Raw genomic sequence first — 57,671 nt, 5'->3', positions numbered from 1 at the left:
TGATGCTGTGGGCGATATCCTGCAATAAAACGGTTTTACCGGCGCGCGGCGGTGAAACGATCAGGCCGCGCTGTCCTTTGCCGATCGGGACGAATAAATCCAGAACCCGGGTTGAGAAATTCTCGGGATCAAATTCCAGATTCAGTTTTTCCTGGGGATAAAGGGGGGTCAGGTTGTCAAAGAGGATTTTGTCACGGGCCGACTCGGGGCTTTCAAAGTTGACTTCATCAACTTTTAAGAGGGCGAAATATTTTTCACCTTCTTTCGGAGGGCGGACTTCGCCTGCGATGGTATCGCCGGTTCTTAAATTAAAGCGGCGGATCTGTGACGGCGAAATGTAGATATCATCGGGGCTGGGCAGATAGTTATAATCGACCGCACGCAGGAAGCCGAAACCGTCCGGCAGGATTTCCAGAACGCCGGACCCGGAGATCACACCGTTTTGCTCCGCCTGGGTTTGCAAAATGGCGAAGATCAGATCCTGGCGGCGCATGCCGCTGGCCCCTGGTACTTCAATTTCTTTGGCCAAATTGTTGAGTTCGCTGATGGGCAGCCTCTTAATGTCTTCGATGTTCATAAATATTTCCTTAATTTGAATTAGTAACAGGCTCGATATTGAAGTGAAATGAGATAGTATTTACTGCATTAATTTTCAAGAAATACACGAGGATATTCACGATTTTTTAAGCAGCTACGGATTTAATATCGGCTAGTTTATTTGAATCCTTGAATCGCTCCAAAGGGCAGGGCAATATTTGCCTCTGACGAATTGACTAGCAGGCTATATGAATCATCTCGAACTGTCAAGGTATTTTCTTGTGTTTTCTTGCGCAGTTTTTCCTGCCTGCATTAAAGAACATGTGCCGTAACATAATAAAGATCAGCCGCAATATTTTCCTTGATTCCTGAGCCGCACTAAACTAAATGATATCTATTAATATTTTAGAGATGAGAGGTTTATGTTTCTATGAGCGATGAAAATCCCAATGAAGGGATGGATACTCCTGCGGCCGACGGCCTTCGCGATATCTGTCTGGAAGAACTGACTGACGATCTGAAGGCGGCGTGTGAGCGCGCGGGCTGGACGGCTCTGGCGCCCGTGCAGGCCAAATCCATTCCTTATCTATTGTCCGGCCGCGATGTGATGATTCAGTCGCGAACCGGCAGCGGCAAAACCGGCGGTTATCTGCTGCCGATCATGAAGAAAATCGATTTACGAAAAAATGTTGCGCAGGCGCTGGTTTTAGTTCCCACCCGTGAACTGGCCCTGCAGGTGTCCCAGGAAGCCGAGATGCTCTTTCAGGGGACCGAGCTCAGGACGGCCGTTGTTTACGGCGGCGTCGGCTACAACGCACAACTGGAAGCTTTCCGGGGCGGCGCTCAACTGGTAGTCGGTACGCCGGGACGCATTCTGGATCATCTGCTGAAAAACACGCTTTCGCTGGATCATCTGAAAATGCTTGTTTTTGACGAGGCGGACCGGATGCTGTCGATGGGATTTTACCCCGATATGGTCAAAATCCGTAAGTATATCCCGGTAGGCAGGATTACGAGCAGCATGTTTTCCGCCACCTTCCCGCCGCAGGTCATTCGTCTGGCCGGTCAATTCTTACACGATCCCCAGTTGCTGAGTTTAAGCGGCAATGAGGTGCATATCGCTGAAAGCGAACATATTTACTACATTGTGCCGGGCATGCGCAAGGAGCGTTCACTGGTCCGCATTATCGAGATTGAAAATCCCGCTTCGGCCATTATTTTCTGCAACACCAAGGACACGGTGCACTACCTTTCCGTCGTCCTGAAACGATTCGGGTATGACGCCGATGAACTGAGTTCCGATCTGGCCCAGAGCGCAAGAGAAAAGGTGATGGCGCGGGTACGCCGCGGCGCACTGCGCTTTCTGGTCGCCACCGACGTGGCGGCGCGCGGCATTGATATCCCCGACCTTTCGCATGTATTTCAGTATGAGCCGCCGGAAGATCCGGAAGCCTATATTCACCGCGCCGGACGCACCGGAAGGATGGGATCCAGCGGCGTCGTCATTTCCGTGGTGGCGGAAATGGAAAAGTTCAAGATGCAGAGTATTGCGCGTTTTTACAATATCCACATGGAGGAACGTCAGCTTCCCGGCGATGAAGAACTCGAAAGAGTGGTAGCGGAACGCATTACGGCGCTTCTGGAAGGACGTCTGCGCGGCCGTGATAATATTCAGATTGAACGCATGCAGCGTTTTGCGCCGCTGGCCCGCAATCTGGCGCAGGCCGAAGATGAACTGCCGATTATTACCATGCTGCTCGACGATTATTATCAACAGACTCTCCACGCGCCGCCGGTCCAGCTCCCGGCCGACATTGTGGAAGAGGGAAGCCAGTTCAAACCAAAACCAACACCGGGTCCGGGCCCCAGGCCCAAACCCCAAAATGGAAGACCGCGGCCAAGGAACAGAAAACCAAGGACAGCATAGCCATGTCGATTATTTTTCCCCGTTTATATCAGGCACTGTACCCGGTCTTTTTCGGCTGTCTGTTTCTGTTTGTTTCCTGCGCGGCAGCCCCACCTGTCCAGCCGCCGGCCAAACCCGCTAAAATTGCCGTCGTGCTGGGCGCGGGCGCGTCCAAGGGGTTTGCGCACATCGGCGTCTTGAAGGTGCTGGAAGCCCAGAGAGTTCCCATCCACATGATAGTGGGAACGAGCGCCGGCAGCCTGGTGGGGAGTCTCTATGCATCGGGAAAAAGTGCTTTTGAATTGCAGGGTATTGCCATGAAAATGGAGCGGGACAATGTTCTCGACTACGACTGGAAGGTCTGGAAAGGTGGACTCATCAAGGGCGAGAAGCTTGAAAACTTCATTAATGCTAATGTGCGCAATACCCCCATTGAAAAATTGAAGATCCCTTACTTTGCCGTGGCAACCAACGCCAACACCGGCGAGGAAATGGTTTTTGGCAGGGGGAACACCGGCGTTGCCGTGCATGCCAGTTGCAGCGTACCGGGAGTGTTCCAGCCGGTCAGGATCGGGAACAATACCTATGTCGATGGCGGATTGGTCAGCGCGGTGGCCGTCGATGTGGCGCGCCGCTATGGGGCGGATGTAGTTATTGCCGTGGATATCTCCGGCGGTCTGGACAAAAATACCCCGATCGGGATGATGGACACCATGGGAAAATCAGTCAACATCATGTACATGCGAAACATCAATGCCCAGCTTAAAAACGCCGATGTTGTCATCAGGCCGAATGTAAAGGATATTGGTTCGACGGAAATGGAAAAGTTCAACCAGGCGATTTTCGAAGGTGAAAAGGAGGCCACACTGGCCATGCCGGCCATTTTGCAAATCCTCGCCAGGCTAAGGCAGGAAGGCCGGCTTCCCCAGTAACCATCAGGATTGCAAACGACGATGACCCATCGTCAGCAGTTATTTGCGCAGACTGTATTTAATCATCTTGAGCTGTAAACCCTTGCGGCTCAAGCCCAGCAGCTTGGCGGCCTTGGTGACATTGCCCCCGGATTCTTCAAGACATTTGATGATCATCTGCTTTTCCACATCTTCCATGTGCGTGCGGACGAAGTCTTTAAAGGGCTTTTTATCGCCATCCACGCCGGCTGCGACATCCTGCTCCAGACTGGTCTTGAATTCCGGTGGAACTTCGTCAGTGGTGATCATCGGACTTTTGGCCAGCAGCATCATTCTTTCAATCAGGTTTTCCAGTTCCCGGATATTGCCGGGCCAGCGATAGCGCAAAAGCATTTCTTTTACGGCATTGTCCATCCCGCTGATGGCGAGATCGAGTTTTTTATTGAATTTATCTACAAAAAAATCCACGAGCGCAATGATGTCTTCCGTTCTTTCCCTCAAAGGAGGGACGTTGATGGGAAAAACATTGAGGCGGTAGTACAAGTCTTCGCGGAAACTTCCGTCTTTTACGATTTGCAGCAGGTTTCGATTGGTGGCGGCGATAAAACGGACATCCACTTTGATGGTCTTGAGGCCGCCGACTCTTTCAAATTCCTGCTCCTGCAGAACGCGCAGCAGCTTGACCTGCATATCCCGGGGGATTTCACCCACCTCATCGAGAAATAAGGTGCCCTTATGCGCCAGTTCAAACTTGCCGGGCTTGGTAACGGCTGCTCCCGTAAAAGCTCCTTTTTCATAACCGAAAAGTTCACTTTCCATCAGGGTCTCGGCAATGGCCGCACAATTGATTTTGATCAGCGGATTGTTCTTCCTGGGAGAATTCCGGTGAATGGCCTCGGCAACCAGTTCCTTGCCTGTGCCGGTTTCTCCGTTGATCAGAATGGTGGTGGTCGTAGGCGCCACCCTCCTGATGGCATCAAACAGGTCGAGGGTCGTCTGGCTTGCCCCGATGATGCCGGCGCGTTCGATTTCATCCGGCGGCAGATAGAGTTCATTTTCTTTCAGATTATGTGTTTTGACGGCCTTGGAGACGATATTTTTCAGTTCTTCGAGTTCGAACGGCTTGGTGATGTAGTCCAGGGCGCCTTTTTTCAGGGCTTCGACGGCCGTTGCCACAGTACCGTGAGCGGTGATCATAATGACGGGGACTTCCGGGTATTCCAAGCTGACGCGGTCCAGGAGTTCCATGCCGCCGACGCGCGGCATCTTCAAATCCGTGACCACGGCGGCAATCGGTCCGGATTTTAAAATTTGCAGCGCCTCTGCGCCGTCGGCCGCGGAAGCGACTTCGTAGCCTTCTTTTTTCAGCATGGCGGCCAGAACCAGGCGCATATTTAATTCATCATCGACGATTAATATTTTATTCATAACCTACAACTATTATGACTTGGCGATTAAATCAAGATGGATTGTATTTTACACGTTTTACATTTTGCCGTTCGCGTTCAGGCGGATAAAAAAGACGCTGCCCTGGCCGGGAATGGATTTAACCCGAATGGAACCGCCGTGTTCCCGGATGATTCTCTGGCAGATCGCCAACCCCAGCCCCACACCTCTTTCTTTGGTTGTGTAAAAAGGTTTGAAAATGTTTTTTAGATCGTCCGGACTGATGCCGCTGCCCGTGTCCCGGATGGTAATGCCTACGGCGACGCCGGCACTGGTTTCAATTTTTGATGTCCGGAAGGTCAGGCTGCCGCCCTGGGGCATGGCTTCAATGGCATTGAGCGATATATTGATCATGACCTGAATCATTTGCTGTTCATCGACGCTGACCGGCGGCAAGCCTTCCTGCAGTTCCCGGACAATCGTGATTTTATCGGTTAGCCGGTTGGCGGCGATGATCGAAATCACCCGGAGGATAATGGCGTTGATATCCTGCGCCTGGATCTTACCGTTCCCGGGACGGGCATAATCCAGAAACTGGCTGACGACAGCATTGAGCCGGTTGACTTCTTCGATAATCACATTCAGAAGCTGGCTGTGTTCTTCCGTCGTTGCCTCGGACTGCAGATATTGCGCCGCTCCCTTGATGGAACCCAGCGGATTGCGGATTTCGTGAGCGAAGACCGGCGCCATTTCCGAGAGCAGCAGGGCCTTCTCCCTTTCCAATTTTTCATCAAATTCATAAAGGGATGTGAAAACATCTTTGCTGTCGGGATAGAGAAAACTGAAAATTTTCTTCAGGATCATTTTAACCGGCGTGACGGAGATGACGATTAAAAATGACGCCATCACAACACTGGTAAATGAAGGCAGACTGGAACTGAAAAAGAAAGCCACAAAATAAAAGATGAAAGCGCCGATGATGGTGCTGATGAAAATAACCAGGGCGCGGGCGAAAAAATCATGCAGCTCCGAAAGCTGGGGATAAGCGATAATCAGCAGGGTTAAATAAAGCAGGGCGGATAAAACCAGGCCGGCAACCGGCGGAAAATTGTAACCCAGATAACCGAAAATATCGGCCGAACAGATGAAGGCGGCGGTCGGGCAGGTGATCAGCAGATAACGCAGCCGTCTTTTTTCCGTGCTGGGCGCCAGTTTGCTCACATGGCGAAACAAAGCAATGTAGCAGATAACCAGCACGATGCAGGCGTAAGTAATCAGTGCATAGCGAAAATAGGGCCAGGCGGTAAGGGGGGTGAATTGCATGCCGGCGCCTGCCAGGCTGATCAGGGACGTCAGCGCCACGGAGCCCTGCGACAGATAAGAATTATTGCGGGTCAGGTGGCGGAAAAACCAGACCGACAGGGGGGCAAGGGCCAGAATCCCGATATATTCAACGTATATCCAGAATCGCGGCGTGAACAGTCCCTGAAAAAAAAGCGCCGCCTGTGAAATGGAAATGGCCAGGCAGAAGACCGCAAAAGATATCTGCAGCTTGTCTTTTTTTCCCATGATGAACAGCGACAGGGCGATGGTAAAACTGGTTGCGGCCAGCGTAAAAGTATCCATGATGATCCCATGTTCGTTTTTGTATATTTAATGTGTTTACTTATAGCGCAGAAAGAGGAAAAAGCTAAGGGGAAAATTTCCCGCAGGCCTGTGTGTATTTTCTAAATGGCCTGACGCGTTTTATGCCACAAAAGATTGACTTTTTACACTCCATGATTTAATAGCCAAAATGAATAAAGATAAAATTGGGGGATTGGTGCATTCATGAAGAAAAAAGATTTATTGAAAAAAACAGTCGAGCATATCGACATTAAGGCCATCAACGCTGTGGAAATCATTGAAGCCATGAAGAAAATGTCCTTTTCCGCACGCGATCTGGCGGCTGCTGCCGAAATTTACGACCGGATGCTCAAAGAAAAAAAATGCGCGGTCATTCTGACCCTGGCCGGGTCCACCAGCGCCGCCGGGTGCATGCAGGTGTATGTCGATCTGGTGAAAAACAATATGGTGGATGCGATTGTCGCGACCGGTGCATCGATTGTTGATATGGACTTTTTTGAAGCGCTGGGTTTCAAGCATTATCAGGGCACGCCGTTTGTTGACGACAAATTATTGCGCAGTCTTTACATTGACCGTATTTACGACACGTACATCAGCGAAGACGATTTGCAGCATTGTGACAAAACCATCAAAAAGATTGCGGACACGCTGGAGGCGCGTCCTTATTCGTCACGGGAATTCATTGCCGAAATGGGCAAGTATCTGGTCACAAATTCCAAAAAGAAAAATTCTCTGGTGCAGGCGGCCTACGAAAACAATGTGCCGATTTTCTGCCCCGCCTTTTCAGACAGCTCCGCAGGCTTCGGTCTGGTCCTGCATCAGGTGGAGCGTCCCGAGAGCCACATGTCCATTGATTCCGTCAAGGATTTTCTGGAATTGACCAACGTGAAGATCAAAGCGGGCACCACCGGACTTTTGATGATCGGCGGCGGCGTGCCGAAAAATTTTGCACAGGATACCGTTGTTTGCGCCGAGATTATGGGCCACGACGTGCCGATGCATAAATACGCGATACAGATCACCGTGGCGGACGTGCGTGACGGCGCCTGCTCCAGTTCGACGCTCAAAGAGGCGAATTCCTGGGGCAAGGTGGATTCCAGCTGCGAACAGATGGTGTACGCCGAAGCCACAACAGTCCTGCCGCTTCTGGCAAGCTACGCCTACCATAAGGGAAGCTGGAAGGGACGCAAAAAGTGGGAATTATCCAAAATGTTTGACGGGGATCAAAAAACCGTCCAGAAGAAAACCAAAAAATAGTAGCGAAGAAAAAAACGGGCCCGAAAGGCCCGTTTTTTTATTTAGTCTGATTGAAATCGTATCTGATGTGTTGAGAAAATTATCAGGCCGGATCGCATGCCCTCATTTTTGATATCTTGCCCGGTTCATCCGGTTCTTGCGTACTTCCTGAAAGCGAGTAAAATGTAAGATTAAATGGAAACAAATGACTTCGATCGGAAATATTTAACATCTAATTGCCATTTTACAACGGTTGAAGTATTAAGAAGTATCCCTTTGTTAAGCAGGAGGATAGTTATATGCAGGCCATGTCGATAAGAATCTTCCTTATCCTATTCATACTAACCCTATTAAGTCCAAATTGCTTGCTGGCAGTGGCTGAACAGCGTACCGCTCTGGTCATCGGCAACAGCACTTACAGTTCCGGCCCCCTAAAAAACCCAGTTAACGATGCTACGGATATGGCTGCAGCACTCCAGAAACTCGGTTTCAAGGTCATCCTGAAGAAGAACGCCAATCTTGAGTTAATGGAGGACGCCATCGAGGACTTCGGGAACCGGTTGAAGAGAGGTGGCGTGGGCCTTTTCTACTATGCCGGACATGGAGTTCAAGTGAATGGCGTCAACTACCTAATTCCCATAGGGGCTAAAATCAACAAGGAATCGGATGTCCGGTTCAAAGCCTTTGATGCCGGACGTGTCCTCGCCGAGATGGAGAACGCCAACAATGGCCTGAACATCGTGCTGCTGGATGCCTGCCGTGACAATCCCTTCGGAAAGAGTTTTCGCAGCGCTACCCGTGGTCTTGCTATTGTGAGCTCTGCGCCGGCTGGTACATTCATTTCCTATTCCACCGGCCCCGGTCAGGTCGCGAGTGACGGAGAAGGGAGAAACAGCCCATACACAAAAGCTCTGCTTCAATATGTGCAGGAACCGGGTTTGGCCATTGAGGATGTTTTTAAGGGTGTACGGCGAAAACTGCGCAAGGAGACCGGGCAGGTCCCATGGGAGTTGTCATCACTCGAAGGGAAGTTTTTCTTCGTTCCGGGGCAGAGCAGCCAGTCCACTGGTATTGCTGGAGTAAAAGCCAGCCCCGTCGATGAGTTGCGAGTCAAACAGACAAAGCTTGAATCGGAGAAGGAGAAACTACGGCAAGAAAAGGAACTGCTTGAACAAAAGAAAGCTCTGAACGATGAAAAGCGGAAGATCGAAGCGGAGAGAAAACAGATTACTGCAATCCAGTCACTGACTGCGACAGGACCTAAAGAGATCAGCAGGGACAGCAGATTCATTGCTTACGACGATGGGACGGTTCTGGATACGAAAACGAATCTGATGTGGGCAATGAACGATAATGGATCAAATATTAACCGGCAGCCCGCTAAAATTTACTGCGAGAACTACCGTGGTGGTGGTTATAGGAACTGGCGAATGCCGACGCAAGATGAACTGGCGGGGTTGTATGACTTGTCTAAATCTTATATGTCTGACTGCGGTTTTGATGTTCATTTGACGGAATTGATTCGTCTTACATGTACAGCGACTTGGGCATCAGAAACACGCGGTTCTGATGCTGCCTATTTCAATTTCCATCGTGGCTCACGAGCCTGGTATTTCCACTCTTTAAACGGTCGGGCACTGCCGGTGCGTTCGGTGCAAGACAAGCAGGAAATCCGTTTCATTGATAATGGAAATGGGACCATTACGGACACAAAAACGGGGCTAATGTGGAGAGCGCACGATAATTCTAATCCCATCTACTGGAAGGACGCCAAGCGTTATTGCGAGACTTTCCCTGGGGGCAGTTACAAAGACTGGCGGTTGCCGGCGACGGACGAACTGAAGAGCCTCTACGACGAAAGCAAAAGATATAAATCCCCAGGGGGATTTTCTTTGAACTTAACTGAATTGATTGGGTTATCGTCCGGTAGTGTCTGGACGTCGGACACACGCGGTTCCGAAGCCGCTTACTTCAATTTTATCGATGGAAAACAGGGCTGGCTCGGCAGAGATCACTTTGTCGCCCCGGTCCTTCCGGTGCGTTCCATAAGATAGATTATTCGATCATTTGGTGATATTTTATCGGTGCTGGATTGACCCGCACCTTTCTTTTGTTAATCTGCAATTCCATAAACAAGAGTTCAGTGTTTGTTGGTAGCTGAAAGAGATAAAAGGTCGCATCAACCGGATGAACCTCTTTTCCTTAACAGCAGACCCTAGATCGTCAGCTTCTGCCGGGCCATGATGATATCCGGAACATCCCATTTTTTCTGCTCCATCAACTGGATGAAAGCGCGGCGGTAGAGGAGTGTCACGGTGATTTGAACTTTGCCGTTTTTCGGCGGATCAAAGGCGTAGGTGCCGGTGTCGCTGGAAAAGGCTGCCAGACGGTTGTCACTGACCAACTCCGTATGATTCCAGTAGGCGCCCGTCGGGAAAACATCCGTCCATTTTTCCTTGAGGACTTTGGCGTAAGCTTTACCGGGAAGTCCGCTGTAGTGGTTCTGCTTTCCTTTCCCGGTACCGCACCATTCGGGCAGTACAGGGCCCGCCTGTAGTTTCAGCAGCTTTCCCCGTGAATCTTTTGCCTCGATAAGCAGGATCAGATGGCGGAGCGGGGAATCCGTGGGGACATGATGACCCGTTTTGTCATTGGTCAAGGTTACCGTAACGGCCGCTTTGCCGTCCTGCATCTTTGCCCATGCTTTCATCGTCAGAGCATTCCGCAGGAGCTCGGCGTCCACGGTCATGTTGTGGTTGTGGATCGCGGCAGGGTCGCGTTCGATCCCTCCTTTGCCCGGTGCAATATTGGTCAGCGGTTTGCCCTGGTAAAGGGTGGGCGAAGGCATGTGGCATTCCTGACAGGTTCTGGCCTTTCCCGATTTCAGATCGGCATAGGGGCTCATGAGCCACTCTCCGTAAGAGTTGTAAATAAGCGTATCCCAGAAACCTCCATAGTGGCAGGCAGCGCAGTATTTGCTTTCCCTGAGCCCAGGAAGGTTGGTATCCCCTTCGGACGCGTTGACATCTTCGAAGGTGCCAAAGAAGAGTTGGGGTCTTTTCGGGTCATTCGGGAAGGGACGCTTGACCTTCATGCTGTGGACGCCATGCATATTGGCGAAAGGCAGCAGGGATTGAGGATCAAGCCGGACATGGCCCACCTTGTGGCAGAAATCGCAATGCACGCCATGCCGGTCGGGTCCCTTTACCGATTGCGGGTCCACGTTTTTGCCGATGGATGCACCGGGAATGTGACACGAACTGCAATCCCCGGCGACGCCCGGGAAATCAAGCTGAAACCCGGGGCCGTAATAAGGTCTGGAAGTATCGGGACGGCGCGGGACGGTGGCATTGCCCCAGAGGCTGAAGGCCGTTCCCTTTTCATAGCGGGTGAGCGGACTTTGATTCCCCTCCACATCCGTTCCGTAATACATGGTGAGAAAGCGGGGATTGACCGCCGCTTTCAGATGCGGGTCGTTGAGGCTCATTTTGGTTATGGCAGGGTGGCATTCCGCACAGCTTCCTTTGGGGCCTTCTGGAGGAATCCACTCATAGTGGGGGTTGTCATTGATCTGATAACGAACCAGCATCAGGCGAATCCCATCTTTCGGGGCTTTCACATCCTTAAGAAGCGCGCTGTAGTATCCTTCCTTCCAGGCGGTGACGTTGAAAGCTTTTTCCGCCGGAATGCCGGATAGGATAAAACAGCCGGCTCCGTCGGTCACGGCCACATTCTGTGTTCCCTGCACGCGAACCCGCGCCCCGGCTACCGGCCCCCTCTCGTCTTCCGCCACACCAGAGATGGTAGCGGTTCCCCGTGCTTCGAGCAGGGGTGCTGAAAGAATAGCCGCTACCACCAGCCCCATGCAAAAAGCAATGAGCATCACGCCGGCACAGTGGCGGGCTTTCTTTGTTTTCCTGAAACATCGTTTCTTCATCGCGTTGCGGCGGCAGTTCTTCACTCTTTCCATAAATCAGGTGTCACCTGTTCCGGTTTGTTCATGTCGGAATAGGTGCAGGACTTGAGGTCTCCGTCATATATTTTATCGGCGTATTTCCAGCCGACGCTCCAGTCTTTGGCGGGATAAGGCTCGGGATCGGGCCGGTTTGCCCCGCCCGTTATATCACTGGCTTCAAATTTGTCCGGAAAGGTCACCTGGAATCCCAGGCAGCCGCCGCTCGGGCAGTCGAGGGCTTTATTTGCCCAGCTGCATACAGAGTCGTCACAATCATTTTTGTTGGCCGCCGCGCAGCACTTATTCAGATTGGCATCCCACCTGCAAAAGGACTTGGGTTTGCAGGTTTCCTTTTTCGCCTGGTTGCCAAAGGCATCGGCAAGCTGCTTGGTTTTGTCGTCCTGACCCTGACCAAATCCCATATCCATGGTGACTTCCAGAATGCCCTTGTCGCTATTGTATGATCTGCTCCAGTTGGTCGGCCAGAAATCCACGGGTGTGAAATTGAGCTTATTGCCCCGCAGAACGACGACTTCATCCTCACCATCCTTAACTTTTGTGCCTACCCTTACCATCCGGACATTGGCGGCGCCGGAAAAATTCGGATCACTCCCGACGTAGATCTGGAAGGTCACGCGTGTGGACGGTTTGGCGTACAGCAGGAAAAAGTTGTAGCTCTTATTTTTTTCGAAGACGCTGAGGTTGTGAAAGATCTTGGTTGGATCCCCATAGCGAGGCGTGCCTTTGACCTGGGTGTCCCGGCTGACGGCGGTATCGATATAGTATTTTCCCAGGTTGGCAATCAGGGTGCTGCGCTGCCAGATACCTGCTCCCATCATGCGGATGCTTTGTCCGGGATCTTTCTTCTTTCCATCCTTTTCTTCTTCGGCGGTGTAATACTGCCGGTAAATCGGTACACCGTAGCAGTTGCGCTGATCGCACGAGTTGCACCAGGTGTTGTCCTTGCAATAGTCATCCCCGGAACCCTCCTGAAACTGGTTCGGATAAACGACGGCCGTTACATAGTCGAAAGGCGCCTGAAAACAGGTCTGATCGGAGCCGCATTCCATAGTCAGGGTGGGCGCCAGAAAGAATTTATCTTTGTTCACTGAGATCGTGCCTTCGAAATCCGCATAGGGAAGGCTCTGCGCGCCGGCAAGCCCGGCCAGTGAACCGTCGTTGTCGTTGAGTTCCGTCTGACGATCGACATCGGTAAAGTCTTTGGCAAAGAGTTCGGATTTTATCCCCGGATAATAGCAGTAGTCGCGTTCGACCCAGCTTTCATTGACTTCGGCTGTGCCCGGTTTAAAGAGCGGCACAATGATATAGTGGCGCAGGTCCACCTTGTCGAAAAAAAGATTCCGTGAGTGGAAAGCGGGGGGATAGTAAAATCCGTTGGGCTGTTTCCAGCCGATGGCCGCGTTGGGCAGAATGCACTGGCCTTTATACGGGTCCTCCTGGGCCCTGGGAATGCTCATCGCCCGGTACCCCGAGCCGTACATATACTGGCTGTCGCATTGGCCCTTGCCGCATTTGTCCACGGGGAGCTTCCTGATCTGCAGATAGGCGTTGTTTTCCTGGTAAACGGGACCATCGTAAATATTATAGAGACGCTGATAAACGCCGAATGTATCGATGGGCATGGAAATTCCCTCCGCCTTGGACAGGCAGTAACCTCTGTCCGGTGAATAGGCGCATTCCAGCCCTTTGGGGTACTTATTGAAGGGACCGGCCGGTGACGCATAAGCGTTGCCGGGATTTTCTTTTTTGGCAGGATCCCATGGCTGTGTGTTTCCGATAAAGACGCTGTTGCGCGTCAGGGCCCAGTAGCCGTTGATGACCTGATCGTAGCTGCCGCCCGACACCATGGTCAATCCGCCGTTCAACACATCGGTGAGTGCGCTGTCGGTCACTAAAAACCAGTTGGCTCGAAGCCAGATCGCCGCAAAATTCTGCTGTGCCCAGTGGAAAGACGATGTGTAGGAATCGATGACGCTGACCGGGCATTTGTCGGTATTTCCCTGAAGGCAGACGGATTGATCACAAACTTTCCCGTCGCACAGCGCCGGTGTGTAATTGGCGAAATTGCTGGTATCCGGATACAGTGTGGGTTTCTGGTCATAATAGCTCTGAGCGAACGGGTTGAGAATCGGCTGCAATTTATAACTTTTGTTGCCATCTTTAAAATCCATGACGACGCCGTTGCATGTGGCGGTGTCGCCGACGGTGATCAGTGAATACTGGGCGGTGGAGCAGAAGTTTCCGCGGAAAGATTTGAGCGGCGCCTTGCCATAGGGCTGATCGCGCTTTACTCCGGGATTTTGAATGCCGGCGTAACCCGACCAGGTCATGTCAGAAGAAAGACCGCTGATCCGGGAAGGCACGATCCAGTAACACGCTCCGCAAGTTCCGGCGCCCGCCGCCATGTTGTGATCGAACGTATTCCAGGCGTTCGTGATCTGAAACACGGAAGGGTGCATGATATCGCTTGCGTACTGCTGCAATTGCGCTCCGGGCGGCGGGGTTTCATTCGATGTCATGGCCATGACACCCGGGACTTTGCGGGGATTCTGATCGCTGTCCACGGCGGCCCGGGCATGGATGCCGATATTGGCCATGAAGACATTATCCGCCTCGGTGCCGTCTGCAAGATAGTATCCGTGGCCAATTGATTTCCAGCCGACATTCCTCTCCAGGCGCACCTTTTGTGTTCCCCTCAGTTCGATCCAGTGGGTCATCGACTCGTTGATCGAACAGTCTTTGACAAAGGTTCCATCCGGAACTTCCCGCGTTAAATGGAAATTGACGGGCGCGTGGGCCATGCGGCCGCCCTGACCAAGCTTCTGGAATTCCACCCCCTGCATCTGAAATTTGGCAAATCCCTGGCGGATAATCGTGTGGCCGCCGAAGTAACTGTCATTCGGAAGTTGTGTCTGATAATTATCGCCTTCAGAAATAATCCGGATATTCCTTGTGAGCAGAGCAACGGCCGCCCTTGTTTCCACTTCTTCAATCCTGAATCCGGCATTCTTCAGGCGATCGGGGATATTATGCCCGGCCAGGGAATACTTTTTGCCGTTATGCGGATATTTAATCTCATTATTGATGGTGATTTTTCTTCCATCGGTTTTATCGCTAATGGTGAGCTCTTCGGAGTGGCCGGGCAGGTAGTCGGTTGTCGTCACCACGATCTGATCATTTTTCTGCCAGTCAACATCCCTGTCCAGGGTAAGCGTCTGCGGCGCGGTTTGAGCGGGGAGGTTGTCCGCAAGCCTGGCCCAGCTTGTGCCGGAGTTGTGGAGAAGGATAATATAGCCTCCTTCTGTACTGATGTTTTCGGTCAATCCCTCTTCGATCATGATACTGGTGTGAAAGTCATTTGCGCCCTTGGAAACAGTGATTTCTTTTAGCTTCCGAACCTCGTATTTTCCGGAGCCCTTATCCATGAAAAGTACAGGATGTCCTTTTTCCCAATCGATGACCCGGTCAATGTCAAAATGGGAAGCACCTCTGGTCAGGGGTTTGTTGTAAAGAAATACGCGGGAGGCATCGACGTCCATCGGATTCAACGAACTTAAATCGCTCTCGTAGGTGGCCCCTTTTTTTCCGAACATCTGGATCGTTCCGCCGTAGGAAAGAGCGATTACCTTGCGGCCGAAGTAGGCCCGCTCCGCTAAATTGTCGTCGGTGGGAAGCTTCTTGTATGGGTAAAAATAGTCTTCAATACCCGCAGGCAACTTATACGGGCTTTGGTCACCCTTTGACCATTGCGTTCGCGGGACGCCGCAGATCAGGTCAGGATCGTTCCCGCTGCTCGTTGTCTTGCAGGTGATGCCGTTGTCGGCATCCTTGCCGTAGAGATGGATTGTCACGGTATTGTTGCTGATCGGTTTATCCTCCGATCCGACAATCAGGCTTCCGCCGTTTTCCACCAGGATTGATCTGGTCCAGAAATGAATATTTTTTTCATCCTTGAAGATCAGCTTCCCTTCCGCCGTCGGTTTTCCATCATTGCCAATGGTGCCGTGAATATTGACAAATCCGTAGTTGTAAATTCCGGTTCCGACGCATTTGACCTCTCCCCCCTTGATTTCCAGATCATTGCCGCTGACGTCCGGCTTGAGAGTATTGGCCTCCGTGCATTCGCTAGCATAGGGCGCACCGTAACCGGGGATAGGGATGGACAAAAAAATGATCAGCGCCATAATAAAAATGGACTGTAAAATAAAATGCCGGTACTTCTGCGAAACGATCACGGGATGCCTCCTGAGAAGATGCTTGGGTTTGATGGTTCCTTCCGGGTTGGCTGTTGCTATTTTGCCGCCTTGACTGCATCAGACGCGCCGCTTATCGCTTCTGATGCGCGGGCCGCGTTGTCCCTGAACTCAAATGATTTGATTTCTCCCGAAACGGGATCGAATTCCAGCCGGTGCGAGTTGTTCTGGAAAGCACCGTTGGTGATTTCTACGGCGGCCAGTCTGCCGCACTGCATCAACTCCACCGGGTTTGCCGAAACAAGGGTATCCCGGGTGATTTCCAGTCTGCACTCGGCCGGTATCCTGTAATACAGCCCTTCGGCCTTTTCCGTTTTTTCCGGTCCCTTTACCGGAACATTGCATTTACTGATGGTATAGGACAGTTTGTTATCTTCGATCCACGCCTGAAACTGTTTCCGGAATCGGTCATTGTTGCCCTTGTCTCCGAACCATTTTGTAAAAGGAGCGCCATCGAGCGTGATATCCCCGAAGCTGTCGCATTTTCCCGATTCGACGATCAGCGGTTTGCGGTATTGCAGGGTAAGGTGCCGGTCCAGTTCGGCGATACGCTCCTTCGTTTTCCTGATGATATCTTCCATGGCCGAAATCCTGTCTGCCGCGTTGTTTCCCGTTTCAGCCAGTTGGCCTTCCGCTTTATATAATTTGTTTTTGACGGTTTTCAGATGCTGCTGGAGAACGCCGTATTCGCTTATGACATCTTCGGTGGCCTGATTGCAGATGCCCTGGTCCGGTGCTTCTCCCTTTTGCGCTGACTGGTTTAATTGAAAGGAACGCACCAGCTGATCCTGTTTGAGGGAACGGCTGCTCGCCAGCATGGTCATCGCCCCTCCCAGAAGAGAGGACACATTCAGCGAAGAAACGCCTGTTATCACGTCGCTCACGAGGGTGGCGCCACCCTTGATGATTTCCGCCGTGTTGTCTTTTGCGTCGTAGCTGATGCTGGTCAGGAGACCGTTGGAGATGGAAATCCTGGCCAGAGGGATGGTCTTGGAGAGATTGCTGAAATGGGATGAATCGATCAGATAGGCCCCTGTACCCCTGTCGGGGACCACCCGCTGTTCAATGGCGGTATCTATAATCTCAACGGCACCCCGGCAGTTTACCAGGCGAAACGTCATGACGTAGGAAAGTTCCGTGGCGGGAAGATAATAGGCGATGCCCGTGGCGGGAATGCTGTTGTCGGCCGGCCGGGAGACGATCCTGGTCGTACAGCCCGGGATCAAGCTGAGGAGCAGCAGAAGGAAAATGCTGACCAGAGTCATTGCAGAAGGCTTCCAAGTTTCGTCTGCCTTTATTTTTGTTCTATCGGGTTTAAAGATTACATCCATCGAGGGCTCCCTTGCATTGATTAAAACGGAAATCATCTCACGCGGACAATCCGGACCGGTATGAGGTACCGCTTGATTACTAACACATTTCTGATGGGATTTCATTTCATTTTGGAGTATAGAAACATCCATGCCGGACGCTTGGAATGGAGACAATCTATGCATGCTTTTTTGAAGTCGTACACCCTGTTCCTTTTCATTTTGATCTGTCTCATGGTCCCTCATGGGGATGCCGCCGCCGAGCAACGTCTGGCTCTGGTCATCGGCAATGCCGTTTACGGGTTTTCACCCTTGAAAAATCCTGCCAACGACGCCTCCGACATGGCCGTTTCCCTCCAGAAACTCGGCTTCACGGTCATTCTCAAGAAGAACGTTAATCTCAAAGAGATGGAAGAAAGCATCCAGGATTTCGGCGGTCGTCTGAAAAAAGGCGGAGTGGGTCTTTTCTATTTTGCCGGACATGGACTTCAGGCGGGCGGCGTCAACTACCTTGTTCCCATCGGAGCCAAAATAGACAAGGAGTCGGATATCAAATACGAGGCTGTGGATGCGGGGAGAATTCTCGATGAGATGGCCAATGCCGCCAACGGCATGAATATCGTGATTCTTGACGCCTGCCGGGACAATCCCTTCTCCAGGCAGTTTCGTTCTGCTTCCCGTGGCCTGGCTATTGTCGGCAGCGCCCCCACGGGGACCTATATTTCTTATTCCACAGGACCGGGGCAGGTAGCGCTGGACGGAGACGGACGCAACAGCCCCTTTGCCGCCGCTCTGATGCAATTCATGAAAGAACCGGGCCTGACGATCGAGCAGGTTTTTAAAAACGTCCGTCACAAGCTGGGCCAGGAAACGGCCGGTAAACAGGTGCCCTGGGAATTGTCATCCCTGGAAGGGGATTTTTTCTTCCTGCATGGTAGTTCTACAAAGACAGGCACGTCAAGGGATATGGCCGACAGCGGGTACAAAGGTGCTACAGAAGCCAGGCCAGCCCAGGATCGGTCGTCTTCCGAGCAGGCCGCCTTCAGGGATGCGGTTACCGGAATGGATTTTATCCTGGTTAATGGAGGTTGTTTCCAGATGGGTGACGGTCTGGGCGACGGATTGCCTTCCGAAAAGCCCGTTCATGAGGTTTGTCTGGACAGCTTCTATCTTGGCAAATACGAAGTTACTCAGGGGCAGTGGAAGAAAGTAATGGGAGCAAACCCTTCCCACTTCAAAGCCTGTGGGGACCAATGTCCTGTGGAGAACGTGAAATGGACGGACGTTCAGTCCTTTATCGCGGAACTGAACGGATTGACCGGTCAGACTTACCGCCTGCCCACGGAGGCGGAATGGGAATATGCCGCCCGCGACGGGGGAAAAATGGTGAAATGGGCGGGGACCAGCAGTGAAGGCAAACTAGGCGACTTTGCCTGGTACGATGACAACTCAGGGGACAAGACGCATCCGGCGGGGCTGAAGAAGCCTAATGCCCTGGGATTCTACGATATGTCGGGCAATGTCTGGGAATGGACCGGCGATTGGTACGCGGAGGCCTATTACCAGAAGAGTGCGAGAGATAATCCCCGCGGCCCCAATGATGGGACTGACCGGGTGCTGCGCGGGGGATGCTGGCTTGACCGCGCCAGGGATTGCCGGACAACCATACGCTTTAACTTCAACCCGGCCAATGGTTTCAAGAGCATCGGCTTGCGCCTGGTGCGTCAGCTCGGGAAGTGATTAAACTAAGGAGCCACGTTGACAAGAACAATTGATCTAACTGCATTGAAAACCATTTTGGATGACCGCCGGGTTTCAGCCGGCGAATCAGTCCTCAACCTGCATTCCCATGATGAATCGTTTCATGCCCCGTCTCTTCCCGATGTCGTCGTGTGGCCCCACACGACCGAGGAAGTCAGCCGCCTTGTCGCCTGGGCTTATCAAAACAAAGTGCCGGTTGTCGCTTGGGGCGCCGGAACCAGCCTGGAAGGAAACCCCATTCCGGTGCAAGGCGGTATGGTTATCGATTTTAATGAAATGAACCAAATCATCGCCGTCCGTCCGGAAGATTTTCAGGCGGATGTTCAGGCCGGCGTGATTTATAAGGAACTCAACCTGGCGCTGGTCCATGAGGGTCTTTTTTTCCCTCCGGACCCCGGAGCCGCGGCCACCATAGGCGGCATGATCGGCAACAACGCCAGCGGCATCCGTTCAGTCAGATACGGCGCAACCAAGGATTACATTATGCGGCTGGTGGTTGTCCTGCCCAATGGCGACGTCATCCGCGTGGGCAACCGCGCGCGAAAAAGTTCGTCCGGTTACAATCTTCCGGCTCTCTTTACCGGATCGGAAGGAACGCTGGGCATTGTCACCGAAGCCACATTAAAACTGGTCGGCCTGCCGGCGAACTTTATGGCTGTGCGGGCAACCTTTCCCACGGTTCTTGACGCCACGACGACGGTGTATCAGATTATGCGTGCGGGCCTTGCGCCTGCCGCCATGGAATTTCTGGATGCCAATGTCGTCCATGTGCTTAATTGCGACCGCGGGCTGACGCTTGAAGAAAATCCCACGCTGCTCATGGAATTTTCCGGATACAGTAAACAGGGACTTGCCGAAGAAATGAATTTTGTGGAAGAGATTTGTCAGCAAAGCGGCGCTCTTTCCATTGACAAGGGAATCGGCTCTGAGGAACGGGCGCGTCTTTGGGAAATCCGGCATCAAACCTATGAGTCCATCAAACGTTTTCACATCGGTCTTTCCCCGTTAATTATGGATGTGGCGGTGCCGCTGTCCCGCTACAGCGAGATGGTGGATTTCAGCAAAAAGGAAGTTCAGGATCTGACCGCGTATCTTTTCGGACACGCAGGCGACGGCAATATTCATGTCCATGTCATGGATGATCCGCAGGATAAAAAACGCTGGAACCGGGTGGAGGAAGCAAGCAGGAACATTGTGATGAAGGCGCTGGAATTTGAAGGCACCTGCACCGGTGAGCACGGCATCGGCATCGGCAAAAGCTGTTTTATGAAAACAGAGCATGGTGAAAGCCTTCTTTTCATGAAGCGCCTTAAGGCATTGCTGGATCCGGAGAATCTGTTTAATCCCGGGAAATTTTTTCCGTGAGTCAAAATCTAATGATGAAGAGTGCAGCAGGCTATTGGCGAGTCATTGGCAATAAAGCGTTCAAATCAAAAAAGTTCATGACAAAAAAACCGCCGCCCTTCCAAAGAAGGACGGCGGTTTGGTTTCGGGTTAGGCCGCTTTAATCGGGACTTTAGTCCCTTTGTTTTTTGCTGACGGGCTTTTTGGAATTGTGACATTCAAGACGCCGTTTTTAAAGCTGGCTTCCGCTTTATTGGCTTCCGTTTCAGTGGAGAGCGGAATCACGCGGTTAAAAGAACCATAGGATCGTTCCATGTAATAATAGTTTTTCCCCTTGTCTTCTTTTTCCTCCTTCTTTTCACCTTTGATCGTTACCGCTTCGCTGGTTACGGTGACCTCAATGTCCTTTTCCTCGACGCCGGGAAGTTCCGCACGAATGGTAAACTCTTTATCACTTTCCTTGACGTCAAGGGACGGCATGAAAGAACCGAATTTCCCCGACGCAAGTCCGCGTGGCGCAACATCAAATCCGGTGAAGAAATCATCAAACAAACTATTCATCTGGCGCTGCAAAGAATAGAAGGGATGATCGTCATCTCTTCCCGCAGGTCTTTGCACTGCCGGCAATAGATTTTTTATTCTCATAATCATATCCTCCTATGAAACCCAAGCTTCAGCAACGAAGTGCGCTGAAGCTTGCTGGTTGGATTATCCCGCCGGAGGCGGGGCTTGTACATTCAAGATTTAATCGTTGTTCGCTTGCCACCCTCAGGGTGGTATCTCAAATTTCGTCGTTCGTATTTCGTCGTTTGTATCTCGTAAACCGTGAACTCTGAATCTTTCTACGCCGCCTTGATGGCGATTTTTTTCGGTTTCACTTTTTCTGCTTTCGGAAGTTCCAGTCGCAAGACGCCGTTCTTTACGGTTGCAACAATCTTATCGTGGTCAATTTCTTCCGATAGCGTAAACACCCTTTCATAATCTCCGATTTCATATTCTGAATACATCATTGTTGCATCCTTGATCCGGCCGTTTTCAACCCGTCCGGTGATAGTCAAAATATTTTTTTCCAGTTCAATATCAACCGTCTTGTCATCAACGCCCGGCATATCAGCTAACAAAAAGAGAGAATCTTTATTTTCATAAATGTCCACGCGCGGCACAAAAGTCTTGACGTTGCGGATACGTTCTGTGGCCGACACGTTTTCTGTTTTCTGCATATCTTTTTCCACCATGGAATCACACCTCCTTTCCATCTATTGAATCTTAATCTTCTTGGGTAAATCTTCTTTGATTCTGGGCAACATAACCGTTAAAATTCCCTTTTCATACCTGGCTTCCACCGCTTGCGCGTTAACCTGAAACGGGAGTTGGATATTACGTTTGAAGCTCCCGATGCCTCTTTCCTGGCGAAGATAAGTTTCGCCCTGAGTGAAAGTCTCCTGCAAAGCTGTGCCTGACAAGGTTACAACATCACCGAGGACGGAAATATCCATTTTTTCAGGATCTATTCCGGGCAGTTCCGCTGTGACCACTGCAATTCCGTCTTTTTCCCAGATGTTGACTGCGGGATAATCCTGAGGTGACTTTTGCCCGACATTGGAAAAAAGCCGGTTCACTTCCCTCTGCAGGTTCAGCATTTCCGGCATAGCGTCGGAAAATCTTCTGATTCTCCATAAACTTGGATTGAACATAAACTTTCCTCCTTTCATGAAAAATTATTGTAAGCTACTGCTCTTATTGCTTATTTTACTGTTTCGAGCTAAATATATGAATGAAAATTATCTTGTCAAGAGAAACGGCAGCCATGTCCATATCTCTGCTTGCAGCAGATGGTGATTAAAGGGAAAAGAGGGAGAAAAAACAGCCTGATGCCCTTGACACACCATACCCGCGTTCTTATATTATGCGCGCTTTAAGCAATGGTTTTTAAAGGAACAAGGAAAAGCTATTATGAAAGATCATATTGTCAAATTGTTCAAGGAAAGCTGCAGAGTCAAAGAAGCTTTTATCAATGATAATCTCGGCAAGCTGGTCAGTGTTATTGAGGTTTTAACAGCGGCTCTTAAGGCCGGAAATAAAATCATGATTTTCGGCAATGGAGGTTCTGCAGCAGACGCGCAACACTTGGCTGCGGAATTTGTCAACCGCTTTATCATCGAAAGGCCACCGTTGCCCGCTATTGCATTGACAACGGATACTTCCGTTATTACCTCTATAGGTAACGATTATGATTTCTCGGAAATATTTGCCAAGCAAATCCGTGCGCTGGGTCAGCAAGGCGACGTGGCGTGGGGTATCAGCACCAGCGGAAATTCACCCAATGTGCTGAAAGGCCTCGAACAGGCTAAGAAGATGGGGCTGGTCACACTGGCTTTTACCGGCAAGGATGGCGGCTCTATAGCACAAACGGCTGATTATTCGTTGAACGTGTCATCAAACAGCACGGCGCGCATTCAGGAAGCACATATCACGGCCGGGCATGCAGTTTGCGAATTAGTGGATATTAAATTATTCCAGAAACCGGATTTAAAATAAAAGAGTGGCAGGAGTGGGAGTGAAAACGAAAAAAGATCATTATGACAAAAAAATAAAGGTGGATGCTTCTGAAGCGGCCGAGACCGCAGAGGAAACAGTTACCTTGGAGCATGGTGAATTAAGTGAATTAAAAGAAGCGCTCGCAACGAAGGAAAAAGAGTCCAAGGATAATTATGAACGTTATCTCAGGGCTGTCGCCGAACTTGATAACTTCAAGAAGCGGGCGGCGCGGGATAAAGCCGATATTATTAAATACGGCAAAGAGGATGTGATTAAGGATATTCTGCCTTTTCTGGACAGCCTTGATCGGGCGTTGGAGCATGCTGACAGCAACGACGCACAGGCGTTCAAGTCCGGCATTGCACTGATTCAGGATCAGTTGCTTTGCTGTTTAAAAAAACATGGCGTGGAGAGAATCGAAAGCGCCGGCGCGGATTTTGATCCCAACTTCCACGAGGCTCTGATGCAAATGGATAGTTCGGATCATCGGGATAATCAGGTTGTCAGTGAAATTGAAAAAGGTTATTTGCTCAACGGCAGGTTGATTCGGCCGTCGAGAGTTTGTGTATGCAAAAAGACCAAAGAAAATAATGGATGTGAAATAAATGATGCCAATGGAGAATAAGGAGGAATAAAAATGGGAAAAATTATCGGAATAGATTTAGGAACGACGAACTCATGCGTGGCGATTATGGAAGGCGGCGACCCTGTTGTTATTGCTAATCAGGAAGGCAACCGCACCACACCGTCTGTTGTTGCCATTACGGAAAGCGGTGAACGTCTGGTCGGTCAGGTGGCCAAAAGACAGGCGATCACCAATTCGGAAAATACGGTCTACGCCGTCAAAAGAATGATCGGCAGAAAATACAATTCTAAGGAAATTCAGTACGACGTGAAGATATCCGCATACAAAATCACCGAAGCGGCGAATGGCGACGCTCAGGTGACTGTGCGTGGCAAAAATTATTCGCCGGCCGAAATTTCGGCGATGATTCTGACGAAGATGAAGCAGACCGCAGAAGACTATCTGGGTGAAAAAGTAACGGATGCCGTCATCACAGTTCCGGCATACTTTAACGACTCTCAGCGTCAGGCGACCAAAGACGCGGGCAAGATTGCCGGTCTGAATGTGTTGCGTATCATTAATGAACCGACTGCTGCGGCGCTGGCTTATGGTTTGGACAAAAAGAAAGACGAGAAAATCGCCGTGTTCGATTTGGGCGGCGGTACTTTTGATATTTCAATTCTCGAGTTGGGCGAGGGCGTTTTCGAAGTGAAATCAACCAATGGCGATACGCATCTGGGCGGTGAAGACTTCGACCAGCGTGTCATGGATTATCTGGTCGCCGAATTCAAGAAGGATCAGGGCATTGACCTGCGCACCGATAAAATGGCGTTGCAGCGTCTGAAGGAAGCGGCGGAAAAGGCGAAGATGGAGCTTTCCACAACGATGGAAACGGACATCAACCTGCCGTTTATTACAGCGGACGCCTCAGGGCCCAAACATATGAATATCAAGCTTACCCGCGCGAAACTCGAATCGCTGGTAGAGGATTTAATTGATAAAGTCGTTGGTCCCTGTCAGACCGCTTTGAAAGATGCCAATCTTTCGCTTAAAGATATTGACGAAGTGATTCTGGTTGGCGGGATGACCCGCATGCCGCGCGTTCAGCAAAAAGTGAAGGAGCTTTTCGGTAAGGAACCGCACCGGGGCGTCAACCCGGATGAAGTGGTGGCCGTTGGTGCGTCAATTCAAGGCGGTGTGCTGGCGGGCGACGTCAAAGATGTCCTGCTTTTGGACGTGACACCGCTTTCACTGGGCATTGAAACTCTGGGTGGCGTCATGACCCGGCTCATTGAGAAGAATACGACAATTCCCAGCAAGAAAAGTCAGATTTTCTCGACAGCCGCAGATAATCAGCCTGCCGTTAGTATCCATGTTCTGCAGGGTGAACGACAGATGGCTGCAGACAACCGGACGCTGGGACGCTTTGAGTTGGTGGGCATTCCCCCCGCACCGCGCGGTGTGCCTCAGGTTGAAGTGACGTTTGATATCGATGCCAACGGCATTGTACATGTCAACGCCAAAGACCTGGGCACGGGCAAGGAGCAGAGCATCAAGATTACAGCGTCCAGCGGGCTTTCTGAAGCGGAAATTGAAAAACTGGTTCGCGATGCAGAGGCGCATGCTGAAGAAGACAAACGTCGCAAGGAGCTGATTGAAGCCAGAAACCACGCTGATTCGCTGGTGTATTCGGTTGAAAAGAATGTTAAGGAATTTGGCGATAAAGTGGATGCAGCGGAGAAAGCCAAGATCGAAGAAGCTATCGCCAAGGTGAAAAAAGCGCTGGAAGGCGACGATCTGGAAGCAATTAAAAAATCTCAGGATGAATTGATGAATGTATCTCACAAACTGGCGGAAGCCATGTATGCCAAAACGGGCGGCGGACCGGGTACGGGAGGCGGCGCGGGAGCCGCAGGCGCTGATCAGTCTTCCGGCAAAAAAGACGACGACGTCGTTGATGCGGATTTTGAAGAAGTAAAAAAGTAAATTATTCATATCAAAAGCCCGAAATCGTATTACGCGGTTTCGGGCTTTTTTACATCGACCTGTCCTGAAAAATATTATACAATTCCTCAAGATTATCGAGGAGGCACGATGAAGAATGCTCGCCTGTTGGCTTTAATACCCATCTTGTTCCTGACCGTTTTTTTTATGAATCGGGTGGAAGGGTATGGAATTGCCATTAAAAGCGTAGCAGCGGCTGAAGTGAAAACCATTAAAAAACCTTTGTCTGCGTTTGAAAACAAGTCATCTGGCATTAAGCCTCCCGCTGTTAAACAACAGGAAATCAAGCCGCCGGTGCTTGCCCCGCTTGCTGATCCGGTCAATCGTAATGCTGTCGGATGTATTTTCCCTTTGACTGGCCGTTTTGCTGATGCGGGAAACAAGGCGCTCGACGCCGTTTTATTGTCGGCAAAAATATTCAATCAACGTTCTGTCTCGCCGTGGAAAATCGTTGTGGCTGATTCCGGTGAAACTCCGGAGGGAATAAAAGAAGCGGTTGCCTGTTTGGCAGATGCAAAAGTGATCGCGATTATAGTCATTGCCGGCACAGCGGAAGCAAACGTTGCCGCCATTGAGGCCCAGAGGCGGCAGGTGCCGCTGATTTTGATTGCCTCCAAAGAGGGTGTCACGGAAATTGGCGAGTATGTATTCCAGCATTTTCTGACGCCAACCCAGCAGATTCAGGCCTTAACGAAATATGCCTTCGACACCTTCAACATAGCGATTTTTTCCGTTCTTTACCCTCAGGATGATTACGGAGAGGAAATGGTTCGTCTCTTCCGCAATGAAATCAAAAAAGCAGGCGGCAAGATAGATCAAGCCATTCCTTACGGTAAAAGACAAACTGATTTTACAGAACAAATTAAAAAGCTTACAGGAAACAAATTCGGAGTTTCAGAGAAAGTTCATACCGCGACGGAGGAATCTCAAGGCAAATTATCTGTGGGCTTTGAAGCACTGTTTATTCCGGATTCACCGCTGCGGGTGAAGATGATTGCATCTCAGCTTGCATTTTATGATGTCAAAGCTGTGAGATTACTAGGAACCAGTTTATGGCATTCATCTGATTTACTGAAGAAAGGTGCCGAGTATCTGGAGGGAGCTGTTTTTGCGGACAGCTTTCTGGTGAACGGGATCCTGCCGGAAACCAACGATTTTGTGGATATTTATTATTCAGCGTACAGTCGTGATCCTGGCACGATTGACGCTCTGTCTTACGATACGATGGGATTGGTCTTAGGTGTTCTGGAAAACGGGGAAATTAAAACTCGCGCTGAATTTATAAAGGCCCTCTCGGCGGTTCAGGGTTTTCGCGGGGTGACCGGGACCATTTCTTTTCATGGCAGCCGCGTTGCTCAAAAAGATGCATTTATTCTGAAAGTTCAAAACGGGAAAATTGAACAGGTAAAATAGGAAAATAGGATGAGAATTCTTTTGACAAACGATGATGGGATTTATGCGCGCGGTTTAAGCGCTTTGTACGAGGAACTGTCGAAGGAGGCGGATTGTTTGATTGTTGCGCCGGAGATCGAGCAGAGCGCAGTCGGTCATGCCATCACTTTATTCAGACCCCTCATGGTTCGAAGCGCAACTAAAGGCGGCAACTTTCTGGGGTATGCCGTTTACGGGACGCCGGCGGATTGCGTGAAAATCGGCATCAAGGAACTGGCCTCGCAAATGCCGGATCTGGTGGTTTCCGGGATTAACCGGGGCTCCAACTGCGGAAACAATTTGATTTACTCCGGAACCGTTTCGGCTGCCACGGAAGCGGCAATGATGGGCGTAACATCCGTGGCGGTGTCTCTCGATACCCACCGGGAGGCGGATTTTACTTTTGCCGCCCGGTTTGCCCGCCGTATGGTGCGGTTGATTAAGTCCAATAAATTGTTACAGGGCAGCGCGTTCAATGTAAATATTCCCTGCCTGCCTGAAGAAAAAATAAAGGGAGTTGTCGTGGTGAGGCAGGGCAAGGGCAACGTTATCGAGACGTTTGAAAAACGCATCGATCCGCGGGATAATGTTTATTACTGGATCTCCGGTGAAAAGATAACCGCCGATAAAGATTTACAGACTGATATCGGCGCTCTGGCGCAGGGCTATGTGACCATTACACCGATTCAATATGATCTGACTCGGTATGAGCTGATCAACGGGCTTCAGAATCTGATTGGCGGCAGTGACTTCTAAATTTCATGCCATCAGCGTATCAGCAGCACCGGTATGGGACTTTTCTGGATGATGTGAGACGTCGTACTGCCCAATAGCCATTCACGCAGACGGTTATGGCCGTAGGCGCCCATGACCATCAACTCCACCGATCCTTCCCTGATAAATTTGAGGATTTCGTCTGATTCACGGCCTGAGAAAATAATCACTTCACAGTCTGCCAGGCCTTGTTGAGCCATATCGTCAACCTGCGCGGATAAATCGGCCGCTTTTTGTGCATCGGTGCTGATAATGAGGACGGTGATCGGCCATTTGGCTTTCTCAGAAAGGTTCAGAGACAACTCCAGCGCCTTTCTGGCCGGAGCGCTGCCGTCGTAAGCGAGTCCCATGCTTTCGATCTCACGAAATGACTTCGGAATGACCATAACGGGTTTTCCTGAACGGCGAATAACGGTTTCAGCAACCGATCCGATCAACCCGCCTTCCTTCGGATGGAAGTGTTCCCCCTTTTTAGCCATCAAAATTAAATCGGCGTTTTTTGCTTCTTCGATGATGGTATCGCTTATTTTGCCGATATTTTTTTTCGTTTCACAGGCGATGCCCGCCGTTTTGCAGCGGTTCTCGAAATCCTTCAATAATCGATCAGCTTTTTCTTTCAGAGAAGTTTCGACGGCCTCAAAACAACCGTCACAGGACGGCGGCATGCCGACGGTTGATGAAATTTCAGTCATCATCGGTCCCTGAATAAGGTATACGTCGATAACATGCAGTCCCGCAAGGCTTGCCTCAAGCTTCGGCGCAATATAGATTCCGTAATCGAGAGCGATGCCGCTGTTGGTTGAGCCGTCAAGCGGAATCAATATGGTTTTGATCATGATGGCTACCTCCTTGCACGCAGACAGCAATTATTTTTGCTTTTTATCAAAATGCGTCAAGTCATGCAGTAAATTGGCTACATCCTTTTCATTCCAAGTGCGCGCCTGTCCGTCCTCTTCGCTTGCGTCCATGTCGATATGGACACCGTCTTCGTTAAAGGTCAGGAATTTACCCGCCAGATTGCCGTTTTTATAAGTTGCCTGTTCTTTAATCTGCCCGTTTTTAAAGTAGGCGATATAGTCGCCTTCGCGTTTATCGTTTTGAAATAGTCCTTTTTCCTTAATCTGTCCGTTTTTATAATAGCAGACGTACTCTCCCGCAAACTTTCCGTTTTCGAAATTCTCTTCTTCTCTTAATTCGCCTGTTTTATAATAGCGACGATAGGAACCATGCAGTTTCCCGTCTTTATAAGTCTCTTCTTCCCGCACATGCCCATTTTCATAATAGGAAATATAGAGCCCGTTCATCTTATTGTTGATAAAGTTTACTTTTTCCCGAACTTGCCCGTTGGAAAAATAACTGATGGCTGGTCCATTCCTCTTGCCGCGGCTGAAATGGAGCTGTGCCATGATCTGGCCGCTGGGAAAGAACGCCGTATATTCACCGTCCATCTTGCCTTCCAGCAGATGTTTCTTTTCCTTCACCGCTCCGTTGGGATAATGAATAATTTCTTCTTGGGCCATAAAATTATTGCTCGCCTCACGTATGGTGTTATTTTCTTCCGGTTATTAGGATTTCTAAACAATCCTCCGGGATAATGCAACCGAAAACAGCTAAAATTCTGCAAATTTTGTTTTACTTTTTTTCAAAAGGCAATTAGGGTTTGACATCCGAACGATTAGTTCAATATAATAAGTTCATAATTCTGATAAAGAGCGGATAAGAATGATTGTTTCCAATTTAGATACAACAAGGGTTGCTATTATCGGACCGGGACGTCTGGGCACTTCATTTGCCTATAAGTTCGGACGCGATAACAAACGCGTTGCCATATACTACCATAACTCTGATGTCTGCAAGGCCATTAACCGGGACCATTTAAATCCTATTCATTTAACCGATGATCTGGCCCGGCATGCGGGCGGCATGGATCAGGTTCCGCGCTTCTCGCCGAAGGTTTATGCGACCAACGACCTGGAGCATATTGTCGAGAATAACGATTTCATTCTTCTATGTGTCACGATGAATCGTCTGCCGGAATTGCTCAATTATCTCAAACCGATGATCGATAAAAAAGCCGGCGATACCTGCCTGATTTCACCCATCAAAGGGTTGATCTCCGACGCAATATCGACTGAATTGATCACGCCGTCGCAGTTAATCCGTAATCATTTGCGAAACCTGGAGCATAAGTATCAGGTAGCATGCGTAGGCGGGCCTTTTTTTGATATCGACATCGCGCTGGGCAAACCGGTGTGTTTGACCATTGCGGGGAATCATCGCACCGCCAACATCATCCGTGACCACCTGCTGATGTTTAATCGCAAGGAACTCAATGCCTATTATAATTTTGACAAGATCGGTGTGGAGGCCTGCGGCGCCTTAAAAAATATCGTGGCCAATATCAAAGGTCTGGCCGATTCGCTGGATTTAGGTGATTCGATGCCCGGTACGATTTTCGCCCGTTCCGGTGTGGAAATCCGTTCACTGACGAGAGTACTGGGCGGTAGTTTCCAGGCGTTTCACTCTCAGGCCGGCGTAGGCGATATGTATGTCACCGTTTCTTCCCTGGCCAGTAAAAATTACCGCTACGGGAAATATTTCTACGAGCTTTACACCGGCAATCCCATTGAAACCAATCTACGGGTGCTTGATAAAATTGACGGCACACCGGAAGGACCCAATACGATTCGCAATGTTTATAAATATCTGGAAAAGAAAAACATGTACAGTCCGCTTTTTTCCTGCGCCTATAATATCTTTAACAAGGGCGGCAATAAAGATGCGATCAAGGATATGATTATTCATGCCTGCCAGTTTGATAAAAGAAGAAATGAATATATCGGGCCGTTTTCCAGACTGATGTATCGGATTTTTCCTGATTACTGGTACAGGCGGAATAAGGAAATATTCGATTGATTCTTCCCGCCGTGCATCGTAACGCACATGTTAATTTTCTTGACACGAACAGGTCATCTCCCTATACTGAAAACGCGTGAAATTATTTCAGAGGTGATCGAATTTCTAATACATACTGCCTTGGCGCTCATAGGTGATGGTTCGATATTTTTGATGAATCGGGCGCCTTTGTAAATCCAAAAAATGTTCGATGCAGAGCAAGTTCAAAATTTCAAGTATCCCTGCCGGTATTTACAAAAGGCTTGATATCATGTCCCAGAGCAAAGTGAAAACCTTATGCCGTCAGTTGAATAGAAAACTGCACGGTCACAAAAAAAATAAAAAATCGGCCGCGGTATGTGTTCAAAATGATCCGACGATCGATGGACGGGAAATTATGTGGAAGCAGAAAATAGTCTCCCCCGAGGAGATGCTGGCGAAAATTGATCCGGGCATGAGCATTTTTCTGGGGACGGGCATGGCCGAACCCCGCACGCTGGTCAAGCACCTGATGGAATCCGATCAGTTTAACCTGCAGGATCTGGAATTGATTCAGCTGGTCAGCTTGGGCGACGCCGTGGCCATTGATGAACGCTATGCGCGGAAATTTCGTTTAAAAACATTTTTTTCCGGATGGATTGCCTCCGATGCTATCAGTCAGGGCAGGGTGGATTTGATTCCCAGCCGCTTTTCGCGTGTTCCCTGGCTTTTTAAAACCGGGGCGATCAATATTGACGTGGCTTTTATTCAGGTGACGCCCCCCGATGAAAACGGTTATGCTTACCTGGTGGGCGCGTCGGTGGAGCGGCAGGCCATGGAAATGGCAAAAATGGTTGTCGGTGAGATCAATTCCCAGATCCCCCGGACCATGGGCGACACGCTGGTGAATATGAATGATTTTCACTATCTGGTCGTGGCGACCGAACCACCGTACTATGTCGGCCGCTGGCCGCTTCAGGAAGTTTATCTGAAAATTGCGGCCAATGTCGCTTCGATTATCCAGAATGGCAATTGCATTTCCTACGGCATCGGGCCGCTTTTTGAAGCGCTGGCCAAGACTCTGTCCACGAAAAAGAATCTGGGTGTCCACTCACCTTTCTTCACGGACGCTCTGATGGATCTTGTCAAAAGCGGCGCTGTTTCCAACCGCTATAAAGGTGTTTTTCGCGGCAAATCCTGCGCTTCCTATGTCATCGGTTCCAAGGAACTGATGTCATGGCTGGATGTAAATTCGCTGGTGGAATTTCAGCCGCAGGATATTGTAATGGATCCCCGAACCATCGGCCTCAACGACAACATGGTGGCTATTTTCCCGGCGCGTAAAGTGGACCTGACCGGCGATATCGCCTTGCATACCGGCAAAGGCAATGTGACCGCCGGCCCCGGCAACGTTCAGGAACTCTTCTGGGGCGCTTCGCTTTCCAAAAACGGACGGACCATTTTTGCCCTGCCCAGCCGCAACCGCAAGGGGAAACCCAATATTCTTCTTTCGCTGGATAAATATCCTTTTCAGTTTACCAATCGTGAATCCATGGATGTTGTTATTACGGAATACGGCGTGGCTTTCCTGATGGGCAAGACGCTTCGCGAGAGGGCTCAGGCACTCATTGAAATTGCACATCCCGATGACCGCGCAGAACTGGTCAGACAGGCCAAAGAAGCTAAAATGATTTACGCCGATCAAATATACTTTGCCGAGTCGGGCCATCTCTATCCGGACAAAATCGCCTGTTCGCATAAGTTTAAAGAGAATCTGATCGTCCGCTTCCGGGCGATCAAACCGTCCGATGAAGAAGAAATGCGCCGTCTGTTTTACCGGTTTTCCGATCAGTCGGTTTATTATCGTTACTTTACCCCGATCAAAACCATGCCTCACAGAAAAATGCAGGAATACGTTAATGTGGATTACCGTTATACCATGTCCATTGTGGCCCTGATTGATGAATCCGGCGTTGAAAAACTGATTGGCGAGGCGCGGTATGCGCGGTCGCAGGGAGAGTCTTTTGCCGACACCGCCTTTATTGTGGATGAAAACTATCAGGGCATGGGCATCGCCAGTTATCTTTTCAACCTTTTAATCCGCGCAGCCCGTGAAGAAGGTATGGCCGGGCTGAAGGCCGATGTTCTGGAAAACAACCGGTCCATGTTGAAAGTTTACGAAAAAGCGCCGTTTCCCGTGCAGACCGTGCTTTCCGGCGGTGTGTATAAGATAACCATTCCTTTCAATACGCCGTAAAGCAGAGGCTCTGATGATTTTCAGCTTCAGGAAATCCAGTGAAGAGAATGCTATTTTTCTCCGGTCTTTTTCAGCGCCGCTTCGATGAATCTGCTGAAGAGGGGATGCGGTCTTGTCGGACGCGATTTGAATTCCGGGTGAAACTGACAGCCCAGAAACCACGGGTGGTCCGGGATTTCCACAATCTCCGCCAGTTTGCCGTCGGGCGACGCGCCGGTGATTTTGAGACCTTTGTCCGTCAGGGCCTTCTTGAAGTCGTTATTGAATTCATAGCGGTGGCGGTGCCTCTCGGAAATATCCTTCTCGCCGTAAGCAATCATAGCCAGAGAATTTTCTGTAATCGCACAGGGCCAGGCGCCCAGTCTCATGGACGCTCCCATATCCCTCACGCTGCGCTGTTCGGGCAACAGATCAATCACCGGGTATTTGGTGGTCAGATCAAATTCGGAGCTGTTGGCTTTGCCCATGCCGCAGATGTTGCGGGCGTATTCGATCACGGCCATCTGCATACCCAGGCAGATGCCGAAGTACGGGATTTTGTTTTCCCGCGCGTACTGGGCGGCCAGGATCATTCCTTCAATGCCCCGGTTGCCGAAGCCTCCGGGAACTAAAACGGCGTCAACATCCGACAGATGAAGCGCCGCACCGTCTTCTTCGATTTTTTCGGTATCGACAAATTTCAGTTTTACGCGGCAGTTGTTGGCGATGCCGCCGTGGATCAGCGCTTCATTGAGGCTCTTGTAAGAGTCGGTGAGGTTAACATATTTGCCCGCAATCGCCACGCAGACTTCGCCTGCCGGATGGAAAAATTTTTCCACGACATTTTCCCATTCCGCAAGTTTGGGCTGGCCGGTCCACATATTGAGGAGTTCGATGATTTTAGCGTCCAGGCCTTCACGATGATAAACCAGCGGGCATTCATAGATGCAACCAACATCCTTTGCCGTAAAAACGGAAGAGATCTCAACGTTGCAGAAGAGGGCGATCTTGGCTTTAATGTCTTCGGATAAAAAGTTTTCCGTCCGGCACAGCAGGATGTCCGGCTGAATGCCGATTTCTCTGAGTGCTTTAACGCTGTGTTGTGTGGGTTTCGTTTTGACTTCACCGGCGGTTTTGATGAAGGGCACCCAGGTTAGATGGATGAAAATAGCGTTTTGACGGCCGGCCTCATTGCGGAATTGACGGATGGCTTCCAGAAAGGGCAGACTTTCGATATCGCCCACGGTGCCGCCGATCTCCACGATGGAGACGTCGAAGCCTTTTGCCGTTTCACGGATGTAATCTTTGATCTCGTTGGTGATGTGCGGAATGACCTGGACGGTTTTGCCCAGATAATCGCCGCGCCGTTCCTTGGTGATGACGGAAAAGTAAACCTGGCCGGTGGTGAGATTATTGCATTTTCCCATGCGCGTTGACGAAAACCGCTCGTAATGGCCAAGATCCAGATCGGTTTCCGCGCCATCGTCTGTTACGAAAACTTCACCGTGCTGAAACGGGCTCATCGTTCCCGGATCAACATTGATGTAGGGATCTAGTTTCTGGTTGGTGACTTTCAGACCGCGGCACTCCAGCATGGCGGATATGGAAGCAGCCGCGAGGCCTTTACCCAGTGATGACAAAACGCCGCCGGTCACAAAAATAAATTTAGTGTTTTTCATGTTTATTCAATCAAACCTTTCAATGCGCCGTGAGACGGAATATTTTCCCGGCGCCGGTAATTATGGGTTACTAAAAGACATGGTCCGTGTCAGGCATTGATACGGATTACTTGATTTCGCTTTTTACAACATCAGCAATCTGCTGACAATACTTTTCAGTTGCATCACGGGATGGTCCTTCCACCATCACGCGGCACATGTTTTGTGTCCCCGAGTATCTGACCAGCACCCGTCCTTCTTCACCCAGGGCCTGTTCCACCTGATGGATGATTTTCATGAGTTTGGGAAGGGTGGTGATATCCGGCTTGCTTTTTACATCAATATTGATGAGCTTTTGCGGGAATACATCCATGAGCTGTGCCAGTTCGGACAGCGGCTTGCCTTCTTTCATCATCGCGGCAATGAGTTGCATGGCGGCGATGATGCCGTCGCCTGTTTTATGGTGATCGAGAAAAATCATATGTCCTGCGTCTTCGCCACCGATTACGGCATCCAGCCGCAGCATGTCCGCCAGGACATAGCGATCTCCGACATTGGACGTGTGGTTTTGAAAGCCATATTTCTTACAGGCAACCCTCAATCCCAGATTGCTCATGACCGTGCTGACCAGAAGATTGTTCTTCAGCCGTCCTTCTTTCTTCATGACACAGGCGCAGATAATGAGCAACTGATCGCCGGTCAGTTCGTTGCCCTTTTCATCAATGGCAATCAGCCGGTCGCCATCTCCGTCAAAGGCCAGCCCGAGAGACGCCCCGTTATCAACCACGGCTTTTCTCAGGTCCTGCGTATGCTGCGAGCCGCAGCGGTCATTGATGTTAATGCCGTTCGGCGCGTTGTGAATCACGGTGATATCGGCGCCCAGTTCGCCAAACACATCAGGCGCGATGCGGTAAGTGGCGCCGTTTGCGGTATCCATCACGATTTTTATTCCTTCCATCGATAGATTGCGAGGAAAAGAATTTTTCAGAAAAACGATGTACCGGCCGTGAATGTCGTCGATGCGGATGGCTTTCCCCATGTCTTTTGCTTCCGGCAGCAGCGCGCTGAGCCCGTCGCTGAAAATCAAATCCTCAATGGCGTTTTCCTGCGCGTCGGTCAGTTTGAGGCCGTCCGCGTCGAAGATCTTCAGCCCGTTATCCTGATAGGGGTTGTGAGATGCGGAAATGACGATGCCCGCGTCGGCGCGCATGCTCTGAGTGGCGAAGGCGATTCCCGGCGTGGGTAAGACGCCGACCAGATAGGAGTCGCCGCCCATCGAAGTTATGCCGGCTTCCAGAGAACTCTCCAACATGTATCCCGAAATCCGGGTGTCTTTCCCGATGATGACTTTGGCGCGATGGCTGTTTCTTTTGAAGAGGTGTGCAACAGTCTGACCGACTTTAAAGGCGGTTTCCGCGTTCATCGGATAGTGATTGGCCTCTCCTCTGATCCCGTCGGTTCCGAATAATTTACCCATGAGTGACTTCCATCGTTATTGAACTAACTGGTTCTGAATAATGGGATGGACGATATCACTGTTGCGATTCTTTGACAATAATAATCGACGATCCCCTGGAGCCATTTCTCACCTTTTGCTGAGAGGTCCGGGGAAAGATTCTGGATGGTTTCGATATACGGCTTCCGGCCATTGCATCCGGATTGCGCAAGGCTGCCAAGAAAGGCCTCACGGTCCCGTTCCCTTGCATCGTCCTGCATGGTTTCATTCAATACAATTTCAATTTTTTCAATATGTTCATGGAAGGCTTGTCTTATCGCGCTCGATTCCGGTTTTAAATTCAGAGACGGAGAAGCCGTTTTTTCGGCCATGATCCGCAGTCTTTTAAGGCGTTCATTGCGGGCAAGTGAAAGAACGTCCATGGCGCCGTCATACAAAAATGTGCCGAATTCCTGTGTTTCAAAAAAAGTTTTCCGTACATTCTTGTACCATGCTTCCAGCGCCCGAAGGTTTGCCAAGTAAAAAATATTGTTTTCGAGAAGATGATGGAGATGAGGGTAAGCGGCAGGAACAAAATCCCGGACTCCGCTGGAAGGGGGCGTGTCGACTATCAGCTGGTTATCCTGCGGATAGTCGTGCCTTAATATGGAGCCGGCCGCTGCAACATTGCCGTATCCCAGACGCAACGGACCGACCATGCCGCCCTGTCCGCCCAGAAAAATGGGGGGTTGGTTGAGCATAACCCCCCGGGGGACATCGCCCAGCAGAGAGGGCGTTGTTTTATCGGCATCCGGCGTATAATTGAAATGGATATACGAGCTTCCTACTTCACTGTGATTGCTGCGGCTGGTCCCGCCGGCCATCAGGCAATCACAAAAATTAATCAGGCTGCCCAGTGTCACGAAAGGGAAAAGAATGGTCTGCTTTAATCCTACACAATGAGCGCCGGAGGCTTCTTCCTCCAGAATGCATCCTTCGCGAACGTGTGCGCCCATGCCCATGCTCGCCTTCTCCAGAAAGACGGATTTGCTGAAGAAGCCGCCTTTCAATGCAACCTTTGATCCCAGTTGGCAATCTTCAATCGTTGCCGGCGCCTCGTAACCCAGCTGGCAGCCGGAGGAGATGACCGTTTTGCCGCCATAGATCCGGCAACCCGGATAAATCGTAACACCTTCTTGCGAGATCCGGTCAATATTGACGTCCTCTCCAATATCGAGTGTTCCGGGATTGGGAATATCCACGCCTTTGTCGATCAGTTGGCGAATTTTTTTGCAGGATTTTGGTTGAAAATCCATTCAGGCTCCCTGTCTGTCAGGGTGATATTCGGGCGAATATTTTTGTCCCCGCAGATCTGACTTATTCGATGAGCCCATGACTCGCAGGAAACGGTTTTGCCGCCCGTGGGGAGGTTCAAACCGTTCCCTGCGAGGCAGTTATTTACACAACACCGTAAGCCAGCATGGCATTGGCTACTTTGGTGAAACCGGCGATATTGGCGCCCATCACATAGTCACCTTTCTTACCATAGGCTTCTGCCGTATCATAGCAGTTTTTGTGGATGCTTTTCATGATCAGGAGCAGTCGGCTGTCAACTTCTTCACGCGTCCAGGAAAGGCGCATGCTGTTCTGGCTCATTTCCAGACCGGAGGTCGCCACACCGCCGGCATTGGCTGCTTTGCCGGGACCGTAAAGAATTTTGTTTTCCTGGTAGATCTTGATGGCTTCAGGAGTAGAAGGCATGTTCGCGCCTTCGGCCACGCAGTAACAGCCGTTTTTCACGAGAGCCGCCGCATTCTTTCCGTTGATTTCATTTTGTGTCGCGCAGGGCAGGGCGATGTCCACTTTAATGCCCTGTTCACGGATAACATCCCAGACATTCTTGCCTTCAAAGCAGGTGCTTGATTTGTATTTGCCGGTGTATTCCTTAATGCGGCCGCGTTTAACGTTTTTCAGTTCCAGAACATAGCTGCACTTTTTGTTGTCGATGCCTTCTTCATCAATGATGGTGGCGGACGAATCGCAGAGAGAAATGACTTTGCCGCCCATCTGATTGACCTTTTCCACAGCGTACTGCGCAACGTTGCCGGCGCCGCTGATCGCTACGGTCTTGCCTGTGAAATCCAGTTTACGGGTGGCCAGCATTTCCGCAGCAAAGTAAGTTGTGCCGTAACCTGTTGCTTCGGGCCGAATCAAACTTCCGCCGTATTCCAAAGCTTTGCCCGTCAGAACGCCGGTATGCTCATTGCGGATTTTCTTATAATACCCGTACATGTAACCAATCTCGCGGCCGCCTACGCCGATGTCACCGGCCGGAACGTCCACGTCCCCGCCGATATGACGGTACAGTTCGCGCATGAATGCCTGGCAGAATCTCATGACTTCACCGTCGGATTTTCCCTTCGGATCGAAGTCGGAGCCGCCCTTGCCGCCGCCCATGGGCAGGGTGGTCAGAGCATTTTTGAAAATCTGTTCAAAACCCAGGAATTTGATGATGCCCAGGTTGACCGACGGATGGAAGCGCAGGCCGCCCTTGAATGGGCCAATGGCGTTGTTGAACTGGACGCGGAAGCCGCGGTTGACAATGACATTGCCTTTATCATCCACCCAGGGAACGCGAAACTGCATGGCGCGTTCCGGTTCGACAATCCGTTCATAGATATTGGCCTTCACAAATTCCGGGTGCTTTTTAACGGTAGGTTCCAGTGTTTCCATGACTTCTTCAACCGCCTGATGGAACTCGGGTTGATTCGGATCGGTTTGCTTCACTTTTGCAATAACATCTTTAATGACTGACATAGTTTAATCCCCTTTCTTAAAATTAATTATTTTACTCATGTATCAATTCTTACATGACATCTCTCAATATCTTTAAAGCGTCTCAACCTTCTTTAGCTTTTCAAATTCCATCACCGTGGACATGGCTTTATTGTCCACGTCAAAACCTTCTTCATAGGCTGCGGTAACCGGATTGAGTCCGCCGACCAGAATCATTCCGATTTTATTCATGTCTACATGGGTCTGGCAGACCGGATGACCGATATTGCCGATGGATAAGACGCCATGAATGTCGGTCCGGGCAAAATCATCGACCACGCCTTCAACCAGATTGCGGCTCAGGGCGGGGATTTCGCGGAAATTGGCCAGGATCTTTCCTTCGCCGTTCTTGACCACGTCCCGGACGGACGTCATCTTGCCGCGAATAAAAATTTCCGACGGATCGAGCGAAGAACCGGCATAATGAATCAGTTCCACAAATCTCAATAATTTCCCTTTTCTCATTTGGAGAATGCCGCCAAACTTGGAATCAATAGGAATGCCATGTTTTAAAAGTACGCCGTTGATCACAATGCTGCAAACCGTTGCAAAGCCTACTTTTCCCTGAGGCACCACAATGTCGCCCAATTTTTTCCCTGCTGTGGCAACGGCGACGTGGGAGCTGACGGCCAGTTTTTTCTGAAAGACCGGCTTCATGACCTGCAGGGCGTCGGCGAATTGTTTTTGTGGAAAGAAAGAGATATTGACCGGCACGAGGCCGCGCTTCTTTTTGACGTCAAAGGTAGTCTTAAACGAAAGAATGTCGATCCGTGAAATGGAAAGACCTATTTTATCCTGCACCCGTGCATCGGTAATTTCGTTGAGTCCCTGCTCGGTGATAATTCTACCGTCCCGCCGTCCCACCAGCCGGGTGAGCCCCCGCTCGTCCATCATTTTGAGATGATAGCGGACCGTCCGTTCGCTGAGCTCCACGTTGCGCTCCGACATCCGGCGGGCAATGACGCGCGCGCCCAGCGGCTCCGGACTCTCATGCAGAATCTTCAGAATCAGGATGACTTTTCTTTCAATGTCTTCAGGCTTAAAAAGCTCTTTCATGGGCCTTCCATTCGGGATACGGCAATCGCTTGCCGTATCCCTACTTTCAAATAACAATTTTGTCAAACACAAATTTGTTTTATCTTAATTTAATTGATTCAAAATTGTACATTTTGCGGCAAGAGGCGGCCCGAGCCGATAAGGTTTTCCTGGAAATACCCCATAAGTATTCGTTATCTATCATCCGCGTGGGATGGGTCGGGATGATCGTCTATTGTTTGTTGAATTTTGATTTGATTTGTCCGGCAATCACTTCAACCGGTTCGCTGAAGAGCGATTCCAGAGAGAAAGAGTCAAGATACTCATCCTGCCAGACGAGATTGTATTCATTAATGAGGTTGCAGATATCATTATAACGATAGCCCAGCACGTCTTTCTTTTTGTCCGGCGGCAAGGTTTCATTATATTCGATATGAATTAAAAAAAGATGGTTCACGAAATTATTATCTCCCAGAAGCGGTAAAACCACAATCGGCGCTCCGTCAGACTTGCCCTTGCCGATATAGACATGACCCGTGCTGACGATCGTTCTTTTGGTTCCCATCAACTCTGTGGGCTGATCGGCGCGCGATTTCATTTTAACCGCCACGCCTTCCTTTTTCCGTATGACAATCGTTGTGTCCTGGGCCGGATTGCCCAGCTCGTCGAGATGGCTGATGTCATAGACGGTATAGCCCCGCAGTGCGGCAATGGCCGGCTGAATGCGGCTGATGGTCAGAATGTTCCGATAGGTCATATTTCTCGCGGAAAACTTGAGGGCTTCCAGTAGATCGAAAACAATGCCTTTGAGTTCTTTTTCCTTCCGGCTGGTGCCCACCGTGACGGTTTTAGCCTGATGCCGGATGGCGTCAATCGGACGGGTAAGTTCATCGATGGCCATTCCCAGTGTTACGTCCAGAAGATCAAATGGTGAAACCAGATCCGCTTCGCATTTGAATTCCTGACGGATATCCTGCAGCGGCAGTTTGCCTGCCGCATATTTCAACAAAAGCAGCAGGTCCGCAATGGTTTTGCCTCCCATCATGCCAAAAGCTCCACCATGGCGGTGAAAGTTAAAGAGGGCGTAAAATTCATTAATCATCCTGCGGAAGGAAAGGTCGGCGATCATATCAAAAATGGACAGTTTTTTTTGAGTCCTTTGCGCCAGTTCCGTCATCAGGCGGCCTCGAAATTCACGGAAAATTTGCGCTTCGTCATCGATGGCGCGGGCCGCATAATAGCCCCACAAATGGCCGGCCATGGTATTGAGAATCACCGGCAGCGGTCCGGACGCGACGGGGATGGCAATGACCGCGTCGGCAATTTGGTCAAACCGGTGATCGCCTTCATCGGCAAAGACGATGACCGCTGCTTTATGCGCTTTAAAGATGGCCACGTCTTTGACGACATCCTCCGCGACGGTTTGAGGATTACCGGACGCGCACACCAGAATAAGCGGTTCTGCGGACAGGTCGATATGTTTTTTATTTTCCACGATATCGGAAGAAATCGTTTTATAGCAAAGCTCGGAAAGCTTGATGCGTATCTCATCGGCCGCCGCTTTATTGGGGCCGCTGCCCACAATCGCCCAGAATCTTTTACCGGCGGCTGTTTTAACAGAGGCGGCAATCTCGTCGCGGCGTTCGAAGAGTCGATTCATCAGGCGCGGCGCCGATTGTAGCTGCTTGAGTGCCGCGGCGATGTCCTTGTCGGTGTGCTTCCCCAGAAGCTGAGCAAAAAACAAAGCCAGCACCTGCCCGGCGACAATCTGGCCGTAGAAAGCTTTGGTGGAGGCGACCGACATTTCAATGTCGCGTCCGTCGCTGGTGTAAAATACGCCGTGCGACTTTGCGGTGATATCCGACTGGCGGCGGTTGACGATGGAGATAATATACGCGCCTCGCTCGTTCGCCATGGCTACGGCACGGTTCGTATCAGTGGTCGTGCCGGACTGGGTGATCGGGATGACGAGCGTGTCGGACAAATCGTCTTTCAAACCGAAGCCGCTTAATTCCGATGCGACCCGTGCCAGGATATTGAGGCCGCTGTCTTTGAGATAATGGGATAAGGCATCGGCCACGACCTGTCCCGCTACTGCCGCCGTTCCATGACCAATGACGATGATGTTTTTAATCAAACCGGTTTGAAGCCCTTTTTGCACGGCGGCAGGAACGATATCCGGCCCCAGGTTAAATGTGACATGCGCGGCAGATTGACTGGCGGCGATGCGGTATTTGCCTCGCAGGGTTCTTTTAATGGACAGAGCGGATTCGGAAATTTCTTTGAGGAAATAATGCGGGTAGCTGCTGCGGTCGATGTCCCTTGTGGTAATCTCCGCCGTCTGAAGAAGGCCGTCTGCCAATGCAATGGGTTTGCCGTCATAAAAGCAGGCGGTGATGCCGGCCAGGCCGCCGCCTTGGTTTTGATCCAGAATAAAGATTTGTCCACCCGCTGCGCCGTTGCCTGTTTCACCGTTCATCTTGATAAAACGCGGCATGACTTCCACCAGTCCGTAGAGCTCTGACGAAAACATGTACTGGTCGGCATTGATTCCCACAAAAATGGCCTGGCCGCTTCCTTTCAGGGCCAGAAACATTTTGCCGGGTTCCAGACTGCTCTGCATGGCGATGGCGTGCGATCCTTCGAAATCATTGACGGCCAGACGGAATGCGTCAGACAGCTTTTCACCCGCCTTGAGATATTTTTCGATTTGAAGTGGAATGATTTTAGTATCCGTTGTGACGGCAGGGGCGATCAAATCGCCGCCTTCCTCGAGTGTTTGTCTGAGCGCGGGATAGTTGTCAATGTCCCCGTTTAAAACCACGTTGATCTGCGCCTCGGCGCCGGGATAGCGGGGATAGACGGGAATGGCTTGACCGGTGGTGTAATTATTCACCGGATGACAATTCTCCTCGGTGATGGAGCCCACGGACGCCCAGCGGGTATGCGTCAATGCCGTTTCACAAATTGCTTCGCTTCCCGCAAAACATTGCAGGATCCGGTCGCGTTGAATGGTGTTTCTCAAGTCGGCCACATTGCGTCCCAGTTCGCCGACGATGGAGAAGGTTTTATAGGTAAATGTAACACTGGTGCTCCCGGCATCATCTTTCCGTCCGGCTGCGATAAAAATGGTCTGGTTGAGCAGATCGCCTTTTTTTGTCCGTTCCCGATAATCTTCAGCCAGTCCGTTTTCCCGGATTTGCTCGAAGATGCCCTGCATTTCGTTATTATCTTTAAGGATGAAGTTCAGTTGGATGCCCGCCGAGTCCCGTCCCCTGACTTCCAGACGATCCAGCGCGTTTAGAAGCAGATTCAGCTTCCGATATTTTCGGAAGGCGGCCGGTGTGACCGCCGGGATATTTCTGGCGCCCGTCAGCGTAAGAATCTTTTGCAGATTAGACAGGATATCTTTTTCCAGAATCCAGCAAATGTCTTTAAGCTGAACGATCCGGCTATTGATTATTTCCAGATTGACGGAGTTGATGATGGTGTCCTGATCTTCCAGCCGTTTCTCTTCATCCGTCAGGAAAGTTTTCATTTCCTGAACGATACGGAATAAATCCGCCGCCCGCCCGCCCTGGAAAAAAAGAAATTCCTGAGCGCCTTCCTGTTTGAGCTCCGTGACAGCGCAGTCCAGATCATCGATGGTTTTCACACCGTTTAAATATTTTGCTGCGATATCTTCTTCGGCACAGACGGCCCGTAAACCGGCGCTTTGAATTTTTTTCCACCGGATGGCTATGGTGCGATCGGCCGTGATATCCGTCGTCTTTTTTTGCAGGCGGCACGTCATCAATCCGGCAAAGCCGCAATTGAACTGAGCCGGAAGCATTGGAAAGAAAATGAGTGCGGGGGCATCAACTGCGTCCGGCCGACAGCCGATAAAAATCCGGCAATGGGTGACAAAAAAAAGAATTTTCTTCAAAATATCGGACATTTTTATACGAAGCATTATTGCCTTTTATCCTGTTGCCCTGCGGGTTTTAAACACACCCTGCGGTAGTTTTTTCAACAATTTTGTTCAACCTGGTGTTGCCGTCGTCAACCGGCGGGGCCTTCGTGGGCAGGCAGCCTTCAAGTGTGAAAACCCTTATTCAATATGGCGTTGGCCGATTATTTGATGCTGTTCGCCATGATGGCTCTGGTCCATGCCGTTCGCGTTTCCCCGGTTATTTACGATGGGGGTAAGCAATAACCGTTCCTCAATTGGATGGATAATTTTCCGGTAATCGTATCTGATTTTTTAAGTGATTACGCGCCAAAATATTTTCTGGAGACCTATTTGATTTTTTCACAGTCGATGCCCAATTTGGCCATCTTATCGGTAAATGTGTTGCGGTTGATGCCCAGGTAGGCCGCTGCCGTGCTTTTGACATAGCTGGAACGTCTCAGGGCGATTTTGAACAGGCCTTTTTCCACCATAGCCATCACTTCCTCATGCAGCTTGCTTTTGCCGTTGTCGGAAACCGATAAGACCGTTGCCAGATCGTCTAGTTTTTTTTCAATTATTTCTTCGACGGCCGAATGACATGTTTCCTGAACACTCATTACCGCTGCCGGCTTACTCTGCTTTTTTGCTTTCATGGCAATGAAACTCCTGCATTCAAATTCAATTGTTTAATGAAGCCATTCACTCAAATATTTTCAATACTCTCAAGAATAAAACGGGTGTTAAAATTTTATCAGTTTGGTCAGGATAATCGCGACAATAATGCCCAGGGCAATCCAGGTCAAAATAATCATCGACGTCCGTTCGATGGGTGTTTCCAGATAGCTTCTGACTTCCGTCTCCACTTTCTCGTCTCCCAGCTTGTCCGCAAGGCTGCGGATCAGAAGCGTGTGATCCTGCAGAAGATTGGAGAACAAATAAAATCCTTTGGTTGTGGTCAGAAGAAAATAAGCTTTGTTTCGTATGACGACAATCCCCAGATGCGTGATTTCCGACCATGTAAAATTCTTTGTGCGGAAGAATTTTCGGATGCGCAATCCATTTTCGGAAATGGCAAACTCCCTCTCGGAGGCTTCGACGGCGATCACCAGCGTGATGACGGATAAAACGGCGAGAAGCATTTTCTCCCAGGGTTGACCGATGAAAAAGCTGAGCGTCAGAAGCACAAATAAAAGTGCAACCGCGATCAAAAAAGGAACCCGGAAGGCTTTCTTGATTTTATAAACTTGATTCACAATTTATCTCCGAATTATTTTGCCGTTTTTCTGATGAACGTTCCGCTTTTCCCGCCGCTTTTTTTCAGCAGCAGAATATCACTGATGATCATTTCCTTATCCACGGCTTTGCACATGTCATAGATGGTCAGCGCCGCGACGCTGGCCGCTGTGAGCGCTTCCATTTCCACACCGGTTTGTCCGACCGTCCGGACCTGTGTTTCAATGATTACCTGCGAGTTTTTTCTGTCAATTGTGAATTCGACATCGATGCCCGTCACGCCCAGCGGATGACACAGCGGAATGAATTCGCCGGTTTTTTTAGCCGCCATGATGCCGGCAATTTTGGCGGTCGTCAACACGTTACCTTTAGCCAGAAGGCCTTCTTCCAGAAGTTGAAGCGTGCCGCTTTTCATTTTCACGACACCACGCGCCTTGGCCACGCGGACAGTCTTATCCTTGCCCGTCACATCCACCATCTGCACCTGGCCTGTGTCGTTAATGTGTGATAGCTTTTTCATAGCGGCATAATATGTTTGAAATTATGTTTGTACTAAGCAATTTTAATTTTGCCAGAACCTAGCACAGCACCCCGGATGAGTCAAGAAAGTCGGGGTTTTTTTCTTAAATTAAAAACTTGATATAAATGAGGTAATTAGCTAGTGTTTCTTATCTGAAATTATTATCCGGAGAAAAAAAGTGTTCATCAAAGTGCTCAGCATGAGCGTGATCGGGATGGAATCATACCCCGTATCGGTGGAAGTGGATGTTTCCCAGGGCTTGCCGCAATTTGCCACCGTCGGCCTGCCTGACGCGTCCGTGAAGGAAAGCCGGGATCGGATTAAAGCCGCTATCAAGAATTCCGGCTACTCATTTCCTCGCAATCACGTGACGGTTAATCTGGCGCCGGCGGATATTCGCAAAGAGGGAACAGGATTTGATCTGCCGATTGCGGTCGGCATTCTGGCGGCGGAGGAGTTAATTGAAGAATCCGCTCTTCAGGGTTGTTTTTTTATCGGCGAATTGTCTCTGGACGGCAGCATTAAAGGGGTGCGGGGTGTATTGTCCGCCGTCTTCAAAGCCAGGGAATCGGGCATCGGGTCGGTTTTCGTGCCCGAAGAAAACGCCGCGGAAGCGGCTATGGTGGAAGGTATTAATATTTACGGCGTCAAGACGCTTCCTGATGTTGTCGAGTTTTTGTCAGGCAGGCATTCCATCTTGCCTCTTTGTCTGAACACCGCTGATCTTTTTCAGCAAAACCGTCTTTATGATATCGACTTTTCTGAGATCAAAGGCCAGAAGCAGGCACTCCGGGCGCTGGAGGTCGCAGCAGCCGGCGGTCATAATGTGTTGATGATCGGTCCGCCCGGTTCCGGTAAAAGCATGCTGGCTAAAAGGCTGCCCACGATATTGCCGGATCTTTCCTTTGAAGAATCCATCGAAGTGACCAAGGTGTTTTCGGTGGCCGGTCTCTTGAATTCGGGAGAAACACTGATTGCCGTAAGACCCTTTCGCTCACCGCATCACACCATCTCCGATGTCGGCCTGGTCGGCGGAGGTTGTCATTTATCGATATAAATAAGAAATTATCGAATTATGTACCAAACTAATTAATAATCTGTTATACTCTTACATCACAATTGCTCATAATCTTCATTAATGTATTTCCATCGGGATGTTTTTTGCAATGGCAGCATACGTTTTAGGTAAAACAAGAACTCGGATTTGCAGTCTAAAGACCCTCCGAGATAAAGATGATTATATCGTATGGTGGTATGGTGGAATAAAAAAGAATCCAAAAGCCGAGTCAGTTCCGAATGTTGTTGTATTTTTTAGGAGAATAAATCGGAATGGTCCCTACGGCGGTTTTACTGAAATGCAAAATGTTCCGCTCACTCTTCTTGGGTTGCTACGTATCGGATCTGTATGGTCAAGAGGTGTAAGCAAGTCGGAAGTAATCTATCCAATAGAAACCTTTGATTTAAGTTTTTCCGAAAATATCGGTTGGAAAATCGTTTCACCGAGACAATCCATGCAGAACGGCGAACAAAGTCCAATCAGTCAAAAAGACTACCCTTTAAGCTATGACACCAGAGATCGGAATTGGCTAATTGATTTCACATTAAAAGATGGCAGAAATTTGCTGGTTCCTTGCCTCGAATATTTTTCCAGCTGCTATGCCCATTCTGATGAAGTCAGAAGGGTACTGACCACATATCCATGGAATGAAGTCCAAAGACGTTTTTACGCGCCTTTGAATATGCCTGTCATGCCGGACAAGTGGTTTGTGAAGCTCACAAGCAGAATGATTAATGACGACGTTAAACTGCTGGCGCACATCCTTTACGATGATTATGCAAGACAGACGGCAAGGGATATATATTCTCAACTTGAAGCTTCTTTTATCGAAAGTGATAATGTTGCGTTTATCAAAATTAAACCATGGTTTCAGGGACCGGCGCGAATGAGACTCACGGGGCTTTGGATCAATGATGGCCGGACATTTTTAGGACTTCAAGTTTTAGGCAGCAGTGATCCTGCCGGAGTACCGATTCTTCGGAGCCGTGATCGTCAAAATAAATTAAGTAATGTGGATGGGAAAAATTTAGAAATAGTTCCAGGAAGACCGATAGGTGTCCTAAACAAATTACCTGATATTATAAATCTGACGGGTGACGACGAGCCGGATCATGGTGAGCCTTCTGTTGAGGTTGAAGATCGTCGTTTCGTTGTTTTGGGTAAGCCAAGGACTGTGATTGATGTTAAGGAAAAAGATTTGCAATCGCAGACTTTTTATAAAAACTGGATTAAAGATTCTAATGTGGATACATTTGCTACCGGCGAGCGATATGGTTCCGGAAAGGGTATTGGTACTGCCTTGATTCGCTCACGCATTATTATGGAATCACATGGTGTGCTCCGGGATATGTGGAATGCGATACTCCATTTGAAACAAAAACATCCTGACATTGTTGAATCCATAAATTGGTTTACCTTTGAAGACGGGTTTTGTGAAAACACAGAACCTCAGTTGATTGCCTTGACCCCTTTTAGCGATGACGATGACGATAATGTCACAACTGAAATGCGAAACTGGCTTTTCTTTGATGTACCAGGAAAAGTTCCAAGAGGCATACTTGTTGTTAGAATAGTAATGAGCGATAATGATATCTATATAGTGGAAATTCAGCGCCGTATAGTGAAAAAGAAAGAGGAACCTCTCAGAGGCTTTGTGTTCACTTTGGATTCTCAACAGCAATTTGTGCCATATCTTCGTTCCCTACTTTCTGATGTCAGGCGTGAGGTAGGTATTGTTGAGCGGCTAATTGGTGGATGCCCGGGTAAGGCTGATGTGTTTAAGCATGTTCCGGCTGCTTATGAAAGAATTCCCTGTGAGGCAGCGGTTAAAAATGCCTTTAGAAAAATGGGGGTTACTTTCTGATGTTTCACCTATGAAGCAAGTCTAACGCGGAGTGAAAATGGAATTCTTAATTGCTTTTGCAATATTATTGTTGGTAGCCTTGATTGCAGGGCTGGCCAGTAGTAAGAGGAAGGAAACGATTGCAGGTATTGACGCTAATATTGTCTCAGTAAAGGAATGTCCAAGTTGCGCGAAGACAATTATGGCCGACACTGTCGTATGCAAATACTGCGGAACCTTTGTTTGCTATTTTTGGTTTAAATCATAGAAAGTGCTTAGGCTGTATATTATAGATTGGGGCCCACCAAGCAATCTTTAATTAGTTATTGGTGCGGATCTGGCAGGATTATGCTATATGATTACCATGAATAAAAACTATCTTAATTATGAAAGGCTGTTACAGAGAGCCGTCGAGGTTTTGGGAGACGAAGAAAAAGCAAAGCGGTGGCTTTCTTCTCCCCAAAAAACACTTGGCGGAAAAACGCCCCTTGAATATTCAGAAAGTGACGTTAACGCGCAGGAGGTCGAAGATCTTCTAGGCCGTATAGAATGGGGAGTGTATTCATGATCAATTTTCGGCGCACCGAAATCGGGGAATGTTGCTTATGAACTGGTCGAAAATATCGACCAGTTCTCCCTTAGAAAGTTAAACACTCTGCCATTTTTATAACCGCGTTTGCGGGCGGGGAAATTTTTAGACTCCACCTGCACGTTTTTCAATAACGGCCATAATCTTTTCAATTATTCCGGAGCTTCCGTGTGTTTTTTGGAAATCGTTCATCAGAACTTGCGCAGCCGGAATGATGTCGCCGGACATTTCCTTCAATGTTTTTAAAATAAGACCTGATTTGATGGCAACGGCTTTGCCCAGTTTCTCCCAGTGTTTCTGCCGTATCCAGGATGGCCTGTTCTCACCGCCTATCCTCATAGCCGACTTCTCAGCAAATCCGGATAGACCTGCGTGCAGATCAGATCGTAAAAGGGCGCCAGGCGCGGGCCTCGGTCAGTAAATATCATGGCCAGATTCTTGGCGTGTGCATCGGCGTTGCCAATCAGGAAGTTGAAAATCGCCCATCGCAACAGGGCCACACGGTTGGCGGCGGGGCGTATGCTTTTTGCTGTAACAGAGTAAAATAATGTTTCAGAGAAGGGCCGCCTTCGCTTTCGTATTTCTGATCGGACAGATGAAGTCAAGCACTATATTCCTGATGGGGAATAACTTATGGCAAATATCCTTCATTTTGTCTGAATATTCCCGATAAGGAATTGGATAAAACATTATTCACGATTCAGGAAAGTCTTTAGTGAATGATTACTGTTAACTGGAAATGATCTCGTTGATCCTGCAGTGTGGGACATCAATATCCTTCACCAATTGATTAATGCTTAAATCAAATGGTTTCATGAATTATTCGGACAGTATTTTATCGGTTAGGATTATATCGAGGAAATCAGTTTTTTATACATATTGGCTTTTTAAATGTCAAAAAAGCTACCATAGCAGCTTCGGCATCTCCCCCTTATACCCGGCCAGCATTTTCTTCAGGTCATATTTCTTCTTCTTTTTCCGGATTTCTTTCACCACAGCTTCCGCATCCTTTATACCTTTTTCCAGAGCCTTATTCGCTTGTTTGGCTGCCTTCACTAGACCTTCGATGGCTTCAAGCAATGGTTCATCTTGTGAAACATTTCCTTTTTTCCCCATTTATTTCTCCTTCATTTCGCTTTTTAGGCAGTTTGAAATTTGAACTTGCAGATCGCCTAAAACTACATGATCACATATAATATTGAATACTTACAAGCATACTACGTTTGAAATCGTTAAAAACGCCGACTTTTGGGGTGGATAATGGACCTGATTAATCCGCACCTTGAAAAAAGCCCCTAGGCTCGGACATACCCTGAATAAGTTGGGTAAGCGTACTGCCAGGGGCGCTATAAACAATTAAGATACGATACCGTGCTCGATTCGTCCAAGTTCCGTCAACACCAAATCAATACCGGTGTCGGTTTTCATCATTTCCATGGGTGTCTTGCCGCCCAGGGCTATGACTTCCGATCTAAGCCATTCTGTGCAGGCATTGGGATCTCCAAAAACTTCCTCGCATCTTTTCATCACATGAGTAATATCCATGTTGAATTCCTTTGGTGCATTAATCGCCTGTATTATAGCGAAAAATGAGATTACTTCAAATTAATTTATTTAGATATTCGAAAAATAGAATCTACTATATGGCCAGTTGGTTGCCGGCTAAATCGCAATAAGGTTAAATAATAAATCGGTGCCTCTTATAATTTTCTATCTTAAAATATTCAATTAATACTTGGATGAAAATTCCCATGGTATTCAGATTGATATTTAAGATTCCGAAAGAATGATATTGACTTAAAAACAATATTTCCTTATATTCTCATAACTTAAAATAAGCCTTAAAAAATGCATTCATTACCAAATCATATCAAAGGAGATAATCAATGCGCTCAAAGTTCACTAGCACTGGCCTCATCGATGTTTCTGATATTATGCTTGATCAAAATAACTACCGACTGGGACCTCTTGATAGTCAAATTGACTGCATTAACATAATGTTTGAAGAATTTGGTTCAAAAATGATTAAGATTGCTGGGCATATTGCGCAAAATGGCCTCTCTCCTAAACCTATCGTGATATCAAAGGATGGGCAAAAACGCTGGGTTGTGAGAGATGGTAACAGAAGAATAACTGCAATTAAACTTCTCAACAATCCTGCAGAAGCACCAGAACAATATCAAAAAACTTTTCGAAATTTAAAAAGCAATGCCGCAAAAAGAATGATTCCAGAAAAAGTCGAATGTCTAACAGCAGACGAGGCCACAATTATAGAATATAGAAAGTTGGAACACATGGGCCCACAAGATGGCATTGGACAAGTCGACTGGGGCCCCAGAGAAAAGGGTAACATGCAAGCCGATGTAGACGGTATAACTACATATCCGCTTGCTAGAGCAATTTGCGAATATCTTGAAAAGAAAGGAATCGTCGAGGCGCGAAGCGTATCCATAAGTAATATGCAACGCCTTTTTCAGGATACAGAGGTCAGTAAGCGATTGGGGATTGATTGGAATGGACAGGAACTCCAGTTTGTTGCCAAAGAGAATGAAATTTTCAATCTTTTAAGGGAAATCGTGACTGACTTCACTCGGAAAGAAAACAAACTAATGGTAAAAGATATTTATCATCCTGAAGACCGGGCAAAATATATTAATGATTTTTTTGAGAGTAGAGGATTTAAAGAACCAACACCCATAAACAATCCTATTAAACCGAAAACTGGAGTGCAAGCCGCAGGCACATCAACAACCGGTGCGCCAAAGTATACTGCGAGAGCAAAAGCCTCTTGGGATCGGAAGCGAGTTATACAGCCCAAAGCTGGATTGCCTACACCAACTACAGAGACTAAGCTCAATAACATTCTTGTGGAATTGACATCAAAAATTGATGTAAGAGAGGCACCGATTGCTGCGGGTATACTTGTTCGTTTGGTTCTTGAACAAAGTGTTGAACATTATGCAAATAATAACGAAGTCGATATCTCAAATGATAAATTGCATGTCTGCATTACAAAGGTTGCAGGCAAAATGAAGGCATTAGGGAAAATAAACAAGAAGCAATTTGAACTACTCAATAAAATGAGAAATAGCGAAGAACTGATCTCTGTACATACACTTAATGCCTGGGTACACCATTCTACATACACACCTGAACCACGTCATGTATGTACACTTTGGGATAATATTTATTTCTTTTTATGCGCGTGCTGGAAATAAACGCTGGCCAGAATCATATTGTTTTGATATATCAGGTTTGGAGGCCAGCGAAATGCATTCATATTCACCACTGCGGTATCCTGGAGGCAAAGGAAAACTCGCGCCTTTCATAAAACATCTCTTTCAGCACAACAATTTATGTGATGGTACTTATGTGGAACCTTATGCCGGAGGCTCATCTGTAGCGCTAACTCTTCTACTTGAGGGTTATGCCTGGGAAGTAGTCATTAATGATATTGATGCTCTTATTTATGCTTTTTGGAAGTCAGTGCTCGATGACACGGAAACAATTTCTAGAAAAATCCATGATACTCCAGTAAATATGAAAGTGTGGTATAAACAAAAACAAGTCCATCTTCACCCAGAACAATTCACGACAACCGATGTTGGCTTTGCCACTTTTTTCCTCAATAGAACGAATCGTTCAGGCATCCTCCAAGCTGGAGTCATTGGCGGGAAAAACCAAAATGGACCTTTTAAGATCGATGCAAGATTCAACAAAAAGGATATGCTCGACCGAATAAGTCTGATAGCGAAATATAAAAACCGCATTAAATTATTTAATTGGGATGCTAGTGAGATTATCAAGACCATTATCCCAGGATTGCCCTCAAAATCCTTAATATATTTTGATCCACCCTATTTCAATAAAGGTAAGTCTCTATATAAAAATTACTACTCCCTCGGTGACCATGCACATATTGCAGCTCTTATACGTGTACTAAAATACCCATGGATCGTTACATATGATAACGTTCCAGAAATAAGAAAACTTTATAAGGGTGAGCCCTATGCAAAATACGATATTTCTTACTCTGCTCACATTAGCCGTATTCGTGGCAGCGAAGTGATGTTCTATAACAACCTTGTACTACCTTCGGTACCATATACGCGCAGCTCCAGAGCATCAGCTGCGTGATTAAATTTTATCAATATATTCCATAATGATATATTTGCAATAAGCGGATGAAATGCCATTGCAATCAACTGCACGGCTTTGGATCACAAGCATCGCCAATACCGTCTTTGTTGCAGTCCGCCTGTGCACCGTTGTCCATTGGCCGGATTGGATTAAAAATATACGGACAGTTGTCCTTTTCGTTTGGAATTCCGTCACCGTCCCAGTCGGCGGGCGTTTTTTTGCCTGTGTATTCGTTCGGTCTGGAGGGAACGCACGTCGGTTCACCTGTCGGAACGCCGGAGAAAAACAACGGGTATGAGTCCTTATTGTTGTTTTGAAGGGCATTAAAGTCTATCCCGATTTCTCTCTCAATACAGACCGTCTTTTGCCGCCCTTTTATTCCGCTGGGGAAAGGCTCACATCCTTGCTGACCATTCGGAATAGACTGCATTATATTGGTATCGCCATATAGTGGCATTTCTCCTCTAAGAGCAAGTGCCACGTGTTCAACGTCGGCATCAATAATTGCTCGATAGACATTGGATCGCGATGATCCGTCGTAAATGGCAATATCCGCCACCATGTCTTTCTGCAATCTCCCGATTTTATCGGACAACTTAAGGGCATCTGCCGGATTGGCAGTGACCATATTCCACAGGTCCTTATCGGAAAACGTTTTCGCCAAATAATCGGAGTTGAAGGAGTCTGCGCATTTGAGTTCTCTTAAGAGATTGATGGAGCCTGAAGGAGTCCAGTCCGTACTGAGTGCAATATTTAATCCCAGGGTTTTGTACATGGTTACCAGGGCAGTATTCCCGTATAGAGATATGTTCGATCGGGGCGACCAGATTATGGAAGTTCCTTTTTCTTTTAAAAGATAGGCATCTTTGCCTGAAGCTCCGACTGCATGTATGAATGCGCTTTCGGACGTTATAAGTTTGCTTTCGTTCATGCAACGTATCTCGTTGTTTGCAGCCTGGTTGACACCTTCGGCCACATGCGGCAAGTAACACTGGTCAGCAAGGACAACAGAAGGACTGTCAATTTTGGGATAGTTGCAGTCATTGGTGTGCATGACGCCGTCAACGTCCCCCAATGGAAATGTGCTGTAAAACACCTTCTTCGCTTTGAGGCCCTCAAGGAGTTCATCCTTGTCTAGGTTACGCAGTAATCCCTTTGCCCCTCCCGATCCTGCAACGGATGTGGTGCCTGACAGCACCTGTCGTAATTCGGACCATGGGAACTGATTATCCCGACCCTTGTTGGACGGTATTATTGGATGACCGGAATCACCGCCCTTCCGCCAGACATTGCGGTGGTCATAGCGTATGCTGCCCCAGTCCGCCGGGAAGTTCTGGTTGTATGTGATGTGGTCGTGGGCATTGATCAGGCCGGGAGATACGACACCGTTTGCACACGAGATCTTTGTCGGTTTTTCCGCTAAACCGCTGCTACAGTCGCATCCGACACAGGCGATCATTCCGTCTTTGATAAGGACATCGCCGCCGGCATATACTTTCGACGGCGCCAGAATATTCCCACTGATCAGGATAGAGTCATTTCCTTGTGTGACTGAACATACCCCCTGTTTAGGTGGTTCCAGTTTTTTGCATTGGACAACCTCCGGATCATTACCGCCTCTCGTGGCTGTTAAAGGTATTGCCATCTCTGGAACTTTTGCTACGTCACAATCCTTAAGGGAGCATTCTTTACTGCATGTTGATGTTCCTGTTCCGCTATGCCAGGCCCAGATACAGGGTTTTGATTTGCTGCAGGTATCTTTTAATTTCCAGTCGATCGGTTTACGGCCGTTTGCCGTCAGCCATTTGTTCGTGCAGTTGAAATAATTCTTACAAAAGAAATTTGCTCCTGAAACCCTCGGGGACGGATGACCACCCTTGAGGACTTTATGAGCTTTGTTTTTAACATTTTTCCCGTACTCGCCGGATTTGCTGCCCCATAAGATGAATGCGGCGGCGCCTGCATTGTTGTCGATGTAATTAACCAGATGATCCGTAAAGACGCCCCATAAAGCTATATGCCCGCCGATCGTGCAACTCTGTTCATCCGGAGGGCAGGGGATAGAAAGAGCCATATTCAGCAGCAATAAACCGTCATCCGTCCATTTTTTCAAATCTCCGTTGTTGAGATTTATGCAGAAACCTTCGTTTTGCGCTTCGAGAAGGACGCGCTGTATTGAAGCTACTTTTGATGAAGGTACATTGGGTTCTGTCGAAAATGCCAGGCCTGTGGCCAGACCTGGTTGAGGAGCCGGGTCTTGTCCCATGATAACGGCTTTTACTTCATCTGGCTTAACAAGGTACAACGCCCTGAAGGTGTTCCCGATCGCAGGGCCTATCCTATACCCTTGTTTGACCTGATGCGTTATTGCGTCGGAGATATTGCTTATCTGCTCGCGTACGTCATCTGTCTTAAAAAAGGTATCCCATCCAGCCGGCATACAACCGTAGGTCAGATCATAAAGACTGATATCCTCCCACTTGGCAGTGGATAATTTTGAGCATGTCGGTCCAGTGGGATATATGCCTTCTTCAGTGGATGATGCCTTGCCATGGGCATAGATTAGATCAGGCTGTGCGGAATAAATTGATAATATGGAAATAACCAATAGGATGACGATCATAAAAGTCTTTTTCATGCTTATCTCCTTTTGTGTTTTTGGCATGAGCACAAAAACCTCCCATCAAATAAATTGATGGAGAACTTATATTTCCGGTGGTTGTCAGTATTAATCTCGCAACATTCAACCTCAGTGTAAATAGCTAGATAAGGATGTTTCTTGGAAAAAGTTCATTTTTTATGATTTCCACCAATGCTTGAAAGCTTGCCAGACCCTTGCCACAAACGAAATTGGCTTCACCTGTCTTTCTTTTTGTTTGTTGATGGCCACAATATAGGCTTTCTTATCCGCCTTGTCTCGTGCTTTGACTTGGTCAATCTGCCGTGCGGATAACTTACTCGCCCATAAAACCTTGTTGTTGGAAATCCAGTAATGAGACTTACACGCAAAACTCCAGTTACCTATGGAGGGAATAAGTGAAACTGTTTTTCCCAGCACGCGTATAGTCCAGTCTGCAGGAGATAGCGGTGTTATAACCTCTTCTCCGCATCCGCAGCAGCATTTATGGGCAACCGTCTTATAGCGCTCACAAATATATAAATATCCTTCTTCCAGCCGGTCTGGAATAATATCCACAAATACTGGAGTAATTGATGATCGTTTCATGGGGTTGTATCACTCATTCCTGTTATCTCGTCCCGTGTCAGGGAATGTGCATTTACAGAGTAGGTTGTATGGTGAAATTTGTAAACGTCCTGATAAAAGCCATAATACTGTTTCCACTTTATAACAGCAAGTGTTGCATTCAAGGCATTCATGTCTGCAACCTGAATATTGCTTTTGTAAAGATCATTACCGCTTTCGTTACCCATCGGTGCACGTCTTTCAAAATGATCATTTCTCTCTGGAGTGCTCAAGGTGGCGCGGCATGTACCCAAAATACAATTGTCTTCTTGTATCATAATGAGTTCCATGCCGACATCAATAAACGGAATATTTTGGTTGTGCAAAAAGTCACTCAGCAGTCTTCTTACTGCGCCTTTATCCACACACATAAAAACAAAATCGAATCCGGTAAGCTCGACAATATTGTCTTCAGTAAGATAGCAACAATGCGGAACGATGCCGGTTCGCATTTCATTGTAGACGCTTGCAAAGTAATCTACTTTGGCGGGCTTCGCCTGAAGAGTGGTTATAGAAGGGGCACCGGGTGACCTGAATGCATTGTGCTGATGAAAGATATCGCCATCAAATAAATGGATTTCTCGAATTGGTGTCTTTGCGGCAAGATCAAGGACATAGGAACCGGTGCCTCCAAGGCCAATTATAGCTACCTTGTTCATGAGGAGTTTTTCAGAGACAGCAACAATGTTGGCTCTGCTTGATGCTGAATCCCAATAACGAAAGATGGTATCTTGTTCAGCCGATACGATGATTTTAAATGTGAGAGGAGTAGTACTCGGATCAATTACTTTGGCTTCATTCGAAATAATGGATATGTAGCTCTTAACTTTTGAGTAATAATCTGGATAATTGCTGCCCCCTTCAGGTTTACATGAAAAATGGTGCTGTGCCTCGAACCCATCCCAGAACTTAAACGAGCCCGAGGAACAGCGAATACCATCAATGGGAGCTCCTGTGTGATGGCATGGGTATTCGCCAGCGAACCAAACCTGATGATCGCTAGGCGGTCCCAGTTTACCTATATTTCCGTTAAGATTGGTTACTATAATTCCTTGCAGGACGTTGCGTTGAGCATTCACATATGGAACGGAATGAACCAATAAATGTCCATCCCGAACTTCAATTTCATAACCCTCCTTTTGGAGGCGTTCAAGATCCGGATCAAGAACGATTGGTTTTGGTGACATTGAATACCATCCCTTCTTTGATATGAACTGTTTGTCCGTTAACCAGTGTACCATCTTGTCCGTGTGGATTGGCATAGGCTACAGTATATTCTATCGTCTCGCTATTCTGGTCATCAGGAAAAGCCATTTGAACAACCTGGGAATACGTGATTTCTTTTCCGGTAACTTCACGCTGCCGACCGTTAATAATAATCATCGTAGTTTTATTATGGCCGGGGGACTGTTCTGAATGGTTGCTAGTCATAAGTTGTTCTCCTTTTTCTAATTTGTTGTTTAGGGTAAAAAATCGGAGGCAT

47 protein-coding genes (2 of these 47 cut by a window edge) are annotated in these 57,671 nt (G+C 48.7%); 19 read left to right on the top strand and 28 right to left on the bottom strand.

Annotation, left to right across the window (positions count from 1 at the left end):
- Nucleotides 1-577: the 5' portion of a transcription termination factor Rho gene (rho, locus tag CVU71_15065; GenBank protein PKN17748.1), read on the bottom strand. Its footprint begins 671 nt before the window's first position; only the first 577 of its 1,248 coding nucleotides appear in the window; the start codon lies at nt 575-577; its stop codon lies off the left edge, out of view.
- 390 nt (nt 578-967) lie between these two features.
- Between rho and CVU71_15060 the strand changes: the two genes are divergently transcribed.
- Nucleotides 968-2,464: an ATP-dependent helicase gene (locus CVU71_15060; protein PKN17747.1), complete on the top strand. Its 1,497-nt coding sequence runs from the start codon at nt 968-970 to the stop codon at nt 2,462-2,464.
- Between the two features lie 2 nt (nt 2,465-2,466).
- Nucleotides 2,467-3,375, top strand: coding sequence for a Patatin (locus CVU71_15055; protein ID PKN17746.1), 909 nt, complete (start codon nt 2,467-2,469; stop codon nt 3,373-3,375).
- Nucleotides 3,376-3,414: 39 nt separating this feature from the next.
- Here CVU71_15055 and CVU71_15050 read toward each other — a convergent pair whose 3' ends face one another.
- Nucleotides 3,415-4,782, bottom strand: a complete 1,368-nt coding sequence (locus CVU71_15050; GenBank protein PKN17745.1) for a DNA-binding response regulator — start codon at nt 4,780-4,782, stop codon at nt 3,415-3,417.
- 57 nt (nt 4,783-4,839) lie between these two features.
- Complete coding sequence (locus CVU71_15045) at nt 4,840-6,366, bottom strand: hypothetical protein (protein ID PKN17744.1); 1,527 nt, start codon at nt 6,364-6,366, stop codon at nt 4,840-4,842.
- 204 nt (nt 6,367-6,570) lie between these two features.
- Between CVU71_15045 and CVU71_15040 the strand changes: the two genes are divergently transcribed.
- Together CVU71_15040 and CVU71_15035 are read left to right on the top strand one after the other, a co-directional pair.
- Entirely contained in the window at nt 6,571-7,623 is a 1,053-nt protein-coding gene (locus tag CVU71_15040) for a deoxyhypusine synthase (protein ID PKN17743.1), read from the top strand.
- Between the two features lie 278 nt (nt 7,624-7,901).
- Nucleotides 7,902-9,656, top strand: coding sequence for a hypothetical protein (locus CVU71_15035; protein PKN17742.1), 1,755 nt, complete (start codon nt 7,902-7,904; stop codon nt 9,654-9,656).
- 161 nt (nt 9,657-9,817) lie between these two features.
- Here the strand turns inward: CVU71_15035 and CVU71_15030 are convergent, their stop codons facing one another.
- Genes CVU71_15030 through CVU71_15020 form a run of 3 tightly spaced genes read right to left on the bottom strand, consistent with a single transcriptional unit; the run spans nt 9,818 to nt 17,162 of the window.
- On the bottom strand, nt 9,818-11,572 hold the full coding sequence (locus CVU71_15030) for a hypothetical protein (GenBank protein PKN17741.1): 1,755 nt from the start codon (nt 11,570-11,572) through the stop codon (nt 9,818-9,820).
- Entirely contained in the window at nt 11,560-15,813 is a 4,254-nt protein-coding gene (locus CVU71_15025; GenBank protein PKN17740.1) for a hypothetical protein, read from the bottom strand. Before CVU71_15025 ends, CVU71_15030 begins: the two co-directional genes overlap by 13 nt.
- Before the next feature lie 56 nt (nt 15,814-15,869).
- Complete coding sequence (locus tag CVU71_15020) at nt 15,870-17,162, bottom strand: hypothetical protein (protein PKN17739.1); 1,293 nt, start codon at nt 17,160-17,162, stop codon at nt 15,870-15,872.
- A gap of 60 nt (nt 17,163-17,222) precedes the next feature.
- Here CVU71_15020 and CVU71_15015 point away from each other — a divergent pair, with 60 nt between their 5' ends.
- Nucleotides 17,223-18,881: a hypothetical protein gene (locus CVU71_15015; protein ID PKN17738.1), complete on the top strand. Its 1,659-nt coding sequence runs from the start codon at nt 17,223-17,225 to the stop codon at nt 18,879-18,881.
- Nucleotides 18,882-18,899: 18 nt separating this feature from the next.
- Entirely contained in the window at nt 18,900-20,267 is a 1,368-nt protein-coding gene (locus tag CVU71_15010) for a 2-hydroxy-acid oxidase (GenBank protein ID PKN17737.1), read from the top strand.
- Nucleotides 20,268-20,396: 129 nt separating this feature from the next.
- Here the strand turns inward: CVU71_15010 and CVU71_15005 are convergent, their stop codons facing one another.
- The 3 genes from CVU71_15005 to CVU71_14995 all read right to left on the bottom strand — a co-directional run bounded on the left by CVU71_15005 (nt 20,397) and on the right by CVU71_14995 (nt 21,958).
- Nucleotides 20,397-20,891 carry a molecular chaperone gene (locus CVU71_15005; protein PKN17736.1) on the bottom strand — a complete coding sequence of 165 codons (495 nt, stop codon included), beginning with the start codon at nt 20,889-20,891 and terminating at the stop codon, nt 20,397-20,399.
- 197 nt (nt 20,892-21,088) lie between these two features.
- Nucleotides 21,089-21,481 (bottom strand): heat-shock protein Hsp20, encoded by a 393-nt coding sequence (locus CVU71_15000; protein ID PKN17735.1) that lies wholly within the window; start codon nt 21,479-21,481, stop codon nt 21,089-21,091.
- A gap of 21 nt (nt 21,482-21,502) precedes the next feature.
- On the bottom strand, nt 21,503-21,958 hold the full coding sequence (locus CVU71_14995; protein ID PKN17734.1) for an Hsp20/alpha crystallin family protein: 456 nt from the start codon (nt 21,956-21,958) through the stop codon (nt 21,503-21,505).
- A gap of 241 nt (nt 21,959-22,199) precedes the next feature.
- Between CVU71_14995 and CVU71_14990 the strand changes: the two genes are divergently transcribed.
- The 5 genes from CVU71_14990 (at nt 22,200) to CVU71_14970 (ending at nt 27,540) form a co-directional block, all read left to right on the top strand.
- The gene (locus CVU71_14990) at nt 22,200-22,784 is read left to right on the top strand and encodes a phosphoheptose isomerase (protein PKN17733.1); all 585 of its coding nucleotides are present in this window, start codon (nt 22,200-22,202) and stop codon (nt 22,782-22,784) included.
- Between the two features lie 4 nt (nt 22,785-22,788).
- Entirely contained in the window at nt 22,789-23,409 is a 621-nt protein-coding gene (gene grpE / locus CVU71_14985; protein PKN17732.1) for a nucleotide exchange factor GrpE, read from the top strand.
- A gap of 12 nt (nt 23,410-23,421) precedes the next feature.
- Nucleotides 23,422-25,335 carry a molecular chaperone DnaK gene (locus CVU71_14980; GenBank protein PKN17731.1) on the top strand — a complete coding sequence of 638 codons (1,914 nt, stop codon included), beginning with the start codon at nt 23,422-23,424 and terminating at the stop codon, nt 25,333-25,335.
- A gap of 108 nt (nt 25,336-25,443) precedes the next feature.
- Nucleotides 25,444-26,766 carry a hypothetical protein gene (locus CVU71_14975; GenBank protein PKN17730.1) on the top strand — a complete coding sequence of 441 codons (1,323 nt, stop codon included), beginning with the start codon at nt 25,444-25,446 and terminating at the stop codon, nt 26,764-26,766.
- A 9-nt stretch (nt 26,767-26,775) separates the two neighbouring features.
- Complete coding sequence (locus CVU71_14970) at nt 26,776-27,540, top strand: 5'/3'-nucleotidase SurE (GenBank protein PKN17729.1); 765 nt, start codon at nt 26,776-26,778, stop codon at nt 27,538-27,540.
- Nucleotides 27,541-27,551: 11 nt separating this feature from the next.
- Here CVU71_14970 and CVU71_14965 read toward each other — a convergent pair whose 3' ends face one another.
- Together CVU71_14965 and CVU71_14960 are read right to left on the bottom strand one after the other, a co-directional pair.
- Nucleotides 27,552-28,394: a hypothetical protein gene (locus CVU71_14965; GenBank protein PKN17728.1), complete on the bottom strand. Its 843-nt coding sequence runs from the start codon at nt 28,392-28,394 to the stop codon at nt 27,552-27,554.
- 30 nt (nt 28,395-28,424) lie between these two features.
- Entirely contained in the window at nt 28,425-29,078 is a 654-nt protein-coding gene (locus tag CVU71_14960) for a hypothetical protein (protein PKN17727.1), read from the bottom strand.
- Between the two features lie 202 nt (nt 29,079-29,280).
- Here CVU71_14960 and CVU71_14955 point away from each other — a divergent pair, with 202 nt between their 5' ends.
- Entirely contained in the window at nt 29,281-30,474 is a 1,194-nt protein-coding gene (locus CVU71_14955) for a hypothetical protein (protein PKN17726.1), read from the top strand.
- Nucleotides 30,475-30,850: 376 nt separating this feature from the next.
- Nucleotides 30,851-32,689 carry a GNAT family N-acetyltransferase gene (locus tag CVU71_14950; protein PKN17816.1) on the top strand — a complete coding sequence of 613 codons (1,839 nt, stop codon included), beginning with the start codon at nt 30,851-30,853 and terminating at the stop codon, nt 32,687-32,689.
- Nucleotides 32,690-32,739: 50 nt separating this feature from the next.
- On the opposite strand, the gene pyrG is transcribed toward CVU71_14950, so the two are convergent.
- The 9 genes from pyrG to moaC form a co-directional block, all read right to left on the bottom strand.
- Entirely contained in the window at nt 32,740-34,347 is a 1,608-nt protein-coding gene (pyrG, locus tag CVU71_14945; protein PKN17725.1) for a CTP synthetase, read from the bottom strand.
- A gap of 106 nt (nt 34,348-34,453) precedes the next feature.
- Nucleotides 34,454-35,803, bottom strand: a complete 1,350-nt coding sequence (locus CVU71_14940; protein ID PKN17724.1) for a phosphoglucosamine mutase — start codon at nt 35,801-35,803, stop codon at nt 34,454-34,456.
- Between the two features lie 23 nt (nt 35,804-35,826).
- The gene (locus tag CVU71_14935) at nt 35,827-37,077 is read right to left on the bottom strand and encodes a UDP-N-acetylglucosamine pyrophosphorylase (protein ID PKN17723.1); all 1,251 of its coding nucleotides are present in this window, start codon (nt 37,075-37,077) and stop codon (nt 35,827-35,829) included.
- A 142-nt stretch (nt 37,078-37,219) separates the two neighbouring features.
- Entirely contained in the window at nt 37,220-38,578 is a 1,359-nt protein-coding gene (locus CVU71_14930; GenBank protein ID PKN17722.1) for an NADP-specific glutamate dehydrogenase, read from the bottom strand.
- Nucleotides 38,579-38,650: 72 nt separating this feature from the next.
- Nucleotides 38,651-39,652, bottom strand: coding sequence for a hypothetical protein (locus tag CVU71_14925; protein PKN17721.1), 1,002 nt, complete (start codon nt 39,650-39,652; stop codon nt 38,651-38,653).
- 211 nt (nt 39,653-39,863) lie between these two features.
- The gene (locus tag CVU71_14920; protein PKN17720.1) at nt 39,864-43,583 is read right to left on the bottom strand and encodes a glutamine--fructose-6-phosphate aminotransferase; all 3,720 of its coding nucleotides are present in this window, start codon (nt 43,581-43,583) and stop codon (nt 39,864-39,866) included.
- A gap of 326 nt (nt 43,584-43,909) precedes the next feature.
- The gene (locus CVU71_14915; GenBank protein PKN17719.1) at nt 43,910-44,215 is read right to left on the bottom strand and encodes a hypothetical protein; all 306 of its coding nucleotides are present in this window, start codon (nt 44,213-44,215) and stop codon (nt 43,910-43,912) included.
- 87 nt (nt 44,216-44,302) lie between these two features.
- Nucleotides 44,303-44,815: a hypothetical protein gene (locus CVU71_14910; GenBank protein ID PKN17718.1), complete on the bottom strand. Its 513-nt coding sequence runs from the start codon at nt 44,813-44,815 to the stop codon at nt 44,303-44,305.
- Nucleotides 44,816-44,829: 14 nt separating this feature from the next.
- On the bottom strand, nt 44,830-45,315 hold the full coding sequence (gene moaC, locus CVU71_14905) for a cyclic pyranopterin monophosphate synthase MoaC (protein PKN17717.1): 486 nt from the start codon (nt 45,313-45,315) through the stop codon (nt 44,830-44,832).
- A gap of 178 nt (nt 45,316-45,493) precedes the next feature.
- On the opposite strand from moaC, the gene CVU71_14900 reads away from it, so the two are divergent.
- The 4 genes from CVU71_14900 to CVU71_14885 all read left to right on the top strand — a co-directional run bounded on the left by CVU71_14900 (nt 45,494) and on the right by CVU71_14885 (nt 48,783).
- Complete coding sequence (locus CVU71_14900) at nt 45,494-46,372, top strand: magnesium chelatase (GenBank protein ID PKN17716.1); 879 nt, start codon at nt 45,494-45,496, stop codon at nt 46,370-46,372.
- Nucleotides 46,373-46,481: 109 nt separating this feature from the next.
- Nucleotides 46,482-48,236: a hypothetical protein gene (locus CVU71_14895; GenBank protein ID PKN17715.1), complete on the top strand. Its 1,755-nt coding sequence runs from the start codon at nt 46,482-46,484 to the stop codon at nt 48,234-48,236.
- Between the two features lie 37 nt (nt 48,237-48,273).
- Nucleotides 48,274-48,483 carry a hypothetical protein gene (locus CVU71_14890; GenBank protein PKN17714.1) on the top strand — a complete coding sequence of 70 codons (210 nt, stop codon included), beginning with the start codon at nt 48,274-48,276 and terminating at the stop codon, nt 48,481-48,483.
- 87 nt (nt 48,484-48,570) lie between these two features.
- A complete protein-coding gene (locus tag CVU71_14885) occupies nt 48,571-48,783 on the top strand; it encodes a hypothetical protein (protein ID PKN17713.1) in 213 nt (70 codons plus the stop codon).
- A gap of 126 nt (nt 48,784-48,909) precedes the next feature.
- On the opposite strand, the gene CVU71_14880 is transcribed toward CVU71_14885, so the two are convergent.
- From CVU71_14880 to CVU71_14865, 4 genes are all read right to left on the bottom strand, one after another.
- Complete coding sequence (locus tag CVU71_14880; GenBank protein PKN17712.1) at nt 48,910-49,143, bottom strand: hypothetical protein; 234 nt, start codon at nt 49,141-49,143, stop codon at nt 48,910-48,912.
- Nucleotides 49,140-49,409 carry a hypothetical protein gene (locus CVU71_14875; GenBank protein ID PKN17711.1) on the bottom strand — a complete coding sequence of 90 codons (270 nt, stop codon included), beginning with the start codon at nt 49,407-49,409 and terminating at the stop codon, nt 49,140-49,142. The genes CVU71_14880 and CVU71_14875 overlap by 4 nt, the downstream gene beginning before the upstream one ends.
- Nucleotides 49,410-49,707: 298 nt before the next feature.
- A complete protein-coding gene (locus CVU71_14870) occupies nt 49,708-49,920 on the bottom strand; it encodes a hypothetical protein (GenBank protein PKN17710.1) in 213 nt (70 codons plus the stop codon).
- Nucleotides 49,921-50,160: 240 nt separating this feature from the next.
- Nucleotides 50,161-50,349 carry a hypothetical protein gene (locus CVU71_14865; protein ID PKN17709.1) on the bottom strand — a complete coding sequence of 63 codons (189 nt, stop codon included), beginning with the start codon at nt 50,347-50,349 and terminating at the stop codon, nt 50,161-50,163.
- A gap of 341 nt (nt 50,350-50,690) precedes the next feature.
- On the opposite strand from CVU71_14865, the gene CVU71_14860 reads away from it, so the two are divergent.
- Entirely contained in the window at nt 50,691-52,022 is a 1,332-nt protein-coding gene (locus tag CVU71_14860) for a hypothetical protein (protein PKN17708.1), read from the top strand.
- Nucleotides 52,023-52,074: 52 nt separating this feature from the next.
- Nucleotides 52,075-52,941 carry a DNA methyltransferase gene (locus tag CVU71_14855; protein ID PKN17707.1) on the top strand — a complete coding sequence of 289 codons (867 nt, stop codon included), beginning with the start codon at nt 52,075-52,077 and terminating at the stop codon, nt 52,939-52,941.
- Between the two features lie 64 nt (nt 52,942-53,005).
- Here the strand turns inward: CVU71_14855 and CVU71_14850 are convergent, their stop codons facing one another.
- The 4 genes from CVU71_14850 to CVU71_14835 form a co-directional block, all read right to left on the bottom strand.
- Complete coding sequence (locus tag CVU71_14850) at nt 53,006-55,609, bottom strand: hypothetical protein (protein ID PKN17706.1); 2,604 nt, start codon at nt 55,607-55,609, stop codon at nt 53,006-53,008.
- A 132-nt stretch (nt 55,610-55,741) separates the two neighbouring features.
- Nucleotides 55,742-56,170: a hypothetical protein gene (locus tag CVU71_14845; protein PKN17705.1), complete on the bottom strand. Its 429-nt coding sequence runs from the start codon at nt 56,168-56,170 to the stop codon at nt 55,742-55,744.
- Nucleotides 56,167-57,375, bottom strand: a complete 1,209-nt coding sequence (locus CVU71_14840) for a hypothetical protein (protein PKN17704.1) — start codon at nt 57,373-57,375, stop codon at nt 56,167-56,169. Before CVU71_14840 ends, CVU71_14845 begins: the two co-directional genes overlap by 4 nt.
- Nucleotides 57,350-57,671, bottom strand: the 3' portion of a protein-coding gene (locus CVU71_14835; protein ID PKN17703.1) for a hypothetical protein. It continues 95 nt past the right edge of the window; 322 of the gene's 417 nt are visible here — the last part of the coding sequence; its start codon lies off the right edge, out of view; its stop codon occupies nt 57,350-57,352. Before CVU71_14835 ends, CVU71_14840 begins: the two co-directional genes overlap by 26 nt.

This window comes from Deltaproteobacteria bacterium HGW-Deltaproteobacteria-6, from assembly GCA_002840435.1.
GTDB lineage: Bacteria > Desulfobacterota > Syntrophia > Syntrophales > Smithellaceae > UBA8904.
This window is presented reverse-complemented; position numbering and strand designations above follow the sequence as displayed.

Bases quoted from the DNA above. Each gene is read 5' to 3' on its own strand.
- CVU71_15060 (PKN17747.1), top strand. From the start codon at position 968: ATGAGCGATGAAAATCCCAATGAAGGGATGGATACTCCTGCGGCCGAC.
- CVU71_14990 (PKN17733.1), top strand. From the start codon at position 22,200: ATGAAAGATCATATTGTCAAATTGTTCAAGGAAAGCTGCAGAGTCAAA.
- CVU71_15040 (PKN17743.1), top strand. From the start codon at position 6,571: ATGAAGAAAAAAGATTTATTGAAAAAAACAGTCGAGCATATCGACATT.
- CVU71_14855 (PKN17707.1), top strand. From the start codon at position 52,075: ATGCATTCATATTCACCACTGCGGTATCCTGGAGGCAAAGGAAAACTC.
- CVU71_15055 (PKN17746.1), top strand. From the start codon at position 2,467: ATGTCGATTATTTTTCCCCGTTTATATCAGGCACTGTACCCGGTCTTT.
- CVU71_14915 (PKN17719.1), bottom strand. From the start codon at position 44,215: ATGAAAGCAAAAAAGCAGAGTAAGCCGGCAGCGGTAATGAGTGTTCAG.
- CVU71_15005 (PKN17736.1), bottom strand. From the start codon at position 20,891: ATGAGAATAAAAAATCTATTGCCGGCAGTGCAAAGACCTGCGGGAAGA.
- CVU71_14880 (PKN17712.1), bottom strand. From the start codon at position 49,143: ATGAGGATAGGCGGTGAGAACAGGCCATCCTGGATACGGCAGAAACAC.
- CVU71_15000 (PKN17735.1), bottom strand. From the start codon at position 21,481: ATGGTGGAAAAAGATATGCAGAAAACAGAAAACGTGTCGGCCACAGAA.
- CVU71_15015 (PKN17738.1), top strand. From the start codon at position 17,223: ATGAGGTACCGCTTGATTACTAACACATTTCTGATGGGATTTCATTTC.
- CVU71_14860 (PKN17708.1), top strand. From the start codon at position 50,691: ATGCGCTCAAAGTTCACTAGCACTGGCCTCATCGATGTTTCTGATATT.
- CVU71_14930 (PKN17722.1), bottom strand. From the start codon at position 38,578: ATGTCAGTCATTAAAGATGTTATTGCAAAAGTGAAGCAAACCGATCCG.
- CVU71_14865 (PKN17709.1), bottom strand. From the start codon at position 50,349: ATGGATATTACTCATGTGATGAAAAGATGCGAGGAAGTTTTTGGAGAT.
- CVU71_14850 (PKN17706.1), bottom strand. From the start codon at position 55,609: ATGCCAAAAACACAAAAGGAGATAAGCATGAAAAAGACTTTTATGATC.
- CVU71_14980 (PKN17731.1), top strand. From the start codon at position 23,422: ATGGGAAAAATTATCGGAATAGATTTAGGAACGACGAACTCATGCGTG.
- CVU71_14870 (PKN17710.1), bottom strand. From the start codon at position 49,920: ATGGGGAAAAAAGGAAATGTTTCACAAGATGAACCATTGCTTGAAGCC.
- CVU71_15035 (PKN17742.1), top strand. From the start codon at position 7,902: ATGCAGGCCATGTCGATAAGAATCTTCCTTATCCTATTCATACTAACC.
- CVU71_14840 (PKN17704.1), bottom strand. From the start codon at position 57,375: ATGTCACCAAAACCAATCGTTCTTGATCCGGATCTTGAACGCCTCCAA.
- CVU71_14890 (PKN17714.1), top strand. From the start codon at position 48,274: ATGGAATTCTTAATTGCTTTTGCAATATTATTGTTGGTAGCCTTGATT.
- CVU71_14965 (PKN17728.1), bottom strand. From the start codon at position 28,394: ATGATCAAAACCATATTGATTCCGCTTGACGGCTCAACCAACAGCGGC.
- CVU71_14940 (PKN17724.1), bottom strand. From the start codon at position 35,803: ATGGGTAAATTATTCGGAACCGACGGGATCAGAGGAGAGGCCAATCAC.
- CVU71_14960 (PKN17727.1), bottom strand. From the start codon at position 29,078: ATGGCCCAAGAAGAAATTATTCATTATCCCAACGGAGCGGTGAAGGAA.
- CVU71_14935 (PKN17723.1), bottom strand. From the start codon at position 37,077: ATGGATTTTCAACCAAAATCCTGCAAAAAAATTCGCCAACTGATCGAC.
- CVU71_14950 (PKN17816.1), top strand. From the start codon at position 30,851: ATGTGGAAGCAGAAAATAGTCTCCCCCGAGGAGATGCTGGCGAAAATT.
- pyrG (PKN17725.1), bottom strand. From the start codon at position 34,347: ATGAAAAACACTAAATTTATTTTTGTGACCGGCGGCGTTTTGTCATCA.
- CVU71_14885 (PKN17713.1), top strand. From the start codon at position 48,571: ATGATTACCATGAATAAAAACTATCTTAATTATGAAAGGCTGTTACAG.
- CVU71_14970 (PKN17729.1), top strand. From the start codon at position 26,776: ATGAGAATTCTTTTGACAAACGATGATGGGATTTATGCGCGCGGTTTA.
- CVU71_14925 (PKN17721.1), bottom strand. From the start codon at position 39,652: ATGAAAGAGCTTTTTAAGCCTGAAGACATTGAAAGAAAAGTCATCCTG.
- moaC (PKN17717.1), bottom strand. From the start codon at position 45,315: ATGAAAAAGCTATCACACATTAACGACACAGGCCAGGTGCAGATGGTG.
- CVU71_14955 (PKN17726.1), top strand. From the start codon at position 29,281: ATGATTGTTTCCAATTTAGATACAACAAGGGTTGCTATTATCGGACCG.
- CVU71_15020 (PKN17739.1), bottom strand. From the start codon at position 17,162: ATGGATGTAATCTTTAAACCCGATAGAACAAAAATAAAGGCAGACGAA.
- CVU71_14995 (PKN17734.1), bottom strand. From the start codon at position 21,958: ATGAAAGGAGGAAAGTTTATGTTCAATCCAAGTTTATGGAGAATCAGA.
- CVU71_14920 (PKN17720.1), bottom strand. From the start codon at position 43,583: ATGCTTCGTATAAAAATGTCCGATATTTTGAAGAAAATTCTTTTTTTT.
- CVU71_15030 (PKN17741.1), bottom strand. From the start codon at position 11,572: ATGGAAAGAGTGAAGAACTGCCGCCGCAACGCGATGAAGAAACGATGT.
- CVU71_15045 (PKN17744.1), bottom strand. From the start codon at position 6,366: ATGGATACTTTTACGCTGGCCGCAACCAGTTTTACCATCGCCCTGTCG.
- CVU71_15050 (PKN17745.1), bottom strand. From the start codon at position 4,782: ATGAATAAAATATTAATCGTCGATGATGAATTAAATATGCGCCTGGTT.
- CVU71_14845 (PKN17705.1), bottom strand. From the start codon at position 56,170: ATGAAACGATCATCAATTACTCCAGTATTTGTGGATATTATTCCAGAC.
- CVU71_14895 (PKN17715.1), top strand. From the start codon at position 46,482: ATGGCAGCATACGTTTTAGGTAAAACAAGAACTCGGATTTGCAGTCTA.
- CVU71_14975 (PKN17730.1), top strand. From the start codon at position 25,444: ATGAAGAATGCTCGCCTGTTGGCTTTAATACCCATCTTGTTCCTGACC.